The sequence below is a fragment of the Sanguibacter massiliensis genome, from assembly GCF_900240335.1.
Classification (GTDB): domain Bacteria; phylum Actinomycetota; class Actinomycetes; order Actinomycetales; family Cellulomonadaceae; genus Flavimobilis; species Flavimobilis massiliensis.
Window position 1 is genome coordinate 2250533 of sequence record NZ_LT964979.1, and the last position, 57671, is coordinate 2308203.

46 protein-coding genes, 1 tRNA gene, 2 pseudogenes and 1 riboswitch (2 of these 50 running past the window's edge) are annotated in these 57671 nt (G+C 72.4%); of the genes and pseudogenes, 28 read left to right on the forward strand and 21 right to left on the reverse strand.

Annotated features, from left to right (window positions below):
- A protein-coding gene (locus C1729_RS10470; RefSeq protein WP_102509893.1) for a bifunctional copper resistance protein CopD/cytochrome c oxidase assembly protein crosses the window boundary here: on the forward strand, positions 1-1701 show its 3' portion. The gene continues 390 nt to the left of window position 1, outside the view; the window shows 1701 of its 2091 coding nt (coding positions 391-2091); the start codon falls outside the window, past its left edge; its stop codon occupies positions 1699-1701.
- 621 nt (positions 1702-2322) lie between these two features.
- Here the strand turns inward: C1729_RS10470 and C1729_RS15220 are convergent.
- The 3 genes from C1729_RS15220 to C1729_RS10480 form a co-directional block, all read right to left on the reverse strand.
- Complete coding sequence (locus tag C1729_RS15220; protein WP_277985814.1) at positions 2323-2448, reverse strand: hypothetical protein; 126 nt, start codon at positions 2446-2448, stop codon at positions 2323-2325.
- A gap of 135 nt (positions 2449-2583) precedes the next feature.
- Positions 2584-3015 carry a hypothetical protein gene (locus C1729_RS10475; RefSeq protein ID WP_102509894.1) on the reverse strand — a complete coding sequence of 144 codons (432 nt, stop codon included), beginning with the start codon at positions 3013-3015 and terminating at the stop codon, positions 2584-2586.
- A 121-nt stretch (positions 3016-3136) separates the two neighbouring features.
- A complete protein-coding gene (locus C1729_RS10480; RefSeq protein WP_102509895.1) occupies positions 3137-3838 on the reverse strand; it encodes a biliverdin-producing heme oxygenase in 702 nt (233 codons plus the stop codon).
- 160 nt (positions 3839-3998) lie between these two features.
- Here C1729_RS10480 and C1729_RS10485 point away from each other — a divergent pair, with 160 nt between their 5' ends.
- Positions 3999-4523 carry a DinB family protein gene (locus tag C1729_RS10485; RefSeq protein ID WP_102509896.1) on the forward strand — a complete coding sequence of 175 codons (525 nt, stop codon included), beginning with the start codon at positions 3999-4001 and terminating at the stop codon, positions 4521-4523.
- Between the two features lie 79 nt (positions 4524-4602).
- On the opposite strand, the gene C1729_RS10490 is transcribed toward C1729_RS10485, so the two are convergent.
- Positions 4603-5211: a TetR/AcrR family transcriptional regulator gene (locus C1729_RS10490; RefSeq protein WP_102509897.1), complete on the reverse strand. Its 609-nt coding sequence runs from the start codon at positions 5209-5211 to the stop codon at positions 4603-4605.
- Between the two features lie 540 nt (positions 5212-5751).
- Here C1729_RS10490 and C1729_RS10495 point away from each other — a divergent pair.
- Positions 5752-6891 carry an acyltransferase family protein gene (locus tag C1729_RS10495; RefSeq protein ID WP_102509898.1) on the forward strand — a complete coding sequence of 380 codons (1140 nt, stop codon included), beginning with the start codon at positions 5752-5754 and terminating at the stop codon, positions 6889-6891.
- A gap of 143 nt (positions 6892-7034) precedes the next feature.
- On the opposite strand, the gene C1729_RS10500 is transcribed toward C1729_RS10495, so the two are convergent.
- The gene (locus tag C1729_RS10500) at positions 7035-7532 is read right to left on the reverse strand and encodes a DUF4395 domain-containing protein (RefSeq protein ID WP_102509899.1); all 498 of its coding nucleotides are present in this window, start codon (positions 7530-7532) and stop codon (positions 7035-7037) included.
- Between the two features lie 168 nt (positions 7533-7700).
- On the opposite strand from C1729_RS10500, the gene C1729_RS10505 reads away from it, so the two are divergent.
- Entirely contained in the window at positions 7701-8309 is a 609-nt protein-coding gene (locus C1729_RS10505) for a class I SAM-dependent methyltransferase (RefSeq protein ID WP_422917649.1), read from the forward strand.
- A 149-nt stretch (positions 8310-8458) separates the two neighbouring features.
- Here the strand turns inward: C1729_RS10505 and C1729_RS10510 are convergent.
- The 3 genes from C1729_RS10510 to C1729_RS10520 form a co-directional block, all read right to left on the reverse strand.
- Positions 8459-8529 (reverse strand) — tRNA-Gly (locus tag C1729_RS10510).
- A gap of 80 nt (positions 8530-8609) precedes the next feature.
- Positions 8610-9557, reverse strand: coding sequence for an aldose epimerase family protein (locus C1729_RS10515; protein WP_102509901.1), 948 nt, complete (start codon positions 9555-9557; stop codon positions 8610-8612).
- On the reverse strand, positions 9457-11946 hold the full coding sequence (locus C1729_RS10520; RefSeq protein ID WP_102509902.1) for a glycoside hydrolase family 94 protein: 2490 nt from the start codon (positions 11944-11946) through the stop codon (positions 9457-9459). Before C1729_RS10520 ends, C1729_RS10515 begins: the two co-directional genes overlap by 101 nt.
- Positions 11947-12095: 149 nt before the next feature.
- Between C1729_RS10520 and dcd the strand changes: the two genes are divergently transcribed.
- The 6 genes and pseudogenes from dcd to C1729_RS15395 all read left to right on the forward strand — a co-directional run.
- Entirely contained in the window at positions 12096-12671 is a 576-nt protein-coding gene (gene dcd / locus C1729_RS10525) for a dCTP deaminase (protein ID WP_102509903.1), read from the forward strand.
- A 2-nt stretch (positions 12672-12673) separates the two neighbouring features.
- On the forward strand, positions 12674-13741 hold the full coding sequence (locus C1729_RS10530) for a hypothetical protein (RefSeq protein WP_102509904.1): 1068 nt from the start codon (positions 12674-12676) through the stop codon (positions 13739-13741).
- 450 nt (positions 13742-14191) lie between these two features.
- Positions 14192-14572: pseudogene (locus C1729_RS10535) on the forward strand (IS1634 family transposase); the annotation flags it as partial.
- 447 nt (positions 14573-15019) lie between these two features.
- The gene (locus tag C1729_RS10540; RefSeq protein WP_165375485.1) at positions 15020-15643 is read left to right on the forward strand and encodes a DUF3060 domain-containing protein; all 624 of its coding nucleotides are present in this window, start codon (positions 15020-15022) and stop codon (positions 15641-15643) included.
- A 233-nt stretch (positions 15644-15876) separates the two neighbouring features.
- A complete protein-coding gene (locus C1729_RS10545; RefSeq protein WP_129590729.1) occupies positions 15877-16221 on the forward strand; it encodes a hypothetical protein in 345 nt (114 codons plus the stop codon).
- Positions 16222-17110 (forward strand): annotated as a pseudogene (locus C1729_RS15395) (IS1634 family transposase); the annotation flags it as partial.
- A 281-nt stretch (positions 17111-17391) separates the two neighbouring features.
- Here the strand turns inward: C1729_RS15395 and C1729_RS10555 are convergent.
- The 4 genes from C1729_RS10555 to nirB form a co-directional block, all read right to left on the reverse strand.
- Entirely contained in the window at positions 17392-18111 is a 720-nt protein-coding gene (locus C1729_RS10555; RefSeq protein WP_102509907.1) for a sirohydrochlorin chelatase, read from the reverse strand.
- 2 nt (positions 18112-18113) lie between these two features.
- Positions 18114-19253, reverse strand: coding sequence for a uroporphyrinogen-III synthase (locus C1729_RS10560; protein WP_102509908.1), 1140 nt, complete (start codon positions 19251-19253; stop codon positions 18114-18116).
- 109 nt (positions 19254-19362) lie between these two features.
- Positions 19363-19776, reverse strand: coding sequence for a nitrite reductase small subunit NirD (nirD, locus tag C1729_RS10565; RefSeq protein WP_102509909.1), 414 nt, complete (start codon positions 19774-19776; stop codon positions 19363-19365).
- On the reverse strand, positions 19773-22361 hold the full coding sequence (gene nirB / locus C1729_RS10570) for a nitrite reductase large subunit NirB (RefSeq protein WP_102510639.1): 2589 nt from the start codon (positions 22359-22361) through the stop codon (positions 19773-19775). The genes nirD and nirB overlap by 4 nt, the downstream gene beginning before the upstream one ends.
- 320 nt (positions 22362-22681) lie before the next feature.
- Between nirB and C1729_RS10575 the strand changes: the two genes are divergently transcribed.
- Entirely contained in the window at positions 22682-23974 is a 1293-nt protein-coding gene (locus C1729_RS10575; protein ID WP_129590730.1) for an MFS transporter, read from the forward strand.
- Positions 23975-24035: 61 nt separating this feature from the next.
- Here C1729_RS10575 and C1729_RS10580 read toward each other — a convergent pair whose 3' ends face one another.
- Both C1729_RS10580 and C1729_RS10585 read right to left on the reverse strand, forming a co-directional pair.
- Complete coding sequence (locus C1729_RS10580; protein WP_242493792.1) at positions 24036-28364, reverse strand: bifunctional nitrate reductase/sulfite reductase flavoprotein subunit alpha; 4329 nt, start codon at positions 28362-28364, stop codon at positions 24036-24038.
- Complete coding sequence (locus tag C1729_RS10585) at positions 28365-29801, reverse strand: MFS transporter (RefSeq protein WP_102509911.1); 1437 nt, start codon at positions 29799-29801, stop codon at positions 28365-28367. It abuts the gene before it with no gap.
- Positions 29802-30143: 342 nt separating this feature from the next.
- Between C1729_RS10585 and C1729_RS10590 the strand changes: the two genes are divergently transcribed.
- From C1729_RS10590 to mnhG, 6 genes are read left to right on the forward strand one after another with little or no spacing between them, the layout of a single operon-like run.
- Entirely contained in the window at positions 30144-33212 is a 3069-nt protein-coding gene (locus tag C1729_RS10590; protein WP_422917659.1) for a Na+/H+ antiporter subunit A, read from the forward strand.
- The gene (locus tag C1729_RS10595; protein WP_242493793.1) at positions 33209-33748 is read left to right on the forward strand and encodes a Na(+)/H(+) antiporter subunit C; all 540 of its coding nucleotides are present in this window, start codon (positions 33209-33211) and stop codon (positions 33746-33748) included. Before C1729_RS10590 ends, C1729_RS10595 begins: the two co-directional genes overlap by 4 nt.
- On the forward strand, positions 33745-35358 hold the full coding sequence (locus C1729_RS10600) for a Na+/H+ antiporter subunit D (RefSeq protein ID WP_102509913.1): 1614 nt from the start codon (positions 33745-33747) through the stop codon (positions 35356-35358). Before C1729_RS10595 ends, C1729_RS10600 begins: the two co-directional genes overlap by 4 nt.
- A complete protein-coding gene (locus C1729_RS10605) occupies positions 35355-35996 on the forward strand; it encodes a Na+/H+ antiporter subunit E (protein ID WP_102509914.1) in 642 nt (213 codons plus the stop codon). Before C1729_RS10600 ends, C1729_RS10605 begins: the two co-directional genes overlap by 4 nt.
- Positions 35993-36403 carry an MrpF/PhaF family protein gene (locus C1729_RS10610; RefSeq protein ID WP_102509915.1) on the forward strand — a complete coding sequence of 137 codons (411 nt, stop codon included), beginning with the start codon at positions 35993-35995 and terminating at the stop codon, positions 36401-36403. Before C1729_RS10605 ends, C1729_RS10610 begins: the two co-directional genes overlap by 4 nt.
- A complete protein-coding gene (mnhG, locus tag C1729_RS10615; protein WP_102509916.1) occupies positions 36403-36903 on the forward strand; it encodes a monovalent cation/H(+) antiporter subunit G in 501 nt (166 codons plus the stop codon). Before C1729_RS10610 ends, mnhG begins: the two co-directional genes overlap by 1 nt.
- A gap of 37 nt (positions 36904-36940) precedes the next feature.
- Here mnhG and C1729_RS10620 read toward each other — a convergent pair whose 3' ends face one another.
- Positions 36941-37942, reverse strand: a complete 1002-nt coding sequence (locus C1729_RS10620) for an alpha/beta hydrolase (protein WP_102509917.1) — start codon at positions 37940-37942, stop codon at positions 36941-36943.
- A 139-nt stretch (positions 37943-38081) separates the two neighbouring features.
- On the opposite strand from C1729_RS10620, the gene clpB reads away from it, so the two are divergent.
- The gene (gene clpB, locus C1729_RS10625) at positions 38082-40691 is read left to right on the forward strand and encodes an ATP-dependent chaperone ClpB (protein WP_102509918.1); all 2610 of its coding nucleotides are present in this window, start codon (positions 38082-38084) and stop codon (positions 40689-40691) included.
- 489 nt (positions 40692-41180) lie between these two features.
- On the opposite strand, the gene C1729_RS10635 is transcribed toward clpB, so the two are convergent.
- The 3 genes from C1729_RS10635 to C1729_RS10645 all read right to left on the reverse strand — a co-directional run bounded on the left by C1729_RS10635 (position 41181) and on the right by C1729_RS10645 (position 44037).
- A complete protein-coding gene (locus C1729_RS10635; protein ID WP_242493794.1) occupies positions 41181-42047 on the reverse strand; it encodes a C40 family peptidase in 867 nt (288 codons plus the stop codon).
- 1 nt (position 42048) lies between these two features.
- Positions 42049-42200: riboswitch (cyclic di-AMP (ydaO/yuaA leader) on the reverse strand.
- Positions 42201-42445: 245 nt separating this feature from the next.
- Complete coding sequence (locus tag C1729_RS10640; RefSeq protein WP_102509920.1) at positions 42446-43246, reverse strand: hypothetical protein; 801 nt, start codon at positions 43244-43246, stop codon at positions 42446-42448.
- Positions 43243-44037 (reverse strand): exodeoxyribonuclease III, encoded by a 795-nt coding sequence (locus C1729_RS10645; RefSeq protein WP_102509921.1) that lies wholly within the window; start codon positions 44035-44037, stop codon positions 43243-43245. Before C1729_RS10645 ends, C1729_RS10640 begins: the two co-directional genes overlap by 4 nt.
- A 200-nt stretch (positions 44038-44237) precedes the next feature.
- Between C1729_RS10645 and C1729_RS10650 the strand changes: the two genes are divergently transcribed.
- The 4 genes from C1729_RS10650 to C1729_RS10665 all read left to right on the forward strand — a co-directional run bounded on the left by C1729_RS10650 (position 44238) and on the right by C1729_RS10665 (position 47926).
- Positions 44238-44993 carry an SDR family NAD(P)-dependent oxidoreductase gene (locus C1729_RS10650; protein ID WP_102509922.1) on the forward strand — a complete coding sequence of 252 codons (756 nt, stop codon included), beginning with the start codon at positions 44238-44240 and terminating at the stop codon, positions 44991-44993.
- Positions 44994-45129: 136 nt separating this feature from the next.
- A complete protein-coding gene (gene pyrE, locus C1729_RS10655) occupies positions 45130-45714 on the forward strand; it encodes an orotate phosphoribosyltransferase (RefSeq protein ID WP_102509923.1) in 585 nt (194 codons plus the stop codon).
- A gap of 14 nt (positions 45715-45728) precedes the next feature.
- On the forward strand, positions 45729-46457 hold the full coding sequence (locus C1729_RS10660) for an ABC transporter ATP-binding protein (protein ID WP_207204605.1): 729 nt from the start codon (positions 45729-45731) through the stop codon (positions 46455-46457).
- Positions 46454-47926 carry a hypothetical protein gene (locus tag C1729_RS10665; protein ID WP_102509924.1) on the forward strand — a complete coding sequence of 491 codons (1473 nt, stop codon included), beginning with the start codon at positions 46454-46456 and terminating at the stop codon, positions 47924-47926. Before C1729_RS10660 ends, C1729_RS10665 begins: the two co-directional genes overlap by 4 nt.
- Before the next feature lie 53 nt (positions 47927-47979).
- Here C1729_RS10665 and C1729_RS10670 read toward each other — a convergent pair whose 3' ends face one another.
- Positions 47980-48780 carry an HAD-IIA family hydrolase gene (locus C1729_RS10670; protein ID WP_277985816.1) on the reverse strand — a complete coding sequence of 267 codons (801 nt, stop codon included), beginning with the start codon at positions 48778-48780 and terminating at the stop codon, positions 47980-47982.
- A gap of 77 nt (positions 48781-48857) precedes the next feature.
- Between C1729_RS10670 and C1729_RS10675 the strand changes: the two genes are divergently transcribed.
- From C1729_RS10675 to fbaA, 3 genes are all read left to right on the forward strand, one after another.
- Positions 48858-49559 carry a TrmH family RNA methyltransferase gene (locus C1729_RS10675; RefSeq protein ID WP_102509925.1) on the forward strand — a complete coding sequence of 234 codons (702 nt, stop codon included), beginning with the start codon at positions 48858-48860 and terminating at the stop codon, positions 49557-49559.
- Positions 49560-49700: 141 nt separating this feature from the next.
- Positions 49701-51440, forward strand: coding sequence for an ABC-F family ATP-binding cassette domain-containing protein (locus C1729_RS10680; protein ID WP_102509926.1), 1740 nt, complete (start codon positions 49701-49703; stop codon positions 51438-51440).
- Between the two features lie 150 nt (positions 51441-51590).
- Positions 51591-52610, forward strand: a complete 1020-nt coding sequence (gene fbaA, locus C1729_RS10685; RefSeq protein ID WP_102509927.1) for a class II fructose-bisphosphate aldolase — start codon at positions 51591-51593, stop codon at positions 52608-52610.
- A 92-nt stretch (positions 52611-52702) separates the two neighbouring features.
- Here fbaA and C1729_RS10690 read toward each other — a convergent pair whose 3' ends face one another.
- Complete coding sequence (locus C1729_RS10690; RefSeq protein ID WP_102509928.1) at positions 52703-53128, reverse strand: STAS domain-containing protein; 426 nt, start codon at positions 53126-53128, stop codon at positions 52703-52705.
- Positions 53129-53322: 194 nt separating this feature from the next.
- On the opposite strand from C1729_RS10690, the gene C1729_RS10695 reads away from it, so the two are divergent.
- The gene (locus tag C1729_RS10695; protein ID WP_102509929.1) at positions 53323-55503 is read left to right on the forward strand and encodes an ATP-binding SpoIIE family protein phosphatase; all 2181 of its coding nucleotides are present in this window, start codon (positions 53323-53325) and stop codon (positions 55501-55503) included.
- A 7-nt stretch (positions 55504-55510) separates the two neighbouring features.
- Here the strand turns inward: C1729_RS10695 and C1729_RS10700 are convergent, their stop codons facing one another.
- A complete protein-coding gene (locus tag C1729_RS10700; RefSeq protein WP_102509930.1) occupies positions 55511-55846 on the reverse strand; it encodes an STAS domain-containing protein in 336 nt (111 codons plus the stop codon).
- A 205-nt stretch (positions 55847-56051) separates the two neighbouring features.
- Between C1729_RS10700 and C1729_RS10705 the strand changes: the two genes are divergently transcribed.
- Both C1729_RS10705 and C1729_RS10710 read left to right on the forward strand, forming a co-directional pair.
- Positions 56052-56498, forward strand: a complete 447-nt coding sequence (locus C1729_RS10705; protein ID WP_102509931.1) for a DUF3151 domain-containing protein — start codon at positions 56052-56054, stop codon at positions 56496-56498.
- A 136-nt stretch (positions 56499-56634) separates the two neighbouring features.
- Positions 56635-57671, forward strand: partial view of an adenylosuccinate synthase gene (locus C1729_RS10710; RefSeq protein WP_102510645.1) — the 5' portion only. 247 nt of this gene lie beyond the right edge of the window; 1037 of the gene's 1284 nt are visible here — the first part of the coding sequence; it begins with the start codon at positions 56635-56637; its stop codon lies off the right edge, out of view.

Consider the following 57671-nt stretch of genomic DNA (forward strand, 5'->3'; position numbering starts at 1 on the left):
GACGCCGGCTTCGGTTCACAGCTCGCCGAGTTCGTGCTCCAGGTCCCCCTCGGACGCACCCAGCTCGCGATGGCGGTCATCGCTGCGGGCGTCACGGTGCTCGCGCTCCTCGTGCGCACACCCACCGGCTCAGCGTGGTGCCTCGCCCTCGTCCTCGGCGCGCTGTCGCTCCGGTCCCTCACGGGCCACACCGCCGGCGCGAACGGCCACGACCTTGCCGTCTCGGCGATGATGGTCCACCTCGTCGGGGCGGCCGCCTGGACCGGAGGGATCCTCGTGCTCGTCGCCCTCCGTGCCCGGGGCGGCCTGCGTGCGTCGGCGTTCGCCGACATCGTCGCGAGGTTCTCGACGCTCGCTGCATGGTGCCTCGTCCTCGTCGCGTACTCCGGCGTGCTCTCGGCGATCGTCCGACTCGGCGCCGTCGACGACCTCGTCACGACCCGCTACGGGATCCTCATCGTCGCGAAGACCGTCGGGCTCGGGCTTCTCGGCCTACTCGGCTGGCAGCACCGCCGGCACGTCGTCGCAAGGCTCGGGCTCGAGCAGTCAGCGCAGGCCGCCGGCCGACTCTTCTGGCGACTCATGGCCGCCGAGGCGCTCCTCCTCGGAGCCGTCGCCGGCATCGCCGGCGCCCTCACGTCGTCAGCGCCGCCCGTGCCCGACGAACCTCCGGCGACGCCGACGCCCGCCGAGCTCGTCACGGGCGAGGCTCTGCCGCCCGAGCCGACGGTCGCCCGGTGGCTCACCCTCGTGCGGTGGGAGGCGATCCTCGGCGCCGCGATCATCGCTGCCATCATCGTCTACGTCCGCTGGTACCTGAGGCTCCGCCGCCGTGGCGATGCCTGGCCCGTCGGGCGGGTCGTCGTCTGGTGCGCGGGCATGGTCGTGCTCATGTGGGTGACGTCCGGCGGTGCAGCCGTCTACGGACGGATCCTCTTCTCGGGCCACATGGTCCAGCACATGACCATGGCGATGGTTGTGCCCCTGCTGCTCGTGCTGTCCGCGCCCATGACGCTCGCGCTGCGCGCGCTCCCAGCCCGGGGCGACGACTCCCGAGGACCGCGGGAGTGGCTCCTCACGATCGTCCACTCGCACTACGGGCGCTTCTTCGCGCACCCCGTCATCGCCGCCGTGAACTTCGCGGGGTCGATGATCCTCTTCTACTACACGCCCCTGTTCGAGTGGGCGCTCACGACCCACGTCGGGCACCTCGGCATGGTCGCGCACTTCACGCTCGCCGGGTACTTCTTCGCCAACGCCCTCATCGGGATCGACCCCGGGCCTACCCGCCCCGGGTACCCGCTCCGGCTGCTCCTGCTGCTCGCCACCATGGCGTTCCACGCGTTCTTCGGCGTCGCCCTCATGTCGCAGACGGCGCTGCTCGTGCCCGAGTGGTTCGGGCTGCTGGGACGGCCATGGGGGCCGCCCGCGCTCGACGACCAGCAGATCGGCGGTGGGGTCGCGTGGGGCGTCGGCGAGATTCCGACGGTCCTCCTCGCGATCGTCGTCGCCTTCCGCTGGGCGCGCGACGACGAGCGCAGCGCTCGTCGTCGCGACCGACGCATCGAACGAACCGGCGCGGACACCGAGCTCGACGACTACAACGCGATGCTCGCCGGGCTCGCCGAACGCGACCTCGCCGCGGCCGGCCCGCGCGACCTCCCGGCCCGGGAAGCGCATCCTCCTGCGCACGACGAGTAGGTGAATCCACCGCCAGAGTTCTGACAGCGCGACGTGACGATCACGCTGGCGGATCAAGCGTGGGGGGCCTCGGAACGAACGCCGCTCACTGCGGCTGCGGCCGCGCGACGGAAGGGCACCCCATGCGAGGACACATCATCGCGGTGCTCGCCACCGCATCGCTCGTCGTCGGAGGCTTCGGCGTCATCCCCGCCCAGGCCGCCAACCCGACGACCGGCACCGTGGAGATCAAGGTCGTGATGCCGGGCGGTGCCCCGGTGCCCGAAGTCTCCCTATACCTCCAGGAGGTCTCCGGCGACGGTTCGGCAGCGACTACGACTCCACCGGCGAGGACGGGAACCGCACGACGGAGGAGCTCTCCCCGGGCTCCTACACCCTCGAGGCGAGTAGCTGACTCGCCGGCAAGGCCCGCACGCCAGCACGGATCGCTACGGCCTGGGCGGCGCGTCGACGAGCAAGACCCACACCGTCGTCGCCGGGAGGACGATGAGCACGAGCAAGCGGGCGGCGACGCTCACTGCGCGAGCCGGCTAAACCCGGGAGCGCGCAGGCGCGTGACGCACGACGGGCGGGAGTCGACCACGGTCGGCCCCCCGCCCGTCGTGCGCGACGGCTCCTCGGTCAGGACTCCGGGACGGAGAGGATGCCCTCGAGCACCTCGGCGAGCGAGGCGTCGGAACTGGAGAAGTCGAGCGACAGCGGGGTGTCCGTCGACGTCGTCGTCGGATCGGGCGAGGGGAAGGGCACGGGTGACCTCCGGCAGCACTGGGCGAGGCAAGGGCCCCGCGTGGACACATCGTCTCGTCGACCATATCGGCAGCCGCGGGTGGCTGCTTGAGGGAGCGCTGCCAATGCTGGTGGGCGGTGAGCTCGCGAACCTGCTCAGGCGTCGGGGCGCGGCGTCGGTGTCCTGTCGACGTCACCAGGGCTGTGCTCGTCTGTGAGCTCGCGTCCGCGGACGGCCCGGACCCGCCGGATGGACCAGACGGTGGCGGCCGCCGCGATGAGCAGCCCTGCCGCGGTGAGCACCCAGAAGCGCGTCGTTGCGTCCTGGGTGGCGCTGCTCTCCGTACCCGGGTCGTTCGTCGTCGTGGGCGAGCCGGAGCCGGTGGGGCCGGGTGCGGGCGTCGTCGTCGGCTGCGAGGCGTCGACGGCACCGAGCGGCGCGGCGACGGCTGCCGTCGCCGTGATCGCCTGGAGGGCGGACGTGCCGTCCACAGCGGGCACGCCGTGGGCGGACGGCGTGAGGTGCAGGAGCAGTCCTGCGGCGACGAGCGTCGTGGGCAGGCGCAGCAGGGTGCGGACCGTGGGCATGGTGGACCTCGGGCGGTAGGGGACCGCCGATGCGGGACGGAACATCGACGCGAGGCCAGGCTACTGCGCAGCCCTGCGCGAGGTGACGTCCGGCTCGAAGAGCCGTCCGGGGAGGGGACGCTCAGGCCGCGGGGTGGAGCTGCCCGAGCTCCGCGAACAGGGCGCGATTGAGGCGGAACGCCTCCTGCGCTTCCGCGACCGCGGTCGCGCGGCCCGTGTCGTCGAGCGGGAGCGCGTCGAGCAGCGCGCGGTACTCGTCCTTGAAGACCTTGGGCTTGGCGATCTCCTCGAACGTGTAGAAGCGCAGTCCCTCGTCGCCGAGCCCGTAGTGGCGCTGGAGCATGACCTTGATGACCTGGCCGCCCGAGAGATCGCCGAGGTAGCGGGTGTACGCGTGGGCGGCGTACGTCGCGAGCGACGACGCCGAGGCGAGAAGGCGCTCAACGTAACGCTGCGTCGCGGGCAGGTACGTGATCTGCGAGGGCCAGCCCGCGCCGACGAGGTCGGCGAGGTCGGCCTCGATCTGCGCGGTGCGCGTGAGGGCGGGCAGGACGATGCCCGCGGCGGCGCCCTCGGACGTCGCCGCGATCCGGGCGCCAGCCTCCTCGAGGGCCCGGTAGATCGCGTGCTGCTGGATGGCGAGCGATGTGTAGGCGGCGCGGCCACGATCGCCGTAGCCGCCGCTCATGAGGGTCTCGATGTACCCCATGGTCTCGGCCTCCCTGTGCTCCTCGCGCGTGCCGACGCGGAGCAGCGCGGAGAGCGTCTCCGGCCCGGTCCCGTCGCTGACGGGAAGGGCGGGGGACTCGACGGTCGTGGTCACAGAAGGCTCCAGCGGATCTCGGTGCGCGCGGGATGTGGACGCGCGTCATGACAATGCGTCACGATACCGTGCCGACTTAGGTATGCCTACCCATGCTCGGAGGCTGGGACGCGGCGTCGTCCCCGTGCCCTGCTGCCCGTGCGCGCCTAGCATCGGGACCATGAGCGACGATGCAGTGACGCCCGACGGCAAGGACTGGACGTGGGTGCTCACGCGCCCCTGCGCGGAGTGCGGGTTCGACCCCGCCCGGCCCGTCGAGGAGCACCTCGACGCGCTCGAGCAGCACGTGCTGCGCTGGCGCGAGGTGCTCGTGCGCCCCGACGTGCGCGCACGGCCCGCACCCGGCACCTGGTCGCCGCTCGAGTACGCGTGCCACATCCGCGACGTCCTCGACGTCATGGCCTCCCGCGCCCTCAACATCCGCGAGGAGGACGCGCCGACGTTCCCCGGCTGGGACCAGGACGCCGCGGCGATCGAGAAGGACTACGCGGGCGACCGGCCGCTCGCCGTCGCCGACGAGATCGCCGAGCGCGCCGGATGGTTCGCGCAGGCCTACGCCGACGTGCGCGACGACGAATGGGAACGACGCGGACGCCGCGGCGACGGCGCCGACTTCACGCTCCGCACCCTCGCGCTCTACACCGCGCACGAACTCGTCCACCACGCGCACGACGTGAGCGCGTAGCGCTTCCTCTCGGCGAGGAATCCGCGCTGATGGTTGCTCGGAGCAGCCATCAGCGCGGATTCCTCGCCGGGGCGCGGGGTCAGCGCGCCGGCGTCGGGATCCTCGCCCCGACGGCACGCAGGACGAACGCCTCCGTCGCGCGGCACGCGGCCGCACGGCCGGCCTCGTCGTCGCCGAGTGAACGGCCCGAGAGGCACGAGTTGACGAGGCTCACCGTGACGTCGAGGTCCTGGTCGGGGAACTGCCCGCGGGAGATCCCCTCGACGATGATGCGGCGCAGGATCGTCTCGACGATGTCTGCGTGGCCACGCAACTGTCGGGCAGTCGAGCGGGACACGACCGTGCGGAGCTCGGGGCCCGGAGCGAGGTGGAAGACGCGCTTGAGGCGCATGCGGGCACGGACGTAGGTGCGCATCTGCGCGACCGGGTCGTCGACGTCCTCGAGCTCGCGCTCGAGGCTCGCGACGTACTGCTCCGTCTCGTGGTTGATGAACCCGACGAGCAGCGACTCCTTGTCGGGGAAGTGGTTGTAGACCGCGGTGCGGCCGATGCCTGCGGCGGCTGCGATTTCCGCGAGCGTGATCGAGTCGAAGCCGCGTTCGTCCATGAGCGCGGCGAGCGCGGTGAAGAGCTTGTGCCTCGTCTGCTGCCGGTGCTCGGCGAGCGACCCTCCGATGATCTTGGGCATGGTGACATGATGCCACCGATCGTCAGGACGATGGTCCCTCGCCGCGGTGCAACACGTCACAGGGCGTTCCCGGAGGGCATCCACTGGCTGGACGCCCATCCACAGATGTTGTCCACAGGGTTGTGGACGGTGTGGGGATCGTGCGGCCCCGCCTGTGCATGACGCTGTGGGCGCCTCCGACGCCCGAACTACACCCGCGTGGGGTCTTGTCGACCAGGGCATGACCAGAATAAGAACTGAGGAACAAGGAACCGTCGACCACCCCGCGCCACCGTGCGCAGGACGGCCCCGACGGTGACGACCCACCGGAAAACGACCCCGACGGCGCACGCCGGCCACCACCGGCGCGCACGGTCGCGACGCCGCGTCGAGGACGGTCCCGAGGGTCCGACCGCAGCTCGGCGCGCCACCGCGCGCCACGCACGTCGACCGGCGCACCCGGGCAGCTGCGGCTCACCGCGCTCTCCCCCGGGCCTCGCGCCCGGGGGAGAGCCGTGACACCACCTGACGCGACACGGCGGACGGCCCTAGTCTCGGCATGTGACCGAGACCGCTCCCGACGCCCGCACGCGTCCGGCCGACATCGCCCCCGCCGACCTCGCCCGCGACCGCTTCGCCGACCTCGTGCGCTCCGTCGCGCTCGGCGCCGTCATCTGCGGCCACTGGACGATGGCAGCCGTGAGCGTCGACGCGGGCGGCGCGCTCCACGTCGGCAACGTCCTCGCCCGCGCGCGCTGGGCCTGGCCCGCCACCTGGGTGCTCGTCCTCATCGGCCTGTTCTTCCTCGTCGGCGGGTTCGCCAACGCGACGAGCCTCACGCGCGCCCGCGCCCGCGGGCTCAGCTCGCGTGCCTGGGTCGGCCGACGTCTCCGCGGCCTCTTCGGCCCCGTCGTGCCGTTCGTCGTGCTCGTGCTCGCCGTCGTCGGGATCGCCCTCCTCGCCGGGGCGCCGCGCGGCCTCACCGCGACCGTCGCCGTCGCCGTCCTCATGCCCCTGTGGTTCCTCGCCGTCTACGGCGTGCTCGTCGTCCTCGCGCCGCTCGGACTGCGGCTCGACGCCCGCTGGGGCTGGCGCGTGTGGATCGTCATGAGCGTTGGCGCTATCGCCGTCGACGCCGTCCGCATCGTCACCGACGTGCCCTGGTACGGCTACCTCAACTACGTCCTTGTGTGGGGGCTCGCGCAGCAGCTCGGGTTCGCGTACCGCGATGGCCGCCTCACGCGCGTCCGTGCGCCCGCGCTCGCCCTGTGGGCAGCGGCCGGCTTCGGCACGATGGCGCTGCTCGCGTCGACAGGGGAGTGGTCGTGGTCGATGGTCGGCCTGCCCGGCGACCGCTCACCCATGAACCCGCCCTCGACCCAGGCGCTCGCGCACGTCTGGGCGCAGGTGCCGCTCGCGCTCCTCGCGCGGCGAGCGCTCGCCGGGCGGCTCGACGGGCCACGGGCCGCACCGCTGCTCGACCGGGTGGCCGACGCGTCGCTCCGCGCCTTCCTCTGGCATCTGCCGCTCTACGTCGTCGTCACCGCGCTGTGGTTCGCGGCCGGATGGCCGTTCCCCGAGCCGGCGTCGGGCGTCTGGTGGGCGACGCGGCCCGTCGTGCTCGTCGTCCTCGGAACGCTGCTCGTCGTGCTCCTGGGGCTGCCGGCGCGGCTCCGTCGCCGTCGGACGCCTGCGGCCTGAGCCGGCACGCCGATCCGGCACGCCCACCCGCAAGTTTGTGCCCCACCCGCGAGTTCAGACTCGCGGGTAGCGCATAAAGCTGCGGGTGGACGAGCAGCCCACCCGGATGCGCGCGACAGGCCCGGCCCGCACGCGTCCGGAGCTCAGACCGCCCGCGTCGCGGCCGGACGGCGCAGGGAGATGTCGTTGCAGGCCTCGCAGACGTCGGCAGGGATGAGCCCCACGCGCTGCAGGCGGCCGAAGATCCAGCAGCCCAGACAGAAGCCGGCGAACGCCTCGAGGCTCGCTGCGACGAGCAGGAGGCCGACGAGCACCCACGCGACCGTCGGTGCATCGAGCGCGTACGCGAGCACCGCTGCCGACGTGAGCGTCGCGCCGATGCCCTGCGCGAAGCGCTTGGGCGGGCCCGGGACCAGACGTGCCGGGCCGAGACGCGGCGCGACGACGCGCTGCGCCACGAAGCCGAGCGGCGAGAGGCGCGGGCCCGCGAGGACACGACCGACGAAGCCCGCGGCAAGGATCACGAGCGGGATCCACGACTGCGTGAGGAGCGTGACCGCGCCGAGCACGACGACACCCGCAGCGACCGTGCGCGCAGCGAGCTCGTTCACGGGGTTGGGGAAGCTGAAGAACGACGCCATGCGGGGATGGTGCGCCCTCTCATCGTCGTTCTCGACGCGATTGCTCCAGAATCTCGCGCCTCGGACGCGCAGCCGGCGCACACCGGACGTACCTCCCGCCCCCGGGAGGGGCGGGGCTGCGTCCGAGGCGTGCGTGGGACGATGGCTTGGACCCCTGAGGAGGACACCGTGACCCACCCCCGCAGCCGCTGGGAGGAGATCGTCGAGGCCAACCCCGACCACTCCACCTGGTACGTCGAGCGCTTCCGCGCCATGGCCCGCGACGGCAAGGACGTCGACGGCGAGGCCCGCCTCGTCGACGCCATGCTCCCGCGCGGCGCCCGCATCCTCGACGCAGGCTGCGGACCCGGCCGCGTCGGCAGCGCCCTGGCAGCCCGCGGTCACACCGTCGTCGGCGTCGACATCGACCCCGTCCTCATCGCCGCCGCCGAGGAGGACCACCCCGGCCCCACGTGGCTCGTCGGCGACCTCGTCGACATGGACCTGCCTGCGCGCGGCATCGCCGAGCCGTTCGACCTCGTCGTGTGCGCCGGCAACGTCATGACGTTCCTCGCCGACGGCACCCATGAGGCCGCCCTCTCCCGCATGCACGCGCACCTCGCACCCGGCGGTCGCGTCGTCGTCGGCTTCGGCGCGGGCCGCGGCTACGCAGTCCAGGCCTTCCTCGCCGACGCGCGCCGCGCCGGGCTCGTGCCCGACGTGCTCCTCGCGACGTGGGACCTGCGCCCCTACGAGCCCGACAGCGACTTCGTCGTCGCGGTTCTCCGCGAGGCGTGACGGCGCCGCTCCACCGATCACGCCCCCGGACCAGGAATCCGCGCAGATGGCTGCTAGCAGCAACCATCTGCGCGGATTCCTGGGCCCGGGGGTGCGGGGTGGGCGTGACGAAGGCCCCGGGCCTGAGGTCCGGGGCCTTCGTCGTACGGAGCGGATGACGGGAATCGAACCCGCGCTGTCAGCTTGGGAAGCTGAAGTTCTACCATTGAACTACATCCGCAGGACGCCCCACGCGGGACGTCGCACACCAGAGCATACCCGCAGCCGGGCGTCCCGCGTGCGACGGCCGGGGCGCGTCGCTCACACAGCCGGGACGCGCAGCGCGAACCGCCCCGTGATCTCCTCACCCGGCTCGAGCACCCGGACCCCGGACCCCGGCACGCCCGCCTCGAGCAGCGCGAACCCGCCGTTGGCGTGCGTCGCCGGCTCGACTGCGAAGTACGAACGGCCCGGCGGCACGTAGACGACCCAGTGCCCGTAGACGTCGTCCCGCTCGACGAGCACCTCGACGTCCCCGCCATCGCGACGCGCGCCCGGGTAGACGACGCGCGCCGGCGCGCCCGGCGCCGCGACGAGGCAGTCGTCGATGAACCGCCCGCCGAGCTCGCGCGCCGCCCGGAAGTCCGCACGCGACGGGATTACGGCCGCTGGCCCCGTCGCGACCGCGTCCGTGAGCCCGTACCCGCCCATGGCCGGCAGCTCGAGCAGCGCGTCACCCCGCCCCGGCACGAGTTCGCGCACGAGGTACGGGTGGTGGCCGAAGCCCGCCGGGAAGTCCTCGTCGTCGACGTTGGCGACCGTCGTCGTCACGGCGAGCCCGTCGCCCGTGAGCGCGTACGTGAGCGTCGTCGTGAACCGCCACGGGAAGCCCACGCCGACGACGGTGCGCGCGTCGAAACGGAGCGTCACGTGCGTGCCCGACGCCTCGACGACGCTGATCGCGTACGGCAGCACCGCCCCGTGCATCGACGTGCCGTCCGCCGCCGTCCGCGGCAGCCGCCACGAGCGGCCACGGAACGTCAGGGTGCACTCCGCGACCCGGTTCGACCAGGGCACGAGCGGGAAGCTCGAGCACGCCGACGGCACGTGGTGGCGCGCACGGCCGGGGCCGCCGCCTCGGCGTCGACTGCGGCCCGGAGGCCGACGCTCACAGGTCGACGTCCACCTCGACCGACGAGCCCTCCGGCGCCCACGGCACCGTCGTCCCCTCGATTGCGGCGCCGTCGACCGTGAGCCGCGGCTGCGCACCGCGCTCGCCCGAGTTCCGCACGCGGATCGTGTACGTCGCGCCCCGCGCGACGCGCGTCACCGTGAACTCCGGGACGTCCGGACCGATGCACGGAGCGACGACGAGGCCGTCGTGCTCGGGCCGCACACCGAGGAGGTGCTGGGACACCGCAACGAAGTTCCACGCGGCCGTCCCGGTGAGCCAGGAGTTCTTTGCCTCGCCGTGCCGCACCGCCTCCTTGCCGGCAATCATCTGCGCGTACACGTACGGCTCGAGCCGGTGGACGTCGGAGATGTCCTCGCGGTACGCGGGCGTGATCTTCCGGTAGAGGTCGAACGCCTTGTCGCCACGGCCGAGCACCGTCTCACCGATGATCACCCACGGGTTGTTGTGGCAGAAGATGCCGCCGTTCTCCTTGTACCCCGGCGGGTACGTCGAGACCTCGCCCAGGTTCACCTGGTAGCTCGTGTACGCGGGGAACTGCAGGACGTTGCCGTGCTCGGTGCCGAGCATCTCCTCGACCTTGTCGAGCGCCAGCTCGGCGCGCGAGACTCCCGCGTCGGTCGGCACGTCCGCACCGATGCCGGCCATCGTCGCGAAGCCCTGCGGCTCGATCCAGATCTTGCCCTCCGGGTCCGCGTCCGTGCCGATCGGGGTGCCGTAGTAGTCGTACGCGCGGAGGAACCACTGCCCGTCCCAGCCGTGCGCGAGTACGGCCTGCTCCATGGCGGCGACGGCCTCGCGGGCGTGCCGGGCGACGTCGTCGAGCCCCCTGCGCTCGGCGATGTCCGCGAACTCGCGCCCATAGAGGACGAACTGGGCGGCGATGAACACGGACTCGGCGACGCCACCCGCCTGGTTCTCGGTCGTCTGGAACGACTCCCCGGGCTCCCACGAGAAGCAGTTGAGGTTGAGGCAGTCGTTCCAGTCGGCGCGGCCGATGAGCGGCAGTCCGTGCGGGCCGCGATTGTCGACTGTGAAGTCGAACGAGCGCGCGAGGTGCTCGAAGAGCGGCACCTCGGTGCCGGGCTCGTTGTCGAAGGGCGCGGGCTCGTCGAGGATCGACCAGTCGCCCGTTTCCTTGAGGTACGCGGCGACGCCCGCGACGAGCCACATGGGGTCGTCGTTGAAGCCCGAGCCGATGTCGTCGTTCCCGCGCTTCGTGAGCGGCTGGTACTGGTGGTAGGCGGAGCCGTCGGCGAACTGGGTCGACGCGATGTCGATGATGCGCTCGCGGGCGCGCTCGGGCACGAGGTGGACGAAGCCGAGGAGGTCCTGGTTGGAGTCGCGGAAGCCCATGCCGCGGCCGATGCCCGTCTCGAAGTAGGACGCTGAGCGGGACATGTTGAACGTCACCATGCACTGGTACTGGTTCCAGACGTTGACCATGCGGTCGAGCTTCGCGTCGGTCGACGTCACGGAGTACGTCGAGAGCAGGCGCGTCCAGTAGGCCTGGAGCTCGGCGAACGATGCGTCGACCTGCTCGGTCGTCGCGAACTGCGCGAGGAGCTCGTGCGCGCGCGTCTTGTTGAGGACCTGGAGTGGCTTGATGCCGCGGGCCTCGTCGGCGGGCTCCCACTTCTCGTCGCGCGGGTTCTCGAGGTAGCCGAGGACGAACGTGTAGGTCTGCGACGCGCCGGGCGCGAGGTCGACGTCGAGCTGGTGGGAGCCGATGGGGTACCAGCCGGAGGCGAGGGAGTTGCCTGCCTTGCCGTCGCGCGGTACGGCGGCCTCGCCGAGGCCGTTGTACGCGCCGACGAACGTGTCGCGGTCGGTGTCGTAGCCCGAGGCGACGGCGTTGACGCCGTAGACGGCGTAGTGGTTGCGGCGCTCGCGGTACTCGGTGCGGTGGTAGATCGCGGTGCCCGTCGGGCTCTCGGGCTCGACCTCGACCTCGCCGATCGAGAGGTTCCGCTGGTAGTTCGTCTGGTCGTCCTGCGCGTTCCACAGGCAGAACTCGACGAAGCTGAAGAGGGAGACGCGCTTGTGGGCGTCGGACGTGTTGGTGAGCGTGACCTTCTGGATCTCGGCGTTGACGCCGACGGGGACGAAGAAGAGGGTCTCGACGGAGAGGCCGCCGCGCGCGCCGACCATGCGGGAGTAGCCGAGGCCGTGGCGGGCTTCGAAGTGCTCGAGATCGGCCTTGACGGGCATCCACGAGGGGGTCCAGACGTCGCCGTCGTCGTGGATGTAGAAGTAGCGGCCGCCTGCGTCCGCGGGGACGTTGTTGTAGCGGTAGCGGGTGAGTCGGCGCATCTTCGCGTCGCGGTAGAACGAGTAGCCACCCGCCTGGTGGGAGATGAGGGAGAAGAACTCCTGGGACCCGAGGTAGTTGATCCACGGGTACGGCGTGTGGGGGGTGGTGATGACGTACTCGCGGGCTTCGTCGTCGAAGTGTCCGTAGCGCATGGTTGCCTCTCGGCCTCGGGTTCAGGATGGTGTGGAAGCGCTCCCACACGGGGTTGGATCGATCATAGCCCGCAGTTCCGCGGAAAGGGAACGGGCGACCTGCGAGACATCCCGCCCACGCACCCCGCCACGCTTGTACGGTGGGAACCGTGCTGCTCTCCGACCGTGACATCCGTGCCGAGCTCGACGCGTCCAGGGTCGTCCTCGACCCCTACGACCCCTCGATGATCCAGCCGTCGAGCATCGACGTGCGCCTCGACCGCTTCTTCCGGCTCTTCGACAACCATCGGTACCCGCACATCGACCCGTCGACCGAGCAGCCCGACCTCACCCGTCTCGTCGAGACCCCGCCCGACGAGCCCTTCGTGCTCCACCCCGGCGAGTTCGTCCTCGGCGCCACGTACGAGCAGGTCACCCTGCCCGACGACATCGCCGCACGCCTCGAGGGCAAGAGCTCCCTCGGCCGCCTCGGCCTCCTCACGCACTCGACCGCCGGCTTCATCGACCCCGGCTTCTCCGGGCACGTCACCCTCGAGCTCTCGAACGTCGCCACCCTGCCGATCATGCTGTGGCCCGGCATGAAGATCGGCCAGCTCTGCTTCTTCCGTCTCTCGACCCCCGCCGAGAACCCTTACGGCTCCTCCGTCTACGGCTCGCGCTACCAGGGTCAGCGCGGCCCGACGGCATCCCGGTCCTGGCAGTCCTTCCACCGGAGCGAGGTCTGACCGTGGCCGCGCTGCGGCCCCTGCCCGCCGAGCCCGACACGAACCTCCACGCCGGCGCCGGGCGGCAACGGCGCGTCCGGCACCTCCTCGTCCTCGGCGGCGCCGACGACGGCGGCGAGATCGCCCGCGACGACCTCCTCGACCTCGCCGACCTCGCCGCGTGCCGCTTCCCGTCCGCCACGCTCACGACCGAGCCCGGTCCCGTCGGCGACGTCACACCCGGCGTCCTCACGCTCTCCCGCCACACGACCGTCGTCGGCCCCTACGGGCCCGGCGCCGGCCTGCGTGCCCCGTCGACCGCGCACGTCGTCGACGTGCTCGTCCCGCGCGAACGCGGCGAACGAGCCCTCGCGGGCTCGGGCGACCCCGACGGACTCTCCCGCGTCTTCGACGCAGGGCTCCCCGTCCACGAGGAGGCACGCGTCGTCGCATGGCTCCTCGACGTCGCCCGACGCCTCCACGGAACGCTCGTCCTCGCGACCGACGCCGGACCCGCGACCCTCACGCCCGACCCCGACGCGCACGTCGACCTCACCGTCCACTCCGACGTCTGGCTCGACCCCGAGGCCGCGCTCGCAACCCTGCGCGCGCTCGACGCCCGCGTCGTCTACGCACCCGACGGCACGGACTGGGACGGGCCACCGGAGACGCTGCGCATCCAGGGCCCCGCGATCTCCGTGCTTGACGACGCGGCGCGCGCCGCGCTGCACGACGAGGCCGACGCGTTCGACATCCACGCCCTCACGACACCCGAGCAGCGCACCGGCTATGCCCTCCACCTCGACCTCGGCGACGACGGGCTCGTCGCCGTCGAGATCGGCGGCGAGGAGCACCCCCCGCTCTCCGTGAGCCGCCACGCGTGGGCGTCCGCCGGCACGATCGCCTACCGGGTCCGCTGGTTCCCTCTCGACGACCTCGAGCTCCTCGAGGAGAACCCCGCGCCCGGGCACCGCATCGCGCGCACGCGCGCCGCAGAGCGCATGGGCCAGCTCGCGCGCACGCTGCACGCGGCCGTCGGCGGCGTCGTCACCGATGCGGCGGACCTGCCGGTGCATCCCGAGGACCTCTGACCGCTCCGGGGCCCTCATTCCCGCGGATCGCGGATTGACGCCATCCGACCCGCTCAACGGGCGGGTTCGCGACGTCGGTGCATCAACCAGACCTCAGGAGCGTTGCCCCAGACAGCCCGCACAGCGTTCGGACCTCGGGCGGCCCGCAGCGTCTGTCCGCAGCCCCGCCAGAAGACCACGGTACGCATAATGGACATCGGGCGTTGAGCTCGCCTAAGCGCAAGTCGCGGTCCCATGGGATCGAATGTGGACAGTTGGTTCTTTAGATGGTCGTCGCCTGCTGCATGGTGCGGGGACAAGATGAGATTGCTTCTGGAGTGGGCGGGCACGCTGCTGCTCGTCGGGACACTTGTCGTGACGACATGGTTGAGCCATTCCGCGAGTCTGCGTCGACACGACGTTGACTCGGGGGCCAGAGAGTTGCCGCGGCCTCACGCACATCGGGTGATCCTGGTGGGTCTCAAGGGGTATGTCACCAACCTGCCCGCGCATCTCATAAGTGCGGGAGAGGTCATCGGCTCGTATCGTGAGCTGTGGCAGGTGGAGGCGTCCTTCCGAATGTCCAAGACCGACCTTCGGGCGCGGCCCATGTTCGTGCGGACCCGTGATGCGATCGAGGCTCACCTCACCGTGGTGTTCACCGCGCTGGCCGTGGCACGCGAGGCCCAGGACCGTAGCGGGCTTGCGATCCGCAAGATCGTGCGGCAGCTACTTCCCTTGCGGTCGGCGACGATCGCGATCAACGGCACCCGGCAGACCTTTGAACCCGAGATCAACGACACCGACCGTGCGTTGCTCGACGCGCTTCACGGACGGAGGTCAAGGCAGTAAGCCAAATGACCAAACTCAGGCGGTGCCACCGTGGACCCCGAACTGGCGCGCCAGCACGATCACGCTGACGCCCTGCGCGCGGGCTGTTCGCATAGCGTTCACTTCCTCGTCTGTGAGCCGTGTTCGAGGTCGTTTCTTTGGTTCGGCCGAAGCGCCGATCAGTGGGTCATCTGACTCCCCGACAGGGTCGGCATCCTCGCAGATGCCTTGATTCCACGCGGAAACGAGCCCCTCGACCCGGGTTCGCCTGTTCCCGCAAAGCTCCATTGCGTCCACCGTCGGCGCCTCGAGCGCATGGGGTGCCATCCGACGTTTCGGCAGGTCGACCGCACACACGCGCGACGGTGAGCGTTGGTGAGGGATCAGAGACGGACGTTCGACAGGAAAGCCTCGGAGCGGGAGGGTACGCTCGACAAGCCGATTCCCCGACCTGCCTCAGGAGCACTCGTGAGCCGCCTTTCCCAGCGCCTGTCCACCCTCGTCATCGCCGCTTCGCTCGGCATTCCCGGCACTCTCGCGCTCGGGTCGAGCGCCACAGCGCTCGCCTCGCCCGCCGCCGCGAGCGCGACGACCATCGACTGCAGCCGTGGCAGCGTGAAGATCTCCAGCTCGTTCGGCACGTACCGGTTGGAGGGCGCGTGTGGCAAGGTCACGATCACGGGAACCGGCGTGACGGTCTCGCTGCCCTCAGCCACGGCGCTCAGCGTGACGGGCAGCAACGCGACAGTCCGTGCCGCGAAGAACGTCCGCAAGGCGTCGATCACCGGTGCCGGCGTGAACCTCAAGGTCGGCGGTTCGCTCGGGACGCTGAAGACTGACGCGAGCAACGCGAGCATCACCGTGAAGAAGAAGCTCAAGACGGCCCGCATCGAGGGTGCGAACAACAAGCTCCGTGCAGGGAAGACCACGACGCTGGTCGTGCGCGGCAGCGGCAACCACGTGAAGGTGACCAGCCTGCGCAGCCTCCGCGTCGTCGGGGCGAACAACTACGTCAAGGCGGCGACCGGCAAGGCGAAGACCGTGAAGGTCACCGGGACCGACAACGTCATCAAGGTGCGCACGTCGCGCTGACGATCGTCCGCACACGAACGAGGGCCTCGCGACGGAGTCGCGAGGCCCTCGTTTGTCACACGTGCGGTCACGCGTCGGGGCACCTCTCGGGCGCATCAGGCGCAGTTGTGGCAGATCCCCGTCGCCTGAGTTTGGTCACGCTCGCGGCCGCGTGCCTGTCCCAGTGCGTTGACCTGCAACGATGCACTCGTAGTGCCTTGATTTGAGGCACTAAGGGGTGATGCAATCGGGCCGTGGCATGGGTGAGAAAGGTTCGAACCGCCTCCGGGGCGACGGCGGTGCAGATCGCCGAGTCCGTCGCAGGCAAGCGCCGAATCGTCGCTCATGTCGGCTCGGCTCACACTGAGGCAGAGCTCGGCATTGTGCTCGAGCACGCCCGCGGGCTGCTTGGCGATCCGGACCAAGGCGCCCTGGACTTCGCCACGCCTCCCGCTCCGCGCACTGCTCGGCTCGTGCCTGCTCCAACCTCCCGGCTGTGGCGGCCCCCAGCCGTCGGCGCCGAGCGTGACGGCGCCGGGAGGGTCCTCGGGACCGGCTCGGGCACGCTGGCTGGCGCGCTCGAGGCGATCTACGACTAGCTCGGGTTCAACACCTTGGGCGATGACACGTTCCGCGACCTGGTCATCGCGCGCTTGGTCGAGCCGACCTCCCTGCGCGACGTGGGACGGGTCTTGCGGGACGTGGACCGCACCCCGCCGAGCGAGTCGACGCTGCGCCGCTGCCTGCAGCGCGCAGCGGCCAACGACTACCGCGGACAGATCGCCGCGGCCTGTTTCGCCCGCGCCACCCGCAGCGGGGACGTGTCGTTGGTTCTCTACGACGTCACCACCCTGTACTTCGAGGCGGAGAAGGAAGACGACCTGCGCAAGGTCGGTTTCTCCAAGGAGCGCCGCGTCGACCCTCAGATCGTCGTCGGCCTCCTGGTGGACCGCGGCGGGTTCCCTCTGGAGATCGGCTGCTTCGAAGGCAACAAGGCCGAGACCCGCACGATGGTGCCGATNCGCAAGGTCGGTTTCTCCAAGGAGCGCCGCGTCGACCCTCAGATCGTCGTCGGCCTCCTGGTGGACCGCGGCGGGTTCCCTCTGGAGATCGGCTGCTTCGAAGGCAACAAGGCCGAGACCCGCACGATGGTGCCGATCGTGCGGGAGTTCCAGGCCCGCCACGATGTGGCGCACATGGTCGTGGTCGCCGACGCCGGGATGCTCTCGGGGGTCAACCTCACAGCCCTGGACGAGGCGGACCTGCACTTCATCGTCGGCTCGAGCACCACCAAGGCGTCCATCGACCTGGCCTCCCATTTCCGCTGGAACGGGGACGCGTTCACCGACGGGCAAGTCATCGACCGCGTTCACGCCCAAGGATTCCCGCGTCCTCGAGAATGACCCGCTGCGCCGAGCCGAGCCTGTCTGGGATCCCGCCGCGCATCCTGCCTCGTGGCGGGCGGTGTGCGAGTCTGCGTCGACACGACGTTGACTCGGGGGCCAGAGAGTTGCCGCGGCCGGACGCACATCGGGTGATCGCCTCGTTCGGCGTCGCCGAGTGGGTGTTCGTCGCCGTCGGAACGCTCTTCCTCCTCGGGATGATCTTCAGAACTCTCGACCAGTCTCTCTAGCTGGCGGTCGACGTGTGACCGAGCCGTGTGACGTGCCGACCCTGCACGTCACATCCCGACGGATTGACGCCTCGGGACCATTCGATGGTCGGAAGGCGTCAATCCGTCGGGGAGGGGTGGAGCCGGGGCCGCGGTGCTACGCGAGGCTCGTGACTGTCTCGTCGTAGCGGCGGAGCGTGAGCTCTGCGAGGCGCGCGTCCGGCGCGAGCGGCGCCGCGACGACGTCCGCCCCGGCCTCGAGCACGCGGTCGTGGAAGAACCCCGGAGCGAGCAGGTACGACGCGACGACGACGCGTCGGCCCGAGGCTCGCGCCTCGGCGACCGCCGCGGGCACACGCGGCTCGGCGCCCGCGCCGAAGCCGACGAGCAGGCCGCCCGACGACGAACCCGCCGCACCGACCTCCCGGCCCAGAGCGGCCGCGAGCCCGTGAGCGACCTCCGCGACCGCGTCCGCCGCCGCGGGGTCCGACGAGCCGGCGGCCGCGAGCAGGAGGGCGTCGTCGTCCGTGAGCCCCGCCTCGCGCAGCCGGTCGACGAGGATGTCGACGAGCAGTTCGTCGGGCCCCAGTGGACCCGACGCTGCAGCGCCCGACGGCTCGACGGCCGCCGCGACGTCGACCTTGACGTGGAAACCCACCGAGAGCAGGAGCGGCACGACGACCGCGCCGCCCGCGTCGGCGAGCGCCGACGTCACGACGTCCGCGACCTCGGGCTCCTGGACGTCGACGAACGCCTCCCGCACGTCGAGGTCCGGCCGCAGCCGGCGCACATCGTCGAGGATCGACGCGATCGCCGCACGACCCGCGAGGTTCGCGGTGCCGTGCGAGCAACCGATGAGGACGGGGACGTCGGACATGGTCAGGCCTCCTCGAGCGCGAGGCGGTAGCCCCGCTTGACGACGGTGCGGACAAGCTCGCGCGACCCGGAGGCCTCGCGCAGGCGGGCGATCGCGACCTCGGCCGCGTGCGGGTCGCGGGAGTCGCCCGGGAGCGCGTCGAGCACCTGGTCGCGCGTGACGATGCCGCCACGAGCGTGCGCGAGCACGCGCAGCACCTCGAGACCCGCGGGAGTGAGCGGCAGCACGCGGCCGTCGAGCACCGCCGCGCCACGGTGGACGCGCAGCGGCCCGGCGACCGTCGTGAGCGCCTCGAGCCCGCCGTAGTGGGAGACGACGAGGCGCACGAGCGAGCCGAGCCGGCCGCGGTCCGGGACGATCGGCTCGATGCCGCGCTCCTGCAGCGGCCCCGCCGTCACGGGCCCGACGGCCGCCATGACGACCGTGCCCGCGGAGCAGCGCGCGACGATCTCGTCGAGCACGCCCTCGTCGTCGGCCGCGGCGAGCCACGCGGACGCGCCCGGCGCGGACGTGAACGTCACCGCGTCGATCTCGCCCGACGCGACCGCGCGCACCGACTGCGCGACCGCCGCAGGGTCCGGCGGCGGTCCCCACCGGTAGACGACGAGCGAGCGCACACGTGCGCCCGCGGCCAGGAACGCCTCGTCAAGTCCGTCCGAGCCCGCACCGTGGTGCTGCACCGCGATGTCGCGCCCTGCGACGCCCTCGTCGAGGAGGAACTGCGCGACCTCAGCGCTCGTCTCCGACTCCGCGACCCAGTCCGGCACGAGCCCCGCAGCCTGGATCGCCCCGCGCGCCTTGGGCCCGCGCGCGATGAGCCGCGCCCCGCCCAGCGCGGTGACGAGCTCGTCCGCGAGGCCCACCGCGTCAGCCGCCTCGATCCACCCGCGGAACCCGATGCCCGTCGTCACGACGACCGTGTCCGGCGGGTCCGCGACGAGGTCGCGCGTCATCGCGAGCAGCGCCGCGTCGTCGACGTGCGGAACCATGCCGAGCGCCGCCGCGTGCCGCACGGACGCGCCGCGCCGCGTGAGCGCGGCCTCGAGCTCGTTCCGGCGCCGGTCCGCCGTGACGAGCACGACGCAGCCCGCGAGGGTCTGGTCGATGTGCGACGCGGGGGCGTCGTCCGGGGGCGTGGTCACTCGACCATTGTGACGGTCGGGGCGGGAACGGCGCTGGGACGTCCGCCGCACGCGGCCGCGCGGCCGGCGCCGCCGCGCCGTCCGCTCACGACGTCGTCCCGGGAGCCGCTCACGACGTCGTCCCGGCGCCCGGAGCGGCGTCGGCCCCGGCGCCGACCTCGACGACGCCGGCGACGACGCGTACGGGCCACGTCCTGAGGTCGGCGTCCTGCCCGTCGAGCGGCACGCGCCCGACGGTGTCGAGGCACGAGCCCGTGCGCAGGTCGAACACCTGCTTGTACATGGGGGAGGCGAGCGTCGGGACGCTCACGCCGTCGACCGCGCGCGAGCCGACGATGCCGCGCGACATGACGTACGAGCCGCAGAACGGGTCGAGCTGCTGCACCGCGAGGACGGTGTCGTCGACGAGGCGCACGAGCGCCACCTGGACGTCGTCGACGAGGGCGGCCGCACCGCGCTCGACGGCGAGGTCCTCGAGCGCGCACACGCGCACCCACGTGGTTGCGAGGGTCGGGGCAGTCATGAGCGGACCTCCAGGGTTGTGCCGGCGACGAGGACGGGCTCGCCGCGGCGTGCGGCAGCCACCTCGTCGGCCGTGGCGGGCCGGACCTGGCCGCGCTCGGGGACGTACGCGAGCGAGGGGTCCGGGGTCTCGGGGGAGTTGACGAAGCTCTGGAAGCGCCGCAGTTTGTCGGGGTCGGCGAGGGTTGCCGCCCACTCGTCCTCGTAGGACTCGACGTGCTGCGCCATCTGCGCGTCGAGGTCCGCGCAGATGCCGAGCGAGTCCTCGAGGACGACCCTGCGGACGCCGTCGAGACCCCCCTCGACCTCGTCGACCCACGGGGCGGTGCGCTGCAGGCGGTCGGCCGTGCGCACGTAGTAGAGGAGGAAGCGGTCGATCGTGCGGATGAGCGTCGCGGTGTCGAGGTCCTCCGCGAGGAGCCGCGCGTGGCGCGGCGTGAAGCCGCCGTTGCCGCCGACGTAGAGGTTCCAGCCCTTGTCCGTCGCGATGACGCCGACGTCCTTGCCGCGGGCCTCCGCGCACTCGCGGGCGCACCCGGAGACGCCGAGCTTGATCTTGTGGGGCGAGCGCAGGCCGCGGTAGCGCAGCTCGAGCTCGACGGCGAGGCCCACCGAGTCCTGAACGCCGAACCGGCACCACGTCGAGCCGACGCACGACTTCACGGTGCGCAGCGACTTGCCGTACGCGTGGCCCGACTCGAAGCCCGCGTCGACGAGCCGCCGCCAGATCTCCGGGAGCTGGTCGAGGCGCGCACCGAACATGTCGATGCGCTGGCCACCCGTGACCTTCGTATAGAGGCCGAAGTCGCGGGCGATCTCGCCGACCGTGATGAGGCCCTCGGGCGTCACCTCGCCGCCCGGCATGCGCGGCACGACCGAGTACGAGCCGTCCTTCTGGAGGTTCGCCATGACGTGGTCGTTCGTGTCCTGCAGTGCGGCACGCTCGCCCTCGAGGACGTGCGCGGGGGCCGTCGTCGAGAGGATCGACGCGATCGCGGGGCGGCAGATGTCGCAGCCGCGCGCCGCAGGGTCCGTCCCGAAGCGTGCGACGACCTCGGTGAACGACGTGACGCCCGCGACGAGCACCGCGTCGTAGAGCTGCGCGCGGGACAGCGAGAAGTGCTCACACAGCGCGGTCGAGACGACGACGCCCTGTTTGGCGAGCTCCGTGCCGACGAGCTTCTTGACGAGCGGGAGGCACGAGCCGCACGACGTGCCCGCCCTCGTGCACGCCTTGACGGCGCCGAGGTCCTGGCAGCCGTGCTCCGTGACGGCCTCGCGGATCGTGCCCGCGGTGACGTTGTTGCATGAGCACACCGACGCGTCGTCGGGCAGCTCGAGCTCGGCCGCCCCGCCGCCCCCGCCCTCGGGCAGGAGGAATGCCGACGGGTCGCCCGGAAGCTCGCGGCCGAGCTGGGGCCGCAGGCTCGCGTACGCCGACGCGTCGCCGACGAAGACGCCGCCGAGGAGCGTGCGCGCGTCGTCCGACATCACGAGCTTCTTGTAGACGCCCGCGACCGGGTCCGCCCACACGACCTCGAGCGCGCCCGGGGTCTGCGCGAACGCGTCGCCGAAGCTCGCGACGTCGACGCCCGAGAGCTTGAGCTTGGTTGCGGTGTCCGCGCCCGGGAAGAGCGCGGCGCCGCCGAGGAGGCGGTCCGCGGCGACCTCGGCCATCGCGTAGCCGGGGGCGACGAGGCCGATGCACGCGCCCTGGATGCACGCGACCTCGCCGATCGCGGAGACGTACGGGTCCGAGGTGCGGCACGCGTCGTCGACGAGGACACCGCCGCGCTCGCCCATGTCGAGGCCGGCCTCGCGGGCGAGCTCGTCGCGGGGCCGCACGCCCGCCGCGACGACGACGACGTCCGCGTCGACGCGCCCGCCGTCGGCGAGCTCGATGCGGCCGACGCCGCCGCGGCGGTGCGGACGGATGCGCGTCGTCATCGCGTCGACCCGCACGCCGATGCCGAGGCCGTTGATGAGGCGCTTGAGCGCCTCGCCGCCGCCGAGGTCGACCTGCGCGGACATGAGGTGCGTGCCGACCTGGAGGACGGTCGCCTGCGCGCCGAGCGCCCGCAGCGCACCAGCGGCCTCGAGGCCGAGGAGGCCGCCGCCGAGGACGGCGCCGCGCACGACGGGCCGCGTGAGACGCAGCTCCTCGACGTAGCCGCGCAGGGCCGCGACGTCGTCGAGCGTCCGGTAGACGAAGACCCCCGGCAGGTCCGCGCCCTTCATGGGCGGCACCCACGCGTACGAGCCGGTCGCGAGGACGAGGTGGTCGTAGTGCTCGACGCGGCCGCGGGCCGTCGTCACGGTGCGGGCCTCGCGGTCGATCGCGACGACCCGGTCGTCCTTGCGGAGCGTGACGAGCGGGTCCTCCCAGAGGCTTCCGTCGCCGAGCGCGAGCTCCTCGGCGTCGCGCGCCGAGAAGTAGCTCGTGAGAGCGACACGGTCGTAGGGGCGGCGGGGCTCCTCGCCGAGGACCGTGACGTGCCAGCGGCCCTCGAGGTCGCGCGAGCGGAGGGCCTCGACGAGGCGCTGCGCGACCATGCCGGCGCCGACGACGACGAGTTTGCTGGTCATGGTGGTCTCCGTCCGACGGTCCATCTGTGGTCTGTCGTCGACGTTAGGAGCGCGGTGTTTCCGGTCCGGGCGCGCGTGTGTTTCGCGCGGGCAACCTTGTCCGCACAGCCGGGGCGGGCGCAGTGTGAGAGCTCTGCCGTGGAGCCTTCAGCGGACGGGCGCGAGATTGAAGGCTAGGGCCATAGCCTTCAATCTGGGGGTTCTACGTTGAAGGCTAGGGGCCCAGCCTTCGACGAAGCGGATGCCGCAGAGCGGAACGCGCGGCGAATCCTCACGATCGATAGTGTTGCCCGAAAGGCAGCGATGGCGGGGGGGATCTCGTGACCACAGCGACGACGAAGGTGCGTCTGCGAGACCATTCGCCGGCAGTGAGGGCGCTGCTGGCCGGTTCGCTGGTCTCCCTCGTGGGTACCGAGATCTTCGAGATAACTGCGCTCATGCTCACCACGGCGGCCTACGGTGCCCTGCTGTCCACCGGCGCCCTGGGCGTCGCGATGCGCCTGGCGCCCATGGTGCTCAGCCCGGTGATCACCGCGGCGCTGGATCGATCCCCGGAACGGCGAGCGAGCTTTGCGCGGCTCACAGTGCTCGTCCGGGGAGTTGCCATCGGACTGTTCGCCGGTCTTCTTGCACTGAGCTCGCCGCCGACCTGGGCCGCCTATGCCTTGATCGCCGCGATCGCAGCGCTCGACACGGCTAATCTCTCATCGGTTCGGGCGACCATCCCCCAGCTCGTCACGGACGGACAAGGGCGGGATGCACGTCTCAGCGATGCGACCTCCCGCTTGATCGCGCAGTGGAACGGTGTCCAGATCCTCGTTCCACCGGTCGTCGTCGCGGTCCTGGCCTGGCTCGACCTCCCCGCGATGGCGATCATCGCGGCAGCCATGCTTCTGGCTGCCTTTGCGATGCTCGGGGCACCGGTGCGCCTGACGGCGGCCACCAGCTGGCCGCCGTCCCCGGAGACCACCATGCTGGGGCGCCTCAGGTCGGGGTTTCAGGTTGTCGCTCTCCACCCCGTCGCGCGTTCGGTGACGGTCCTCGGGGCAGTGAGTGGAGCGACGGTGTTCACCTTCTCGCTCGCTGTCCCGGTCGTCGTCGTGGGCCGAGCTCCGCAGATCGCGGTCGGAGCCGCCCTGGGCGCGATGGCTGTCGGATCGTTGGTGAGTGCCCGGTGGGCGGCGAGGTTCAGCACGCGAGCGCAACGGCTGAGAGCGATGTTCGGTGCGGCGACGTTGCAGCTCGTCGTGCTGCTCGCCATGTCAGGTGCCACCTCGCCGCGGGTCGTCGGCGTCGCTCTGGTGCTTGCCGCGCTGCTCACCGGAGCAGCGGCGGGGGTGCTCGCCGTGAGCCGATCGACTCTTCTGCAGTCGGAGTTCGAGGCGAGTGTGCTCGGCGGCCTCTTCGTCACCGTGACGGCGCTGAGCCAGGTGCTCATGCCCGTGCTGCCGTGGGTCTGGGAGAGCATGGCGGCAGGCTCGGGCGGGCTCCCGCGAGCCTTCGTGATCCTTGCCGCGGTCCAGGGCGTGGGGACCGTCATCGCACTGGCCGACCTGTGGCGGCACGACCGAGCGTCGGCAGCCGCAGACGGCAGCGCCGAGGGCGCTTCCTGAAAGAGCGACGCAGGGAGCGCCCGCCGGGTCGACTGAGCCCCAGGGACCCGGCGGGCGCCGTTCAGTAGACGTCGCGCACGTAGCGTCGCGCGGCCGTGAGGCGGCGGACGTACGCGGCGGCATCGTCGGGCGGCATGCGGCCGTGCGTCGCGACGACGTCGCGCAACGCCTGGTCGACGTCCTTCGCCATGCGCGAGGCGTCGCCGCAGACGAAGAACGACGCGCCGTCCTCGAGCCACGACCACAGGCGAGCGCCGTGCTCGCGCATGCGGTCCTGCACGTAGACCTTCGTGCGCTGGTCGCGCGAGAAGGCCGTGTCGAGCCGGGTGAGAGTGCCGTCGGCGAGCATCTCGCGCATCCGGTCGGCGTGGTAGAAGTCCGTCGCCTCGTGCTGCTCGCCGAAGAACAACCAGCTCGCGCCCGTGTGCCCCGCGGCACGGCGTTCGTCGAGGAACCCGAGGAACGGGGCGACGCCCGTGCCCGGCCCGACCATGATCGCGCGCGCGTCCGGGGCGGGCGGGCGGAACCGCTCGGTCGGCTGGACGTGCACGGGCACGAGCGTGCCGGGGGCGGCGTCCGCGAGGAACGTCGAGCACAGACCGCCGCGCGCCGCACCCGCGGGCGAGGTGTAGCGGACGACGGACATCGTCAGCGAGACCTGCCCGGGGGAGACGAGCGGCGTCGACGAGATCGAGTACTGGCGCGGTGCGAGCGGGCGGAGCGTCGCGAGGACGTCGGCCGCGGGCAGGTGCGGGGCGAGCTCGGCGAGGACGTCGACGGGCTGCCGGCACCACGTCCAGCGTGCGAGGTCGTCGCGGTTGTCGCGGCGCAGGAGACGTCTGAGCCCGTCGTCGCCCGAGCGTTCGGCGACGAGCGTCAGCAGGTCCGACGTCGTGCGCGTGAGGTCGAGGCGGTGCGCGAGCGCGTCCCCGAGGACGACGTCCGCACCGTCGAGCGCCACGGTCGCGGCCGGGTCCCACCCCGTGACGTCGCACCACTCCGCGACGAGCGCGGCGGCGTTCGTCGGGTGGACGGCGAGCGCGTCGCCCGCACGGTAGGTGACCGCGCGCCCGGAGCCGGAGACGTCGAGGACGACGTGCCGCACCTCCTTCGCGGAGCCCTCGCCCGAGAGCAGGCGGGCCTCGACGAGCACGGCCTCGCCCGGTTCCTTGCGGGTCGCGACGGGCGGCCCGGTGGGGATCTCCGGCTCGCGCGGGCTCGTGGTCGTCGTGCCCGACGACGCCGCTGCGCCCGACGAGGCTGTGCCCGACGACGGCGTGCCCGACGACGGCGCGTCGTCGTCCGCCGGACCCGCACCCGGCGTGACCGTGTCCCCGACCGGGTCGCCTGCCGTGAGCGCGGCCGTGAGCTCTGCGAGCCACGCGTCGACGCGATCGTCGTCGCCCGCCTCCGTGTCGGCGCGCGGGACGAGGCGCTGCGCGCCGAGCTCCGCGAGCCGGTGGTCGAGCCGCCGGCCATGGCCGCAGAACCGCTCGAACGACGCGTCGCCGAGCGCGAGCACCGCGAAGCGCGAGCCCTCGAGGCGACGGGCGCCCGGGTCGACGAGCGACTCCCAGAAGTCGACGCCGTCGTCGGGGGCGTCGCCGTCGCCGAACGTGCTCGACACCATGATGATGTCGGCGTCGCGCGGCAGGTCGCCGGGGCTCGTCGCGCTCGTGCCGAGCAGCCGTGCCGCGGTGCCCGCGGACGTGAGGTGCGCGGCGACCCGCGCCGCGAGTTCCTCGGCGGTGCCCGTCTGCGAGGACCACAGGACGACGACCTCGCGGACGGTCGGCCCGGCCTCGCGCACGACGATCCCGCTCCCGGCCCGCGAGAACGCCCCCGCGAGCATGCCGTCGACCCACTCGGCCTGCTCCGCCGTGAGCGGCGCCGACGCGGGCAGGACGGGTGTCCCGGGCGCGGCCGCGCCCGTGCCGAGGCCCGCGAGGAAGCCCGCGAGGTAGCGGCGACCGGTGTCGTCGAGCTCCGGCGGCGCGCCGATCGGCCCGAGGCCGAGCGCGTCACCGAGCGCACCGAGCGCACCGGGCGACCCGAGGCCGCCGGCCGCGCCGAGCCCGCCGCCCATCGCGGGCGCGGCGACCTCGGGCTCGTCGGGCACCGGTGCGGGCACGACGGTGAGCGTCACCGCGGAGATCTTCAGCTCGGGCTGGAAGGACAGGGGGTCGACCGCGTCGTTCGTCACCGAGTTGATCGACAGCCCGGGGCCCGCGAGGTCGTTCCAGTGGATCGGCGCGAAGAGGCAGCCGGGCGGGACGCGGTCCGTGACCGTCGCGGGCAGCACCGCGCGCCCCCGGCGCGAGACGATCTCGAGGCCGTCGCCCGCACGCACGCCCAGCCGCTCCGCGTCCTCCGGATTGATCTCGCAGAACGGCGCGGGGGCGAGCCGGTTGAGCTTGGCGACCTTGCCCGTCTTCGTCATCGTGTGCCACTGGTGCTGGACGCGGCCCGTCGTGAGGAGGAACGGGAAGTCGTCGTCGGGCAGCTCCGCCGCCGGCATGTGCGGGCGCGCCCACAGGCGCGCGCGGCCCGACGCCGTCGCGAAGCGCAGGCGCGGCTGCGTGCCGTCGGCGTGGACGAGGACGGGGGAGTGGACGCCGTCGTTGAGGTAGCGGACCGGGTTGCGGCGCGGGCCGTCGGGCGCGGCAGGCCACTGGACGGGGCCCTCGCGCAGCCGGTCGTGGGTGATGCCGCGCAGGTCGTAGCCCGTCGCGGGGTTGGTGAACTGCCGGATCTCCTCGAAGACCTCCGACGCGCTCGCGTGGTCGAAGCCCGCGTAGCCCATGGCGCGCGCGACCATCGAGACGAGCTGCCAGTCCGGGAGGGCGTCGCCCGGCGGGGGCACCGCGCCGCGCGCGAGGGTCGCGTTGCGCTCCGAGTTCACCATGACGCCGTCGGACTCCGCCCACGTCGCGGCGGGCAGGACGACGTCCGCGTGGCGCGTCGTGTCCGTGTCGGCGAACGCGTCCTGGACGACGACGAGCTCGGCCTGCGCGAGCCCCCGCAGGACGGTGTCGCGGTTGCCCATCGACGCGGCGGGGTTGGTGCAGATGATCCACACGGCACGGACGTCACCGTCCGCGAGGCGCTCGAACATCTCGACCGTGCCGCGGCCCGAGGACTCCGCGCGGATCGTCCCGGGCGCGAGCCCCCACCTCTCCTCGACGAACGCGCGGTCGTCGTCGGAGAGCACGGAGCGCTGGCCGGGCAGGCCCGGGCCCATGTAGCCCATCTCGCGGCCGCCCATCGCGTTGGGCTGTCCCGTGAGCGAGAACGGGCCGGCGCCCGGGCGGCAGATCGCTCCCGTGAGGAGGTGGAGGTTGATGAGCGCGTTCGTGCTCCACGTGCCGTGGACCGACTGGTTGAGGCCCATCGTCCAGCACGACACCCAGCGGCCCCCGGCCGCGACGACGAGGTCCGCGACCTCGCGCAGCTGCGCCTCGGGGACGCCCGTGAGGCGCTCGACCTCGTCGGCCGGGTAGTCGCCGAGCATCGCCTCGAGCTCGTCCCAGCCCTCGGTGTGCTCGGCGAGGAAATCCTCGTCGAGGCCGCCCGCCTCGACGACGAGCCGGGCGAGGCCGTTGAGCAGCGCGACGTCCGTGCCCGGCCGCACGGCGAGGTGGAGGTCCGCCTTGTCGGCGGTCGCGGTGCGGCGCGGGTCGATGACGACGAGCTTCGCGCCCGCGCGCACGCGGTCGAGCATGCGCAGGAAGAGGATGGGGTGGCAGTCGGCCATGTTCGCGCCGATGATGACGAAGAGGTCGGCCTCGTCGAGGTCGTCGTACGACCCGGGCGGGGCGTCGGAGCCGAGCGAGAGCTTGTAGCCCGTCCCGGCGCTCGCCATGCACAGGCGCGAGTTCGACTCGATCCAGCGCGTACGCATCGCGCCCTTCGCGAGCTTGTTCGAGAGGTACTGCGCCTCGATGCTCATCTGCCCCGAGACGTAGAGCGCGACCGCGTCCGGGCCGTGCTCGGCGATGATCTCGGTGAACCTCGCCGCGATCGACCCGATCGTCTCGGCGAGCGGCGCGGGGGCGAGGTCGCCCCCGCGCTCGGCGCGCACGAGGGCGCTCGTCGCACGTCCGCCCGCGCCGAGGACGTCGACGGTCGTCGCGCCCTTTGTGCACAGGCGGCCACGGTTGGCCGGGTGCTCGGCGTCGCCGCGCGACGCCGTCGCGGTGCACGCGCCGTCCTCGTGACGGACGACGTCGAGCGCGATGCCGCAGCCGACGCCACAGTAGCCGCACACCGTGCGCACCGTGCCGGGACCTGCGGGCGCGAACCCCTCGACCGGGCCGCTCGACCCGGGTTCCGCGCGGACCACGGCTCCCGGGTCGAGGGCCCCGGCAGCCGTGGTGGTCGTCGCCGTCACTCAGACGCCTGCCGCACCGAGCGTCGAGCCGCGCCGGGCGTACACGGCCCACGTGAGGGCCCCGAGCACCGCGTAGACGCCGACGACGACCCACAGCGCCGCCTCGATGCCGCCGGTCGCGGCCGTCGAGGCCGCGAAGCCGCGCGGGACGAGGAAGCCGCCGAACGCGCCGACGGCTCCCGCGATGCCGAGGCACCCGGCCGCGACGCGCGCCCGGTGCGCGCGGTCCGCGTCGTCGGTCGCGCCGTGGCGGAAGACCGCGGGGATCATGCGGTAGACCGAGCCGTTGCCCGCGCCGGTCGCGACGAAGAGGACGAGGAACGAGCCGAGGAAGCCCGCGAACGACCCGGCGCGCAGCGCGAGGATCGCGCCGATGACGCCCGCGGCCATGACGGTGAGCGCGACGAGCGTGATGCGGGCGCCGCCGAGGCGGTCGGCGAGCGTGCCGCCGAGCGGGCGGGCGACCGAGCCGACGAGCGCGCCGAGGAACGCGATCGACACGGTGACCTCGGGGAACGTTCCCTTGAGGAGCGTCGGGAAGACGCTCGAGAACCCGATGAACGAGCCGAACGTGCCGATGTAGATCGCCGAGATGAGCCACGTGTGGCCGTGCGTCGCGGCCTGCGCGTATGCCTTCGTGTCGGAGCGTGCGCCCCGGAGGTTGTCCATGCCCCGCCAGGCGAGGACGGCGGCGAGCAGGACGAGCGGGATGATGAGCAGTCCTGCGCGCTCGAGGTGGACACCGGTCGCGGTGACGACGACGAGCGGCACGACGAGCTGGACGGCCGCGGTGCCGAGGTTGCCGCCCGCGGCGTTGAGGCCGAGGGCCCTGCCCTTGCCGGACTCGGGGTAGAAGAACGAGATGTTGGCCATCGAGCTCGCGAAGTTGCCGCCGCCGAGGCCCGCGAGGGATGCGACGAGCAGGAGCGTGCCGAACGAGGTCGTCGGGTCCTGGACCACGAGGACGAGCGCGGTGAGCGGCAGGAGCAGCAGGAGCGCGGAGACGACGGTCCAGTTCCGGCCGCCGAGGACGGGGACGGCGAACGTGTAGGGGATGCGCAGGGTCGCGCCGACGAGGCTCGGCACGGCGATGAGCCAGAACATCTGGTCGACCGTGAGGTCGAAGCCTGCGGCGGGGAGCTGGGGGACGACGACGCTCCACAGGGCCCAGACGACGAAGCCGAGGAACTCGGCGTAGACGGAGGTGCTGAGGTTGCGTCGGGCGATCCTGCGGCCGACGGCGATCCACTGCGCCTCGTTCTCGGGGTTCCAGCCGTCGAGCCAGCGTCCCGGGCGGCGGGTGACGCCCGCGCCGAGCGGGGTCCCGACGGCCGTCGTGCGGGCGTGCTGCGTGCTGGTGGGCGGTGTGCCGTCGGCTGGGGCCTGGGCTGCGGCCGTCTCCTCGGGCGCGCCGGGTGCGAGCGGTTCGTGCGTCATGGGGCCTCCGCGGTCTCGTGCGGTTCGGGACGCTCCGACGCTAGGCACGGGATGTTTCCGGTCCCGCGTGCCTCTGTTGCGCCGACGCAACCTTTCGCGCACGACGCCTCGGGGGTGCGTGTGAGGTCCGGTCCGCGCAGGGGAGTTGCGTTCGCAACTTTTCCCAGGAGCGAACATGGCATGTGCCACACCACGCAGGCCCCTCGGGCAGGGCTGCGGTGGGTAAACTCTGAGGAAGTTCTCCGGCGGGCGGCCCTCGTGCGTCGCGGCCGGGGGGCCGACCGCCTCCCGCCCCGACGGACGGATACGGACGTGCCGCAGCTGCTCATCGCCCACCTCGCGATGGCCCTTGCTGCGCCCGCGCTCGTGAGGTTCCTCGGCCGCCGGGCGTTCCTCGTCCTCGCGCTCGCCCCCGCGTCCGCCGCCGTCTACGCGCTCACGTTGACGAGCCGCGTCATGCGCGGCGAGCACCCCGTGAGCGTCACGCCGTGGATCGACGCGCTCGGCCTCGACCTCGTCTTCCGCATGGACACCCTCTCGTGGTTCCTCCTGCTCATCTCGGGTGGCGTCGGCGCGGTCGTCCTCGTGTACTGCTCGTCGTACTTCTCCGCGAACGCCCGCGGCACCGGGCGCTTCGCGGCCGTCCTCACGGCCTTCGCGGGCGCGATGGTTGGTCTCGTCACGGCCGACGACATGCTGCTCCTCTTCGTCTTCTGGGAGCTGACGACCGTCTTCTCCTACCTGCTCATCGGCCACTACGCGGACCGCAAGTCCTCACGTCGCGCCGCGATGCAGGCGATCGTCGTCACGACGTTCGGCGGGCTCGCGATGCTCGGCGGCATCGTCGTCCTCGGCGAGACTGCGGGCACGTACCTGCTCTCGGAGGTGCTCGCTGCACCGCCCACCGGCACGCTCGTCACCGTCGCCGTCGTCCTCATGCTCGTCGGTGCCGTGACGAAGTCCGCGCTCCTGCCGTTCCACTTCTGGCTGCCGGGCGCGATGGCCGCGCCGACGCCCGTCTCGGCGTACCTCCACGCCGCCGCCATGGTGAAGGCGGGCGTCTACCTCGTCGCGCGCCTCGCCCCCGGCTTCGCCGACCTCGACGCGTGGCGGGTCACCGTCATCGTCCTCGGCGCGGGCACGCTCCTGCTCGGCGGCTACCGGGCGCTGCGGCAGAACGACCTCAAGCTCGTCCTCGCGTTCGGCACCGTCTCCCAGCTCGGGTTCATCATCCTGCTCGTCGGCCTCGGCACGAGGTCGGCGGCGCTCGCGGGCCTCGCGATGATCGGCGCGCACGCGATGTTCAAGGCCGCGCTGTTCCTCGTCACCGGCGTCGTCGACGCCGCGACCGGCACGCGTGACCTGCGGCGCCTCACGGGCGTCGGCCGACGCCTGCCGCTCGCCGCGACGGCCGGCGGCCTCGCCATCGCGTCGATGATCGGCCTGCCGCCGCTTGCGGGCTACGTCGCGAAGGAGGGGGCGCTCGAGTCGCTCGTCCACGACGGGGTCCCGGGTGCGGACCCGTGGGTGTCGGTGGTCCTCCTCGCGGCCGTCGTCGTCGGCTCGATGCTCACCTTCGCGTACGGCCTGCGCTTCTGGTGGGGCGCATTCGCGTCGAAGGCGCCGTGCCCGGCGCCCGCGCCGCGGCCCGTCGCACCCGGGGAGGCACCCCCGGCCGAGGTCGACGTCACCCAGATCGACCCCGAGCAGATCCACGCGCAACCGAGCCTCCTCGTGTGGCCGCCGCTGCTCCTCGCGGTCCTCGGGCTCGCGGCCGCGCTCGTCCCGCACCTCGGCGAGAACCTCCTCGCGCCGCACGCCGCGCTCTACCCGGCGGGCGAGGCGGGGCACCTCACGCTGTGGGGCGGCGTCGGTCCCGCGTTCTGGAGCACCGTCGCGATCGTCGTCGCGGGCACGCTGCTGTTCGTCGCCCGCCGCCGCGTCGAGGCCCTCCAGTCGCGCATGCCGCACATCCCCGAGGCCGAGCGCGTCTACCGACGCTTCATGCGTCGCCTCGACGAGGTCGCGGCCGACGTCACCTCGGTGACGCAGCGTGGCTCGCTGCCCCTCTACCTCGGCATCATCCTCGGCACGCTCGTCATCGCCGTCGGGGGAGTGCTCGTCGCCGACGGCGCGTGGCCCGAGCAGGTCGTGCTCGCGTCGAACCCCGGCCAGGTGCTCGTCGCCGGGGTGACGGCGGTCGCCGCGGTGCTCGCGGCGCGGGCCCGACGGCGGCTCAAGGCCGTCCTCCTCGTCGGCGTCACGGGCTACGGCACGGCCGTGCTCTTCATGCTCCACGGCGCGCCGGACCTCGCGCTCACGCAGGTGCTCGTCGAGACGATCACGCTCGTCGTCTTCGTGCTCGCGCTGCGGCGCCTGCCCGCGTACTTCTCCGACCGGCCGCTCGCGAGCTCGCGCTTCGTGCGGCTCGGCATCGCGATCGCCGTCGGACTCACCGTCGCCGCGATGGCGCTCACCGTGCCGGGCGCGCGCATCCACGAGCCCGTCTCCGTCGACTTCCCGGAGGAGGTCTACGTCTACGGCGGCGGCAAGAACATCGTCAACGTCGTCCTCGTCGACACGCGCGCCTGGGACACGATGGGCGAGATCTCCGTGCTCCTCGTCGCCGCGACGGGCGTCGCGAGCCTCGTCTTCCTGCGTCGCCGCAGCGGTGAGATCCTGCGCGCGCCGCGGGCCGCCGCGGGCGTCGGGGCACTCGTGCCGCAGCAGGTCGACGAGGCGCTCGGCCGGCTGCCGCGCGTCCCCCAGCTGCGCGGCACCGCACCGCAGGCCCTCCTCGACCGCGCCGCGCGCGCAGGGGTGTGGCTGCGCGGCGGACGCACGCTCGCACCGCAGCGACGCTCGGTCGTCTTCGAGGTTGCGACGCGCCTGCTCTTCCACTCGATGATCGTCTTCGCCGCTTTCCTGCTGTTCTCGGGGCACAACGCACCCGGCGGCGGATTCGCGGCCGGGCTCGTCACGGGCATCGCGATCATCATCCGGTACCTCGCCGCGGGTCGGTACGAGCTCGGCGAGGCCGCGCCCATCCACCCGGGCCTCCTCCTCGGCACGGGCCTGTTCCTCTCCGTCGGCGTCGGGCTCGTGCCCGTGCTCTTCGGCGGCGAGCCGCTGCAGAGCTTCATCATCCAGACGGACCTGCCGCTGCTCGGGCACGTCAAGCTCGTGACGTCCGTGTTCTTCGATCTTGGGGTGTTCCTCGTCGTCATCGGGCTCGTCCTCGACATCCTGCGCTCGCTCGGCGCGGAGATCGACCGGCAGACGGACACGGCGCCGCGTGAGCAGGACGGCACGTACGGCGCGGCCGCGGTCCTCGACGACGCACGCGCGGTCCGCAAGGCGCTCGACGCCGCCGGCCTGCGCCCGCACCGCACGGACGGAGGCTCGCGATGATCGACATGACCCCCTCCCTCGCGCTCGTCGTCGTCATCGGCGTGCTCGTCGCCTCGGGCGTCTACCTCCTGCTCGAGCGGTCGCTCTCCCGCGTGCTGCTCGGCGTCCTCATGCTCGGCAACGGCGTCAACCTACTCTTCATGGTCGCCTCGGGCCGCGCTGGCAAGGCGCCGATCATCGGCTCGGCCGAGCCCTCGGAGATGAGCGACCCGCTGCCCCAGGCGATGGTCCTCACCGCGATCGTCATCGCGCTCGGCATGGTCGGCTTCGTCATGTCGATGGCGTACCGCTCGTGGCAGCTCAACGGCCACGACGAGGTGCAGGACGACCTCGAGGACCGTCGCGTCGCCCGCAAGGCCGCCGCGAACGCACCCGCGTACGAGGACGCGGACTCCGCGGACTCGGGCGAGACCCTCGACGAGGACGCCGCGGCGACGCGCGACGAGACGATCCACGACGACGAGGAACACACCGTGCCCGCCGCCCCGTCCGACACCGCCGCAACGCCCGGCACGCCCGAGGGAGGTGACGCATGACCTCTGCCCTCGTCCCGCTGCCCGTCATGCTGCCGCTCTTCGGCGCGGGCCTCGCGCTCGCCCTGTGGAAGCACACGCGCGCCCAGCGCATCATCACCGTCGTCGTCCTCGCGCTCATGCTCGCGGTCGGTGTCGGTCTCATCGTCGCAGCGGACGCCGGACCGGTCGTCGTCGACGTCGGCGGCTGGGCTGCGCCCGTCGGCATCGTCCTCGTCGCGGACCGGCTCTCGGCGCTCATGGTGACGGTGTCGTCGCTCGTGCTGCTGTGCGTCTTCCTCTACTCGCTCGGGCAGGGCATCGCTGACGGCGACGACGAGGCACCCGTCGCGATCTACCACCCGACGTACCTCGTTCTCGCCGCGGGCGTCTCGAACGCGTTCCTCACGGGCGACCTCTTCAACCTCTACGTCGGCTTCGAGATCCTCCTCGCGGCGTCCTACGTGCTGCTCACGCTCGGCGGGACGGGCTCGCGCATCCGGGCGGGCACGATCTACGTCGTCGTGTCCCTTGTGTCCTCGGCGCTCTTCCTCGTCGCACTCGCGATGATCTACGCGGCGACGGGCACGGTGAACCTCGCGCAGCTCGCGGAGCGGCTCCCCGAGATCGACGCGACGACGCGCCTCGTCCTCGAGATCCTCCTCATGCTCGCGTTCGGCATCAAGGCGGCGATCTTCCCGCTGTCGGCGTGGCTCCCGGACTCCTACCCGACGGCACCCGCGCCGGTCACCGCGGTCTTCGCGGGCCTCCTCACGAAGGTCGGCATCTACGCGATCATCCGCACGCAGACGCTGCTCTTCCCGGACGACCGGCTCGACGACGTGCTGCTCGTCGCCGCGCTCCTCACGATGCTCGTCGGGATCCTCGGCGCGGTCGCGCAGGACGACATCAAACGACTCCTGTCGTTCACGCTCGTCAGCCACATCGGCTACATGGTGCTCGGCATCGCGCTGTCCTCGCAGGCGGGCCTCACCGCGACCGTCTTCTACGTCGTCCACCACATCACGGTGCAGACGACGCTGTTCCTCGTCGTCGGGCTCATGGAACGTATCGGCGGGACGACGTCCCTCGCGCGGCTCGGCGGTCTCGCGAAGATCGCGCCGCTGCTCGCGATCCTCTTCTTCGTTCCAGCGATGAACCTCGCGGGCATCCCGCCGCTGTCGGGCTTCCTCGGCAAGGTCGGGCTGCTCCAGGGCGCGGTGCAGCTCGGCACCCCGCTTGGATACCTGCTCGTGGGCGGGGGGCTCGTGACGTCGCTCCTCACGCTCTACGCGATCGTCAAGGCGTGGAACAAGGCGTTCTGGCAGACGCCGCCGCAGGAGATCCGGCCGCAGCGACTGCCGTCGGGCATGGTCGGGGCGACGCTCGCGCTCGTCGTGTTCGGCCTCTCGCTCACGGTCGCGGCCGGGCCGCTGTTCGACTACGCGGGCCGGGCGGCGGAGACGCTGCGCGCCCGCACGCCCTACACGGCTGCGGTGCTCGGCCCGGACGGCCGGGGCGAGGGCACGTCGAACGACGTCGTGCCGGACGGCGGCACCGTCCTGCCCGACGTCCCCGACGACGGCACTCCCTCGCCGACCCCCGCCGAGAGCTCGACGGAGGTGACTGGATGAACCCGCACGCACGGCGCCGGGCACTCGTCACCCAGTGGCCGACGATCCTGTGGCTCACGGCCGTGTGGACGTTCCTCTGGGGCGAGATCACGTGGGCGAACGTCCTCGGCGGCCTCGCCATCGGCATCATCGTGACGCTCGTGTTCCCGCTGCCTGCGATGGGCCTGCCGATCAGGATTCGGCCGTGGCACCTGCTGCGGCTCGCCGGGTTCTTCCTGGGCTCGCTCGTCGTCGCGTCGTTCCAGGTCGCGTGGCAGGCGCTGTCACCGCGGACGCAGGTGCGCGGCGCCGTCGTCGGCGTGCGGCTGCGCAACCCTGCCGACCTCTACCTCACCGTGACCGCGGAGCTCTCGACGCTCGTCCCGGGGACGCTCGTCGTCGAGGCGCAGCGCATCACCGGCATGATCTACCTCCACGTGCTCGACCTTGCGGCGTCGGGCGGCGAGGAGAAGGTCCGGCAGGACGTCCTCGACCTCGAGGAGCACGTGCTGCACGCGCTCGCATCGGACGAGGAGCTCGAACGGGCCGGGCTCGTCGTGCCGCGCCGCTGGTCGGTGCGGCGGCCCGCGAAGGCCGCGGCACCCGCACCCGCGCACTCGTCCGAGGCCGCGCCCGCACCCCCGGGGGAGGACGCATGAGCCCCGTCGTCGTCGCCGTGTCCGCGGCCATGCTGCTCGTCGGAGCTGCGCTCGCCGTCGTCCGCATCGAGCGGGGCCCGTCGATGCTTGACCGCACGATCGCGCTCGACGTCCTCACGGCGACGCTCGTCGCGGTCATCGCGCTCGAGGCCGCGTGGAACAAGCGGACGGACACCCTGCCAATCCTCGTCGTACTCGCGATGGTGGGCTTCGTGGGGTCGGTGACGATCGCACGGTTCGCTGCGACGGAGTCCGACGACGACCGGCGCATCCGGTCGCGCGAGGAGGTCGAGGCGGAGGACGCCCAGCGCCGTCTCGTCGAGGAGGCCGAGGACCGCGCGGTCGAGCGGGTCGCGGAGCTCGACGCGGAGCCCGACGACACGACGCACCAGGGAGGGACGCGCTGATGCTCGACACGATCCTCGACGTCCTCTCGGGCGTGCTCATGCTCGGTGGCGCGTTCCTCTCGTTCGCGGCGGGCGTCGGCGTCCTGCGGTTCCCGGACCTGCTCGCGCGCATGCACGCGGCGACGAAGCCACAGGTGCTCGGGCTCATGCTCGTGCTGCTCGGCCTCGAGCTGCAGCTGCGCACGTGGCGCGGGGCCTTCGTCGTGTTGCTCGTCGTGCTGTTCCAGATGCTCACGGCGCCCGTCTCGGCGCACATGGTGGGTCGCGCGGGGTACAGGACCGGCAAGGTGCGCACGGATCTGCTCGTCATGGACGAGCTCACGGCCGACGTCCAGGAGGCGGCACTCATCGCCGACCAGGCGGGCATCGCGCGGCTCGCGGCGGAACTCGTCGACGAAGCCGTCCACGAGGCGCACGACGAGGAGCGTCCCGCGGACCCGCGGCCGGACGCGGGTCGTGCGGACTCCGACGCGCAGGACGCCGGTCCGCGCGACGCCTGAGGGGCCGGTCGGACGTCCGGGCAGCCGCCTTTCGCCCTTACGGTGCCTGCGTCCCCGGTGGCACGATCTCGTCGAGCCACCCGACGACCCGCGCGAGGTACTGCGAGCGCGCAGGCTCCGGGGAGAGCGCAAGGTCGTGTGCGCCGTCCGGGATCTGCTCGTACGTGACGTCGGTGCCGAGCCCGGGCGCGAGGGCCGCGGTCTGCTCGACGGACAGCACCGAATCGGTCGTCAGCACGTCGGGATGGTCGTCAACGTGGTCGCCCGTCGCATCGGACGTCAGCACGAGCACCGGGCAGGTGACGTCGAGCCCGCGCGCGACGCGCGCGTGCGCGCGGCGCACCGACGCGATCCAGCGGGCGCGGACGGGGAAGCCTTCGATGGGCTTCCACGCGAGGTCGTAGTCCCACTCGCCGCCTGTGCTCGTGTGGAGCGCGCGCCCGTAGTGGGGTGCGAGATGTCCGACGACGGTGCGCGGCGCGACCCTCCCGAGGACCCGCAGGGCCTGCGTGCCGACGGTGCGCATGAACGCGGTGTCGTTGAGCTCGAGCCACGGGCTGTTGAGCACGAGCGCGTCGATGCGCCCGGGGCGTGCGTTCGCCCACAGCGACGCGACGAGCCCGCCCGTCGAGTGACCGAGCACGGCGATGCGGTCGTGGTGCTCGTCGTCGCGGACGACGGCGAGCGCGGCGTCGAGGTCCTCGGCGTGGACGGCGAGGTCGTCGACGAGGTTCGCGGTCTGCCCGGGGCGCAGTGAGCGGCCGTAGCGGCGGAGGTCGACCGCGTAGAAGTCCCAGCCGGCGGCGTCGAGCGCCTCGCCGACGTGCGTCTGGAAGAAGTAGTCGACGAAGCCGTGGACGTAGAGGACGGCGCGGTCGCGGCGCGGGCCGCGGGTGAGACGCACGAGCGTGACGTCGACAGGTCCTTCGTCGTCCGTGCCGAGGTGGAGGGTGCGCTGCTCCCAGCCCTCGCCGAGGACGTCGGGGTGCCAGGATCCGGTGGCGCGCGGCGCGGGCGCGCCCGTGGGGAAGAACGTCATGCTTGATCATCGCACCGCTGGCCTCGGCGACGAGAGGAACCTGCCGCTTCCGCAGGGTGGTGCATCAAAGTTGAGCGGAATAGACTCAAGTCTGACGAGGTTGTTCCGGCAGGACCACCCCGACCCGAGAGGAGACCTCATGGAGTCCAACTTCACCGCAGCGTCGCAGCAGGCGATCGGCGACGCCATCCGCGCGGCCGCCGCCGCCGGCAACCCCCAGATCGAACCGCTCCACCTCCTCGGCGCCCTCCTCGAGCAGCCCGAAGGTCTTGCTGTCGCGCTCCTTGGCGCCGCGCACGTCGACCTCAAGGATGTCGGCCGCCGCACCCGCACCGCGCTCGCCTCGCTCCCGTCGTCCCAGGGAGGCTCCGTCGCCGAGCCCACCGCCTCACGTGCCCTCGGCAACGTGCTCGAGGCAGCGAAGAAGGAGTCGGCGGCCCACGGCGACGAGTACATCTCCGCCGAGATCCTGCTCCTCGCCCTCGCGACCGTCGACTCGGCGGCGGCCGCCGCCCTGCGCGAGTCCGGCGCGACCCCCGACGCCCTCCGCGCGGCCCTGCCCGCCGTCCGCGGCACCGGGCCCGTGACGTCCGCCAACCCCGAGGGCACCTACAAGACCCTCGAGAAGTACGGCGTCGACCTCACCGAGCAGGCCCGCGAGGGCCGTCTCGACCCCGTCATCGGCCGCGACTCCGAGATTCGCCGCGTCGTCCAGGTCCTCTCGCGCCGCACCAAGAACAACCCCGTCCTCATCGGCGAGCCCGGCGTCGGCAAGACGGCCGTCGTCGAGGGCCTCGCCCAGCGCATCGTCGCGGGCGACGTCCCCACCTCCCTCCAGGGCAAGAAGCTCGTCGCGCTCGACATCGCCGCGATGGTCGCGGGCGCCAAGTACCGCGGCGAGTTCGAGGAGCGCCTCAAGGCCGTGCTCCAGGAGATCAAGGACTCCGACGGCGAGGTCGTGACGTTCATCGACGAGCTCCACACCGTCGTCGGCGCCGGCGGCGGTTCCGAGGGCGCGATGGACGCGGGCAACATGCTCAAGCCCATGCTCGCCCGCGGCGAGCTGCGCCTCGTCGGCGCGACGACGCTCGACGAGTACCGCGAGCACATCGAGAAGGACCCCGCGCTCGAACGACGCTTCCAGCAGGTCTACGTCGGGGAGCCGTCGGTCGACGACACCGTCGCGATCCTCCGCGGCCTCAAGTCTCGCTACGAGGCGCACCACGGCGTGACGATCTCCGACGGCGCACTCGTCGCCGCCGCGCGACTCTCCCACCGCTACATCACGGGCCGCCAGCTCCCCGACAAGGCCATTGACCTCGTCGACGAGGCCGCGAGCCGCCTCCGCATGGAGATGGACTCCTCGCCGGTTGAGATCGACACGCTGCAGCGCGTCGTGCGACGCCTCGACGCCGAGATCCTCGCGCTCAAGGAGTCCGGCGCGGCCGAGGACCTCGAACGCGCCCACGAGCTCGCCGCGCAGCGGGCCGACCGCCAGGAGGAGCTCGCCGCGCTCACCGCTCGCTGGGAGGCCGAGAAGGGCGGCGTCAACCGCGTCGGCGACCTCAAGAAGCGCCTCGCCGAGAAGGAAGCCGCCGCGCTGCGCGCCGAGAACGACGGCGATCTCGCGACGTTCGGCCGCCTCAAGTACGGAGAGATCCCCGCGATCGAGAAGGAGATCGCAGAGCTCGAGGCCTCCGAGCAGACCCAGGCCGCGAGCGATGACGACGCTGACCGTCCGCAGCGCCTCGTCGGCGAGAAGGTCGACGCAGCGGAGATCGCCGAGGTCGTCGCCGCGTGGACCGGCATCCCCGCAGGAAGGTTGCTCCAGGGCGAGGGCGAGAAGCTCCTCAGCATGGAGCAGACGATCGGCGCGCGGGTCATCGGCCAGACGAAGGCCGTCGAGGCCGTCGCGGACGCGGTGCGCCGCGCCCGCGCCGGCATCTCCGACCCGGACCGGCCCACGGGCTCGTTCCTCTTCCTCGGCCCGACGGGCGTCGGCAAGACCGAGCTCGCGAAGGCGCTCGCCGACTTCCTCTTCGACGACGAGCACGCCATGGTGCGCATCGACATGTCCGAGTACGGCGAGAAGCACTCGGTCGCGCGCCTCGTCGGCGCCCCTCCCGGCTACGTCGGCTACGAGGAGGGTGGCCAGCTCACGGAGGCGGTGCGGCGGCGCCCGTACTCGGTCGTCCTGCTCGACGAGGTCGAGAAGGCGCACCCGGAGGTCTTCGACCTCCTCCTGCAGGTCCTCGACGACGGTCGGCTCACCGACGGTCAGGGGCGCACGGTCGACTTCCGCAACGTCATCCTCGTCATGACGTCGAACCTCGGCTCGCACGCGCTCGTTGACCCGACAGTCTCCGACGAAGCGAAGCACGAGGCCGTTATGGCGGCCGTGCGCGCTCACTTCAAGCCGGAGTTCCTCAACCGGCTCGACGACGTCGTGGTCTTCGACCCGCTGAGCGTCGACGAGCTCGGGCGGATCGTTGACCTCCAGGTGCGGGCGCTCGCCGACCGGCTCACGGAGCGGCGCCTGGGCCTCGAGGTGACGGACTCGGCCCGGGAGTGGCTCGCGCTCGAGGGCTTCGACCCGGCATACGGGGCGCGGCCGCTGCGCCGGCTCGTCCAGCGGGAGATCGGTGACCGACTCGCGCGACTCGTCCTCGCGGGCGAGGTCGCGGACGGCGACACGGTGACGGTCGACCGCGCGGACGACGCGGCAGGCCTCACGGTCCGCACGTCCTGACGCCCACCCCGAGCGTCAGGCGCGACTCGTAGGTGCTGAGCACCATTCGATGGTGCTCAGCACCTACGAGTCGTCTTAGGGGTTCGACTTGTAGGTCTGTAGCACCATCGAACGGTGCTGGGACCCTACGAGTCGGAGTGAAACGTCGAAGCCCCCGCCCTCCCTGCTGACGGAGGACGGGGGCTTCGACGTGATGGGTACGGGCCGCCGGGCCGGGGAGCGCCGGCGGTCCGTACCTGTCAGTGGGTCTCGACCACTTGAGACCGTTGGAGAGCGCCGAGATGAGCTCGCCGTCCTTCGTGTCACCGTCGAGCGACCAGAAGAACGCACCGCCCAGGCCCTGCTGCTTGGAGGAACTACTCACCATGTCTTCACGTCCGTGACCTGCGAAGGGATGTCTTCGTCCCAGTGGGTCCCACCTAGGGCCGTGTGACGGACACGCGTGCGCCCACCCGGGGGAAGGTGGGCGCACGCGCGGCTTGTGGTGGGTCAGACGCGGAGGAACGTGGGGTTCGACTGCCAGATCGACCGCACCTTGATGCTCTTGCCCGGTCGCGGAGCATCGATCTGCTTGCCGTTCCCGATGTAGATCGCGACGTGGCCCGGGGTCCAGATGAGGTCGCCGGGGCGGGCGTTCTTGCGGGAGACGACCTTGCCCGACCCGCGTTGGGCGGAGGATGCCCGGGGAAGCTTGGCGACGCCGGCCTTCTTGTAGACGTAGCTCGTGAAGCCGGAGCAGTCGAAGCCGCGCGGGGTCGTGCCGCCGAGGCGGTACGGGGTGCCGACGTAGCGCTTCGCGGTGCGGACGACGAGGTCGCCCTCGGAGCGGACGCGGACCTTCGTCGTGCGCTTGGCGGTTGACGCGTCGGTCGACGAGGCGGGAAGGAACTTCAGGGTGATCGTGTGCTTGCCGACCTTGAGCTTCTTCGGCAGGCGGTAGCTGAGGGTGAGGCGGCCGTCGTCGTTGCGGTCGGACGCGGTGAGCGTCCGGAGGAGCTTGCGGCCGTCGTAGATCTTCACGCGGCCGTCGACGGGCTCGTCGGCGTTGCGGAGCCGGATGGACAGGCCGGCGCCCTGGCGACCCTCGTACGTCGTCGCGGTCGACCGCTTGACGGTGAGGGACGTGCGGGCCGTGGTGGTGGCCTTGGCCGCGACAGGGCTCGTGCTGGTGGTGCCGGTCATTGCCGGTGCGGCGTGGGCCGTGGCGGTGCCGACGGCGGGGACGAGGCCGAGCCCGAGTGCGGCGACGAGGGTCGCGGCGGTGCGGCGGGCCTTGCGGGGGCGTGCGGGCGTGGACGTCGACGAGCCGGCGGTGGGCGCGGTCTCGTGCATGACGTCCGTCGGACGGACAGACATGTGAACCTCTCGACGCCTGCGAGGTGAGCTGTCGGGTTCGGGCTGAGGTTCTGCCCGGCCGCTGGACGCTGTGACGTCCGGCGGCTTCACCCCGAGGCCGGATGGTGCTCGGCCGAAGGTGGGTCCCCCGTCGCTGCCGTGGGATGAGGATGAGCCGTTCCCGGCGGCAGCGCTCGGCGTCCGGGACGGCACCCGCGCACCGGGAGAGTGGTGGCGGGCGTCAACGACGCTAGGTTGCGGTTCTGCGTGGTGTCACGGGCAGGTCACGACGTTGCGCACGCCCTTCACATCGTCTTCCGGTCCGGTTTCGTGCGGTTGCTGGGGTGGCGGTGCAGGTCAGCGGTCGTGGCGTCGGACTGTGGGGTGCGTGCTCCCCGTCACACGCCTTCACGCTCTCTTCACGTGCCGGTGGCGGCTCTTGCGAGGCACAAGCCGCTGCGGTCGCCCGCGCGCCACCCTGCAGCCGTCGGCGTGAGCGCGACAACGTCCGTGCCCGACGGCGCCGTGACGCGGCACCGGGTCTCGACCACGCGCAGCACCTCGTCGTCGCCCGGCCACGTGCTGCCGCGCAACGGCACGACCGCGACGACCGTCGCCGCGTGCGGGCCGTCGCACGGCACGACCGTCACGCGCCGGACGTTCCCGTCGGGCAGCGACCCGAGGCAGTGCCCGTCCCGGAGCTGCCGTGCGTACGCGCCCGTGGGAAGCGTGACGTCGCCGAGGGGCGCGGTCGCGCCCACGGCGCGCGCCCACGCCCCTGACGACGGCAGCACGACGGTCGGTACGACGACGCTCACGGTGAGCCCGACGACGACGGCCGCGACCGCGAGGCCGATGCCACGGCGACGCGTGCGTCGCGCACGGACCGCCGCGACGACACCGAGGACGGCCCCGACCGGGGCGAGCACCCACGCGAGGACGAACGCGGGGACCGCGAGCCTCTCGCGGGGGGCTCGGGCCGCGGGCAGCGCGAGCGTGCCGAGCGCGCGCGGGTCCCACCCGTCGGCGAGGTGGGTCTGCGGCGCGTAGCCGACGAGCCGCTCGGACTCGGGCACGACAGGCGGCGGCGCGGCCGGCACCGGGAGCGACCACGGGTCGGGCGCGGCGGGCGCCGGACCGTCGGGCGAGGCGAAGAGCGGCGCCGGGGAGCCCTCGGAACCCGGGCCGGGCTCCGCCGGCGGCGGGACGGACGCGCTCACAGCGCCGACGCGTCGATGTCGACGATGACGGGCACGTGGTCCGACGCGCCCTTGCCGCGGCGCTCGTCGCGGTCGATGCGCACGTCCGTGACGAGCGGCGTGAGCGCAGGCGAGGTGTACGCGAAGTCGATGCGCATGCCCTCGTTGCGGGGGAAACGCAGCTGCTGGTAGTCCCAGTAGGTGTAGCGGTGCTCGTCGGGCAGGAACTGCCGCGAGACCTCCGTGTACCCGGCCTCCGCGAACGCACGGAACGCCTCGCGCTCCGGCTCCGAGACGTGCGTCTGGCCTTCGAACGCGGCGACGTCCCACACGTCCGAGTCGAGCGGCACGACGTTCCAGTCGCCGACGAGTGCAACCTTGTCCCCGGCGTCCGCCCACGTGCCGGCGAGCTCGCGCAGACGCGCGAGCCACGTGAGCTTGTACGCGTAGTGGGGGTTGTCGAGCGCGCGACCGTGCGGCACGTAGAGGCTCCACACGCGCACACCGCCGCACGTCGCACCGAGCGCACGCGCCTCGACCGCGGGCGTCTCCCCGAACTCTGGCTGCCCGTCGAAGCCCGCCGTGACGTCCTCGAGGCCGACGCGCGAGAGGATCGCGACGCCGTTCCACTGCGAGAAGCCGAACGTCGCGATCTCGTAGCCCGCAGCCTCGAAGGCCTCGCGCGGGAACTGGACGTCCTTGCACTTGGTCTCCTGCAGCGCGAGGACGTCGACGTCCTCCCGCTCGAGGAAGGCCAGCGCGCGGTCGGCGCGCGCCCGGATCGAGTTAATGTTCCACGTCGCGATACGCATACCCCGAGGCTACCCATTCGAAGTGTGCGGGGCCGCTACGAGTCGGGGGGCCGGGGTGACTTGTAGGTGTTGAGCACCATCGAACGGTGCTGGGGACCTACGAGTCGGAAGGCCGGGGTGACTTGTAGGTGTTGAGCACCATCGAACGGTGCTGGGGACCTACGAGTCGGGAGGGGTGGGGTCGCCGTAGGGTGGGGTGCATGGGAACCGCACTGGTGACCGGGGCGAGCGCAGGCCTCGGCGAGGAGTTCGCGTGGCAGCTCGCGACGGCGAAGCACGACCTCGTGCTCGTCGCACGCGACGAGGCTCGGCTCGAGGCCCTCGCAGTGAGGCTGCGTGCCGCAGCCGGCGTCCACGTCGAGGTGCTCCCCGCGGATCTCGCCGACCGCGAGGATGTCGCGCGCGTCGTCGCACGGCTCGGGGACGACGAACGCCCCGTCGGCCTGCTCGTCAACAACGCCGGCTACACGGTCCATGAGCGCTTCACGCGCTCCGACCTCGACGCGCAGGACGCGCTGCTCGACGTCATGGTGCGCGCCGTCCAGGCGCTCTCGCACGCCGCCGCCCGCGCCATGACGGCCCGGGGCCGAGGCGCGATCCTCAACGTCTCGTCGGTCGCGGCGCACACCGTGAGCGGCACGTACTCCGCCGCGAAAGCCTGGGTGCTGACGTTCACCGAGGGGCTCGCGGTCGAGCTCGACGGGACCGGCGTCACCGCGACCGCGCTGTGCCCGGGCCTCACCCGCACGGAGTTCCACGCCCGCGCGGGGTTCAAGCGGCTCGGCCCCGGATGGTTCTGGCTCGACCGCGCCGACGTCGTGCGGGTCGCGCTCGCGGACGTGCGCCGCGGCGCCGTCGTCTCGGTCCCGTCGCTGCGCTACCGCGTCGCGACGAGCGTCGCGCGCCACCTCCCGCGCAGCGCGATACGCACGCTGACGAAACGCGCGGGGCTGTGACGTCCGGGCTGGTCTTCGGGCCCGCGAGACAGCGCCCCTCGGACGAGATAGCGTGCCTCACGCGCTATCTCGACGGAGGAGTGCTATCTCGCGGAACGCACCGGCGCGGGTATCCCGGGATCGTTAAGGTGGGCCTGTGACCGACTTCGACGCCGTCCTGTCCCCGTCCCCGCGCGAGCAGCTGCGCGATCTCGTCAAGGAGCTTGCCGTCGTCCACGGCAAGGTGACGCTCGCGTCCGGCAAGGAGGCCGACTACTACGTCGACCTGCGCCGCGTGACGCTCCACCACCGTGCCGCGCCGCTCGTCGGTCACGTGCTGCTCGATGCGCTCGAGGAAGCCGGGCTCGGCCCGGCCGAGATCGACGCGGTCGGCGGCCTCACGCTTGGCGCCGACCCCGTCGCGGGCGCTCTTCTTCACGCAGCGGCGTCGCGCGGGCAGGACCTCGACGCGTTCGTCGTCCGCAAGGAGGGCAAGGCGCACGGTATGCAGCGCCGCATCGAGGGCCCCGACGTCGCCGGCCGCAAGGTCGTCGCGGTCGAGGACACCTCAACGACCGGTGGTTCGGTGCTCACGGCCGTCGAGGCGCTGCGGGAGGCCGGGGCGGACGTCGTCGGCGTCGCCGTCATCGTCGACCGCGGCACGGGTGCGCGCGAGAAGATCGAGGCCGCGGGCCTCTCCTACCTCTACCTCTACGGGCTCGACGACCTCGGCCTCGCCTGAGCGAGCCTGATGACGTGACCGGAGCTGGAGTCGCCGCCACGCTCGACGCCGCGGGCGTGACGCTCGACGGCACGACCCTGCTCGCCCCGACGAGCGCAGCCGTCCCTGCGGGCGGCACGCTCGTCGTGCGCGGGCCGAACGGCTCGGGCAAGTCGACGCTGCTGCGCGTCGTGGCCGGAGTCCGTGCCCCGACGACGGGCACGGCGACCGTCGACGGTCGCGTGCCCGACCCCCGGCGGCGCGCGTTCCGGCGGCTCGTCGCAGGAACTGTCGAGTCGCCCGTGCCCGCGCGTGACCTCACGCTCGCCGAGCACGTCGCGCTCGTCGCGACGACGTGGGGCACGCCGGTGCGGGACGCCCGCGCCCTGGCGGCTGAGCTCCTCGAACGGCTCGGTGTCGACGCGCTCGCGGCGCGCTTCCCGCACGAGCTGTCCTCGGGCCAGACGCAGCTGGCGGCGCTCGCCGTCGTGCTTGCGCGCCCGTCCGCGCTGCTCCTGCTCGACGAGCCCGAGCAGCGTCTCGACGCCGACCGTGTCGCGACCGTCGCGGAGCTGCTCGCGGAGCGTCGGGCCGCAGGCACGACGCTCGTCGTCGCGACGCACTCCGACGCGCTCGAGGCGGCGCTCGGCGGGCCGGTGATGCGGCTCGTCCCGGCAGAGCGCCCGTCGTCGGACGACGTGCCCGACGACGGTGCGCACGGCCGCTCCGACGACGAACCCGCCGACGACCACCCGGGTACGTGACGACCCTCGGCGCGACCGGCGTGCGGGGCGCCCTCACCGTGTGGGCCGCGCGTGCCCCGCGTGCGCTCGGCGACCTCGCCTACCTCGTCTACGTCGTGCTCCTTGCGGCGCTCATCCTCTTGGGGCCGGCCGTGCGGGCGGTGTGGCTGCTCGCGACGGGCACGGGCGGACGCGCGGTCCTGGCGGACCCGTCGGTCCCTGCGGCGTGGGCCGCGGCGACGGCGCTCGTGTGGCTCGGGGTGCTCGTCGTCGGGCGCGAGCGCGGGCCGGCCCTGCGGCCGCCGTTCCTCGCCGCGGTGCTCGGTGACGGCGACCTGCCGCGAGCGCGCGCGTTCGGCGGGCCCGTGCTGCGGGGAACGCTCGCTCTCGGTGCGGGCGGTGCGGTCGTTCCGCTGCTGCCCGTCGCGGCGCTCGTCGACCTGGGAGTCGCGTCGCCCGCGGACGTGCTCCGCGTCGTCGTGGCCGGTGCCGTCGCCGGGCTGCTCACGGCGCTCGTGTGGCTCGCGGGCGAGGTGCTTCCCGCGCGGGCGGTCGCCGTGGGCGTCGTCGTCCTCGGCGCGGGTGCCACGGCGGCCGTCGCCGGCGCGTGGGCGTGGGGACCGTGGGCGCTCGTCGGAGCGGCCTGGCCGGGCGCGGGTGCGGGCGGGGGTGGTGCGGTGATTGCCGTCGTGCTGGCTGCGACCTGCGTCGGGCCGCTGCTCGTCGGGCTCGAGCGGCTGCCGACGCCGCGGATCGTCGGGCAGGCGGTGCGCGCGCAGCGCGCGCAGGCCCTTGTCGACGCGATGGACCTCCAGGCGTCGGGCGAAGTCTACCGGGCTCTGCCGGGCACGGGCCGTCGGCTGCGCGCCGTCGGGCAGTTGCCGGGGCCTGCGGCGGTCGTCGTCGCGGATGCCGTCGGGTCGCTGCGCACCCCGGGGCGGCTCGTCGGGGGTGTCGTCGCGCTCGTCCTCGCGGGGGCGGCCGTGTCCGCGGAGCTGCCCGGGACGACGCTCGCGATCGGGCCGGTGCTCACGGCAGTCCTCGCGTACGCGGGGGTGTCGGTCCTGTGCGACGGGCTGCGGCACGCGGCGGCGCTCGGCGCGGACTCGGCGCAGTACGACGTGCCTGCGCCTGCGCTGCGGCTGCTGCACGCGGTGTGGCCGACGTCCGCGGGGCTCGGCCTCGCGCTCGTCGGCGCGGTTCTCGCGCACGCGCCGGCGGGTGAGGCTGCGGTCGTCGTCGGGACCGTCGTCGCGGTGCGGCTCGCCGACGTCCTTAAGGGCGTCATGCCCGTCGAGTTGCTCGTGCCGATCGTCACGCCGGCGGGCGACATGTCGGCCGTCGGGCGCACGGTGTGGCTCGCGGACGGGCCGCTGCTCGTGCTCGCTGCGGGCGTTGCGGCCGCCTGCGCGACGGAGGCTCCGGCCGGGGCACGGGTCGTCGCGGCGGTCGTCGCCGTCGTCCTCGGGTGGCGCGTCCTCGCACGCTGAGCGCGCCCCTCGGGTCGGGCGCGACGGCGCCCGACCCGAGGAACGCGACGGTCTCAGACGAGTTCGATGAGGTCCCCGATGCCGTCGACGACGCGGCTCGGCCGGAACGGGAATGTCTCGACCTCCTCCGCGGACGTCGACCCCGTGAGCACGAGGAACGTCTCGAGCCCCGCCTCGATGCCCGCGACGATGTCCGTGTCCATGCGGTCGCCGACCATCGCGGTGACGCGCGAGTGCGCGTCGATCCGGTTGAGCGCCGAGCGGAACATCATGGGGTTGGGCTTGCCGACGAAGTACGGCTCGCGGCCCGTCGCCTTGGTGATCATCGCGGCGACCGCGCCCGTCGCGGGCAGGGGGCCGTCACCGCTCGGACCCGTGACGTCCGGGTTCGTCGCGATGAAGCGGGCGCCGCCGAGGATGAGGCGGACGGCCGTCGTGATGGCCTCGAACGAGTACGTGCGGGTCTCGCCGAGGACGACGTAGTCGGGGTCCTTGTCGGTGAGCGTGTATCCGGCCTCGTAGAGGGCCGTTGTGAGTCCAGCCTCGCCGATGACGTACGCGCTGCCACCGGGGGACTGCGTGCGCAGGAACGTCGCGGTCGCGAGCGCGGACGTCCAGATCGCCTCGATGGGCACGTCGATGCCGCTCGACGCGAGACGGGCACGCAGGTCGCGGTCGGTGAAGATCGAGTTGTTCGTGAGGACGAGGAACGGGCGGTCCTTATCGCGCAGCGTGCGGATGAACTCGGCCGCGCCGGGCAGCGCCTCGTTCTCGTGGACGAGCACGCCGTCCATGTCGGTGAGCCAGCAGTCGATGCGGTGGTGGTCGGTCTCGGGCCGGGCGTCTGGGGTCACGGGGCCTCCTCGGGACGGGTGGTGGGCCTCGTCACAGCGTAGGCGGTGCCCGTGGGGGAGTGCGGGACGATGGTGTCGTGCCAGCAACGAGCGAGACCCCTGCCCCCGCCGACGACGCGGACCTCGAGCGCTCCTTGCCGGGGGAGGAGCGCGAGGTGGGTGTCGGACCGTGGCCGGGCGGTGAGGCGGCGTGGCCGCGGCTGCCCGACGGGTCGCTCGACCCGCGCTACGACCCCGAGCTGCTGCGTGACGGCGACCGGCGCAATGTCGTCGACGAGTTTCGGTACTGGACGCTCGCCGCGATCGTCGCCGACCTCGACACCCGGCGTCACGACCTGCACGTGGCGATCGAGAACTGGCACCACGACCTCAACATCGGTTCGGTCGTGCGGACGGCGAACGCGTTCCTCGTGCGCGAGGTGCACGTCGTTGGGCGGCGTCGCTGGAACCGTCGGGGCGCGATGGTCACGGACCGCTACCAGCACCTGCGGCACCACGTGAGCGTCGCGGACCTGCTCGCGTGGGCGCGCGCGGAGGGCCTGCCGGTCGTGGGGATCGACAACGTGCCGGGGTCGGTGCCGATCGAGACGGCGGAGCTCCCGGAGCGGTGCCTCATGCTGCTCGGCCAGGAGGGGGCGGGGCTCACGCCTGAGGCGCTCGACGCGTGCTCGACGGTCCTCCACGTCACGCAGTTCGGCTCGACGCGGTCGCTCAACGCGGGCGCAGCGGCGGCGATCGCGATGCACGCGTGGATCCGCCAGCACGCGACGCTGCCCTGACCCCTCGGCCGCCCTGACCCCTCGGCCGANCTTTGTTTTTAAGACACTGAACTGCATGCGCTCTCTCTCCAGTCCCCGTTACCCGGAAGTTGTCATCAAAAATCTTTTTTCTCATTAGCAAAGGCGCAAAAGCATCATCGCTTGCAAGGGGCGCGCGGGGAGGGGGAGGAAGGAAAAAGGGGGGGGGGGGGGGGGGGGGGGGGGGGGGGCGGCCCGGCGACCGCCACTCTCGTCGCCAAGTCGCTCGCCGCCGGGCACGCCGACCGCACTCTCTTCTCGGGGCTCGACCTCGTCGTCGCCCCGGGCGACGTCGTCGGCCTCGTCGGCGCCAACGGCGCCGGCAAGTCGACGCTCCTGCGCCTCCTCGCCGGCACCGACGAGCCCGCCGCCGGCGCGGTGTCGCTCAGCCCTCCCGATGCGGTCGTCGGACACCTCGCGCAGGAGGTCGAGCGCCTGCCCGACGAGACCGTCGCCGCCTACCTCGCCCGCCGCACGGGTGTCGCGGCCGTCCAGGCCGCGCTCGACGCGACGACGACCGCGCTCGTCGAGGGGGCCCCGGGGGCCGACGACGCCTACGCCGACGCGCTCGACCGCTGGCTCGCCCTCGGTGCGGCCGACCTCGAGGACCGCACAGGCGCCGTCCTCGCGGACCTCGGACTCGACGTCGACCCCGGTCACCCTGTCGTCGGGCTCTCGGGCGGGCAGGCCGCGCGCCTCGGCCTCGCGGCGCTCCTCCTCTCCCGCTTCGACGTCCTCCTGCTCGACGAGCCGACGAACGACCTCGACCTCGACGGCCTCGCGCGCCTCGAACGGTTCGTCGCGGAGCAGCGTGCCGGCATCGTCGTCGTCTCCCACGACCGTGAGTTCCTCGCGCGCTGCGTGACGCGCGTCGTCGAGCTCGACCTTGCGCAGCAGCAGGTCGGCGTGTACGCGGGCGGCTACGACGCGTTCCTCGAGGAGCGGGCGACGGCCCGCCGCCACGCGCGCGAGGCGTACGACGAGTACGCGGGCCGGCTCGGCGCCCTCGAGTCCCGTGCGCAGATGCAGCGGCAGTGGCTTGCCAAGGGCGTGCGGGACGCGGTGAAGAAGTCGTCGGACCCTGACAAGCACATCAAGCACGCGCACCGCGAGGGCTCCGAGAAGCAGGCGGCGAAGGCACGCCAGACGCAGCGGATGATCGAGCGGCTCGACGAGGTCGTCGAGCCCCGCAAGGAGTGGGAGCTGCGGTACTCGATCGCGGCTGCGCCGCGCTCGTCGAGCGTCGTCGCGACGCTGCGCGGCGCCGTCGTTCACCGCGGCGAGGCCCCCGACGGGACGCAGGCCTTCACGCTCGGACCGATCGACCTCCAACTCGACGCCGGCGACCGTGTCGCGATCACGGGCGCGAACGGCTCGGGCAAGACGACGCTCCTCGCGGCGCTGCTCGGCCGTGCCGAGCTTGCGTCCGGTGCCGCGAGCCTCGGCGCGTCGGTCGCGATCGGCGAGGTCGACCAGGCGCGGGCGGCGCTCGCGTCCGAGCCCGGGCAGGGGCTGCTCGACGCGTTCTGCGCGCAGGTCCCCGACATGGCGCCGGCCGACGTGCGCACGCTGCTCGCGAAGTTCGGGCTGCGCGCCGACCACGTGCTGCGTCCCCTCGCGTCGCTGTCGCCGGGGGAGCGCACGCGTGCGTCGCTCGCGTTGCTCCAGGCGCGCGGCGTCAACCTCCTCGTGCTCGACGAGCCGACGAACCACCTCGACCTGCCCGCGATCGAGCAGCTCGAGGAGGCGCTCGAGGCCTACACGGGCACGCTGCTGCTCGTCACGCACGACCGGAGGATGCTCGACGCGGTCCGTGTGACCCGACGCTGGCGTCTCGACGCAGGACGGCTCACCGAGTCCTGAGGCGGGCCCGGCCCCCGGGACGCGCCGTTCACCCACCGGACGGACGTCGGACGACCGCGGGTCGAACGGCCCACCCCGCTCCGGCACGGAACGTGAGAAACTATCCCCTGGAAGTTCCTTAGAAACCCCACGCTCAACAGGAGACTCTTCATGGCCATCGCAACCCCCGAGGTCTACGCCGAGATGATCGACCGGGCGAAGGCTGGCAAGTTCGCCTACCCCGCTGTCAACATCACGTCCTCGCAGACCGTCACGGCCGCCATCCAGGGCTTCGCCGAGGCTGAGAGCGACGGCATCATCCAGGTGTCGGTCGGCGGCGCGGAGTACGCGTCCGGCTCGACCGTCAAGGACCGCGTCGCCGGCTCCCTTGCGCTCGCCGCGTACGCGGCCGAGGTCGCCAAGGGTTACGGCGTGACGATCGCCCTCCACACCGACCACTGCACCAAGCAGAACCTCGACTCCTGGGTCCGCCCGCTCCTCGCGATCGAGGCCGAGCAGGTCAAGGCCGGCAAGAACCCGACGTTCCAGTCGCACATGTTCGACGGCTCGAACATCCCGCTCGACGAGAACCTCGTCATCGCCGAGGAGCTCCTCGCGCTCTCCCAGGCCGCCCGCACGCTCCTCGAGATCGAGGTCGGCGTCGTCGGTGGCGAGGAGGACGGCCACGAGGCCGAGATCAACGAGAAGCTCTACACGACGGTCGAGGATGGCCTCGCGACCGTCAAGGCGCTGGGCACGGGCGAGAAGGGTCGTTACCTCACGGCCCTGACGTTCGGCAACGTCCACGGCGTCTACAAGCCGGGCGCGGTCAAGCTCCGCCCGTCGCTCCTCCGTGAGATCCAGGACGGCGTCGGTGCCGCGGTCGGCAAGGAGAACCCGTTCGACCTCGTCTTCCACGGCGGCTCGGGCTCGACGGCCGAGGAGATCGCGGAGGCGGTCGACAACGGCGTCATCAAGATGAACATCGACACCGACACGCAGTACGCGTTCTCGCGTCCCGTCGCGGACCACTTCTTCCGCAACTACGACGGCGTCCTCAAGGTGGACGGCGAGGTCGGCAACAAGAAGGCGTACGACCCGCGCGCCTGGGGCAAGCTCGCCGAGGCCGGCATGGCCGCGCGCATCGTCGAGGCCGCCCAGCAGCTCCGCTCGGCCGGTCAGAAGCTCTGACGCTGACGAGCACGCCCTGACGGGCACCTGCTAGCGACGAAGGCTCCCACCCTCCAGGGTGGGAGCCTTCGTGCGTCGTTCGTCGCGCGCGGTCAGAGCGGCGGGAAGGGCTGCCCGGGCAAGCGCTCGATCGTGAACTCGTCGATGGGCGCGAACTCGAAGCCCGGGTCCTCGTCGAGGATCTCGACGAGCTCGCCGACGCGCGTCACCTCGAGGAGGAACCGCATCGTCTGCGGCGCGCGCAGCACCCGCACCTTCTGCGGAGCCTGTGCCGCAAGCCGCGCGAGGAACGCGACGCCGGAGGAGTCCATGAAAGTCACATGGTGGGCGTCGACCTCGACGGGAAGGCCGATCTCCTGCGCGTCCGCCATCGCATCGCTGAACTCGGGGGCGAGGTTCGCGTCGATCTCTCCCGACAGGACGATGCGCGTGCGGTTCGCGCCCACGAGGACATGAAGTGTCCCGGGCTCGTCCTGGACAGGGGCGATGTCGTCGTCGGCGGCGTTCTCGTCGCGCACTGCGTGCTCCTCACGTCCTCGGGTGGGTGGTTCCCGGTCGAATCTTCGCACGTCGTGGCCGTCGCGTCGCGGGCTGTCCTCAGCGGGGGCCGCAGAAGACGTCCGAGAAGCGGGACGCGCGGTCGGTCCGGGCACGGGCGCGTTCGGCCAAGTACCCTGCGAGGACTGGAGGAGCGGACTGGAGGAGCAGCAGGGTGGACGGACGTGAGACGGTGCCGGGCGGCACCGTGCCGGTCGTCGCCCCGGCGGAGGTCGTCGCGCTGCTCCCTGCCCTCGCCGCGCAGCACGTCGGCGTCGGTGTGACGGTGCTCGCGGTGCGTGACGGCGTCGTCCGCATGCTCTGGGTCAACGACGTGTTCACGCGGGTCACGGGCTATGCCGCGCACGAGGTCGTCGGGCTCGAGCCACGCCTCTTCTACTCCGACCAGTGGTCGGAGGTCGGCGTCGCGTCGCTCGCGGACGAGGTGCGGGCAGGGCGCGCGGCGTCGATCACCCTGCCGTTCCGACGTCCCGACGGTGCCGCAGTGTGGCTCGCTCTGTGCCTCACAGCGGTTCCGGCCGGCGACGTCGCGACGGTGCTCGCGGCCGCCCCGACCATACCGCCGGGTGACGGGCCCGCCGAGATGTGGATCGCGTCGTTCTCCGACGTCACCGGCACGGTCGAGCGCAGCGTCCACCTCCGGGACGCGGTGCGTGCCGAACGTCGCGCGCGCCTGCACCTCGCGCTCCTCTCACGCGTCTCGGACGTGCTCTCGGAACCCGACTCCGACGAGGCGCTCGCTCAGGTGAGCGCGCTGCTCGCGCCGTCGCTCGTGCCGTGGGCCGGTGCGTTCGTCGTCGAGGGCGGCCTCCGGCTCGTCGGGCTCGACACGGGACGGGGCGACGGCCAACGGCCGGCGTCGGACCGGCGGCGGACGCTGCGACGCGTCCCGCCGGGAGACCCGACGGGCGCGCACGAAATCGACCGGGTTCTCGGAGGTTCCCAGCCCGAGGCGATCCTGGACCTCACGCTCGTCCACCCGACCGAGAGCGCGGCGGCGCTCGTCCAGGGGCAGCTCCTCGCCGCAGAACCGGACCTCGCGCTCCTCTCGCCGCGCGTGCGCGTCGTCGCCATCCACGGGTCGCGGTCCGTCCTCGCGCTGCTCGCCCACGCCGTCCACGAGTCCGATGGCACGCCGCGGCTCACCGAGGAGCTCGAGCAGGTGCTCGACGTCGTCGTCCGGCGCATCGGTCTCGCGCTCGACAACGCACGCCTCTACGCGCGCGAGCACGAGCTCGCCGAGACGATGCAGCGCTCGCTCCTGCCGCAGCAGGTCGAGATCGACGGCCTCGACCTGTGGACGTACTACGCGCCGTCCGTCGCGCACGCCCAGGTCGGCGGTGACTGGTACGACGTGCTCGAGGTCGCGCCGGGCGTCGCCGGCGTCGTCGTCGGGGACGTCGTCGGGCACGACGTCGAGGCGGCCGCGCTCATGGGGCAGCTCCGCTCGGTCGTGCGGGCGTACGCGTTCGAGGGTGGTACGCCCGCGTCGGTGCTCGACCGCACCGACCAACTCATGCGTGGCATGCGCGCCCCGCGCGCGGCGAGCGCGGTCTACGGCACGCTCATGCCGCGCGTCGGCATGCCTGGCTCATGGATCTTCGAGTACGCGCGCGCCGGGCACCTGCCTGCGGTGCTCGTGCGCGACGGCCAGGCGACGCAGCTCGCCCAGGGGTCGGGTGCGCTCATCGGCTTCGGACGGCGCGCCCGCACGGGCGGCCGCGCCGTGCTCGTCCCCGGGGACACGCTCATCCTCTACACGGACGGGCTCATCGAACGACGCGAACGCCCCCTGCGGGCAGGGCTCGAGGCGCTCCTCGCGGCGGCCGCCCGGACGCAGGCCGACGACGCCGCGGGCATCGGCGAGGAGCTGCTCGCCGCGCTCGCCGACTCCCCTGAGGACGACGTCGCCGTCGTCATCGCCCGCGTGCCGCGAGCGGGTGGCCCGGTGTCCGCAAGCTCGGCGGGACCGCGCTCCCGACGCTGGTCGATGCCGTCGGACCCGACGGCGATCGCACGGTCGCGCCACGCCGTCCTGCGGACCTGCGAGGCGTGGGGGATCGACAAGGTCGCGGACGCGGAGCTCGTCGTCTCCGAGCTCGTCGCGAACGCCGTCCTCCACGGGTGGGGGACCGTGGCGCTGCGGCTCTTCGACACGGGCGACGGCCTGCGCATCGAGGTCGAGGACTCCAACCCGGCACCGCCCGTCAAGCTCGACGGGCACGCGCACGGCGTCGGCGGCTACGGCGTGCAGATCGTCGACCGGCTCGCCGACTGGGGCTGGCGTGCGGCGAACGACGGCAAGATCGTGTGGGCACGCTTGCGCGCTCGGTGACCGTGGGTCAGGCTGACGCGTCGTCGCGCGCGCACGCGTGATCCGTGTCGATGCGGAAGAGGTCAAGCGCCCCGCACACCTCGAGCACGAAGAGGTCCCGCGCGTCGCAGCCCCGCAGGACCGTGGCGCCACCCCGTCGACGCCCCGCGTCCGCGAGGGAGATGAGGAACGCGGCGCCCGTCGAGTCCATGAACGTCACGCCGCACATGTCGAGGACGAGCAGCTGGCGCCGCAGTCCGACGACGCGCGCCGTGATCTCGGGGAACTGGTCGCGCTCGGCGAGGTCGAGGTCGCCGGTGATCGTCAACGTCGTCGTCGCGGGCGACGTGGCGATCTGGATCATCGGTGCCTGGCCTTCGTCGTACGTCGGGGAACACGCCTAGGGGACGTGCGACCAGCGTACTCACCGCGTGCGTGCGTCGCGACGGCGGCGCGCCCCGCGGCCCCGCCGCGCGCTCACGCGAGGTCGAGCCGGGCCTCCTCGAGGTCGAGCGAGTGCTGCGACGTCGGCGCGCCAGGCCGCACGTCGTCCGTGGCACGATGGCGCCATGACCTCACCCACTGGCCCCCGCCCCGAACGCCTCGACCTTGGCCGGGTCGTCACGCACCTGCCGGCCGACGGGCCCGACGCGGCCGTGCGCGCCCTGCTCGGCGATGGCATGCCCGTCCGCGAGGCCGCGCGCCGGGAGCCGTCGTCGTCCCTCGCGTGGGCGCTGCTCGCCGAGGCCAACCTCGCCGACGACGCGGTCGCGTCGTACGCCTACGCGCGCACCGGCTACCACCGTGGCCTCGACGCGCTACGCCGCGCCGGCTGGCGCGGCATCGGCGAGGTTCCGCTCACGCACGAGCCCAACGTGGGCTTCCTCCGGGCGCTCGCCGCGCTCGCCCGCGCGGCCCACGCGATCGGCGAGGACGACGAGGCCGAACGTTGCACGGCCTTCGTCCACGACTGCGGCGTCGACCCGGCCGCGCTCGACGCGCTCGCAGGAGCCTGACACGACCCGACCGTCCCGGGAGCGCGCGGCGCGGGTCCGGTAGACTCACGTGGGATCCCGGCCGCTGTCGCCGGCCCCCGGTGAGAGGCGCAGCCGCCCGGCCGTCACGAGGACAGCTTCGGAAGCGGTGATCCACATGCCAGCGATCGTGGTCGTCGGCGCCCAGTGGGGCGACGAGGGCAAGGGCAAGGCGACGGACCAGCTCGGCTCCCAGGTCGACTACGTCGTAAAGTTCAACGGTGGCAACAACGCCGGCCACACGGTCGTCGTCGGGAGCGAGAAGTATGCGCTCCACCTCCTGCCGTCGGGCATCCTCTCGCCGGGCGTCACGCCCGTCATCGGCAACGGCGTCGTCGTCGACATCGAGGTGCTCTTCCAGGAGCTCGACGCGCTCGTCGCGCGCGGCGTCGACGTGTCGCGCCTGCTCGTCTCGTCGGCGGCGCACGTCATCGCGCCGTTCCACCGCACTCTCGACAAGGTCTCCGAGCGCTTCCTCGGCAAGCGTCGCATCGGCACGACCGGCCGCGGCATCGGCCCCGCGTACGCGGACAAGATCAACCGCGTCGGCATCCGCGTTCAGGACCTCTTCGACGAGAACATCCTGCGCCAGAAGATCGAGGGTTCCCTCGACCAGAAGAACCACCTGCTCGTCAAGGTGTACAACCGTCGGGCCATCACGGTCGACGAGACCGTCGAGGAGCTGCTCGCGTATGCCGAGCGACTGCGCCCCATGGTCGCGGACACCTCGCTCGTGCTCAACGAGGCGCTCGACGCCGGCAAGACCGTCCTCTTCGAGGGCGGCCAGGCGACGATGCTCGACGTCGACCACGGCACGTACCCGTTCGTCACGTCGTCGAACGCGACCGCGGGCGGCGTGTGCACGGGCTCGGGCATCGGCCCCACCCGGATCGACCGCGTCGTCGGTGTCATCAAGGCGTACACGACGCGTGTCGGCGAGGGCCCGTTCCCGACCGAGCTTCACGACGACATGGGTGAGTTCCTCCGCACCACGGGCGGCGAGTTCGGTGTGACGACCGGCCGTCCGCGCCGCTGCGGCTGGTACGACGCCGTCATCGCGCGCTACTCCGCGCGGGTCAACGGCCTCACCGACTTCGCGCTCACGAAGCTCGACGTCCTCACGGGTCTCGAGCAGATCCCCGTGTGCGTCGCGTA

What these genes read in the sequence shown, in the direction of transcription:
- C1729_RS10585 (WP_102509911.1), bottom strand. Translation starts at nt 29,801, where the DNA reads ATGACGCACGAACCGCTCGCACCCGGCGCGCCCGAGGAGACGGCCGCA.
- C1729_RS10500 (WP_102509899.1), bottom strand. Translation starts at nt 7,532, where the DNA reads ATGGCGTCGTTCTTCAGCTTCCCCAACCCCGTGAACGAGCTCGCTGCG.
- C1729_RS10705 (WP_102509931.1), top strand. Translation starts at nt 56,052, where the DNA reads ATGACCTCACCCACTGGCCCCCGCCCCGAACGCCTCGACCTTGGCCGG.
- mnhG (WP_102509916.1), top strand. Translation starts at nt 36,403, where the DNA reads ATGCTCGACACGATCCTCGACGTCCTCTCGGGCGTGCTCATGCTCGGT.
- C1729_RS10620 (WP_102509917.1), bottom strand. Translation starts at nt 37,942, where the DNA reads ATGACGTTCTTCCCCACGGGCGCGCCCGCGCCGCGCGCCACCGGATCC.
- C1729_RS10645 (WP_102509921.1), bottom strand. Translation starts at nt 44,037, where the DNA reads ATGCGTATCGCGACGTGGAACATTAACTCGATCCGGGCGCGCGCCGAC.
- C1729_RS10605 (WP_102509914.1), top strand. Translation starts at nt 35,355, where the DNA reads ATGAACCCGCACGCACGGCGCCGGGCACTCGTCACCCAGTGGCCGACG.
- C1729_RS10590 (WP_422917659.1), top strand. Translation starts at nt 30,144, where the DNA reads ATGGCCCTTGCTGCGCCCGCGCTCGTGAGGTTCCTCGGCCGCCGGGCG.
- fbaA (WP_102509927.1), top strand. Translation starts at nt 51,591, where the DNA reads ATGGCCATCGCAACCCCCGAGGTCTACGCCGAGATGATCGACCGGGCG.
- C1729_RS10600 (WP_102509913.1), top strand. Translation starts at nt 33,745, where the DNA reads ATGACCTCTGCCCTCGTCCCGCTGCCCGTCATGCTGCCGCTCTTCGGC.
- C1729_RS10610 (WP_102509915.1), top strand. Translation starts at nt 35,993, where the DNA reads ATGAGCCCCGTCGTCGTCGCCGTGTCCGCGGCCATGCTGCTCGTCGGA.
- C1729_RS10650 (WP_102509922.1), top strand. Translation starts at nt 44,238, where the DNA reads ATGGGAACCGCACTGGTGACCGGGGCGAGCGCAGGCCTCGGCGAGGAG.
- C1729_RS10555 (WP_102509907.1), bottom strand. Translation starts at nt 18,111, where the DNA reads ATGTCCGACGTCCCCGTCCTCATCGGTTGCTCGCACGGCACCGCGAAC.
- C1729_RS10475 (WP_102509894.1), bottom strand. Translation starts at nt 3,015, where the DNA reads ATGCCCACGGTCCGCACCCTGCTGCGCCTGCCCACGACGCTCGTCGCC.
- C1729_RS10595 (WP_242493793.1), top strand. Translation starts at nt 33,209, where the DNA reads ATGATCGACATGACCCCCTCCCTCGCGCTCGTCGTCGTCATCGGCGTG.
- nirD (WP_102509909.1), bottom strand. Translation starts at nt 19,776, where the DNA reads ATGACTGCCCCGACCCTCGCAACCACGTGGGTGCGCGTGTGCGCGCTC.
- C1729_RS10490 (WP_102509897.1), bottom strand. Translation starts at nt 5,211, where the DNA reads ATGCCCAAGATCATCGGAGGGTCGCTCGCCGAGCACCGGCAGCAGACG.
- C1729_RS10635 (WP_242493794.1), bottom strand. Translation starts at nt 42,047, where the DNA reads ATGTCTGTCCGTCCGACGGACGTCATGCACGAGACCGCGCCCACCGCC.
- C1729_RS10485 (WP_102509896.1), top strand. Translation starts at nt 3,999, where the DNA reads ATGAGCGACGATGCAGTGACGCCCGACGGCAAGGACTGGACGTGGGTG.
- nirB (WP_102510639.1), bottom strand. Translation starts at nt 22,361, where the DNA reads ATGACCAGCAAACTCGTCGTCGTCGGCGCCGGCATGGTCGCGCAGCGC.
- C1729_RS10520 (WP_102509902.1), bottom strand. Translation starts at nt 11,946, where the DNA reads ATGCGCTACGGACACTTCGACGACGAAGCCCGCGAGTACGTCATCACC.
- C1729_RS10700 (WP_102509930.1), bottom strand. Translation starts at nt 55,846, where the DNA reads ATGATCCAGATCGCCACGTCGCCCGCGACGACGACGTTGACGATCACC.
- clpB (WP_102509918.1), top strand. Translation starts at nt 38,082, where the DNA reads ATGGAGTCCAACTTCACCGCAGCGTCGCAGCAGGCGATCGGCGACGCC.